Genomic DNA, 57,671 nt, shown 5'->3' on the forward strand with positions numbered 1-57,671 from the left:
ATCGCGATAACACGCTGCGCAACATACCTGATGTCAACAGTATTGAAGGTTCACCCGCCATTTCCTGGTTTTGATGCGCATCGCCGAGAGAGTTTTGTAGTCTTTCTGCGAGCCCTGGCTCAATGCCAGCACCTTCGTCACCTGCACTTTGAAGGGACTGATGCAACATCTGTTCCAACTCAGGCGCCAATGTTATGACAGGGATTTCTGGCGCATTGCCAGCAACGTCTTGAACGATTAATCGACGTAGTGAAATTCTAACTGCAGCGGTTAGTACGTCTGGGTCTTGGCTACGAGGGCCGTACTCAACGAGGGTTTGAACAATCGAACGCATATCGCGAATTGGCACACCTTCATTAAGTAAGTTTTGCAGTACTTTTACAATTGTAGTGAGCGGTAAAATATCGGGTACTAAGCCTTCAATTAAACGCGGATGCGACTTGGCAAGCATATCAAGTAAGTTTTGTACTTCTTCATGGCCCAATAACAAAGCTGCGTTATTGTGTAATAACTGAGAAATATGTGTTGCAACCACAGTTGCAGCATCAACCACGGTATAGCCAAGTGATTGTGCTTCGTCTTTTTGTTCTGGTGCGATCCAAACTGCATCTAAGCCAAATGCAGGGTCTTTGGTCGCAACTCCTTTTACTTCACCAAATACTTGACCTGGGTTAATCGCCAATTCGTTATTGTGTTTTAATTCACCGTTGCCACTAGAAACCCCCATTAATGTGATGCGGTATTCGTTCGGATCTAGCTCTAAATTGTCTCGAATATGAACCGGCGGCACTAAAAAGCCAAGCTCTTGAGATAACTTTTTACGTACCCCTTTAATGCGACTCAGTAATTCACCACCTTGTGCTTGGTCGACAAGTGGAATTAAACGGTAACCAACCTCTAAGCCAATTACGTCCACTTGTTGTACATCATCCCAACCCAACTCTTTTTGTTCAATTTGCGCTTGCTCTTGGCCTGGTGAACCGCCTTTTGCAACTTGTTTGGACTCTTCTTCTGCTTTTTGCGTTTTAATGCGCTGATTCACATAAGCTACACCGCCAATTAAAAAGCCTAATCCCAAGAACGCAACTTTCGGCATGCCTGGCACTAACCCCATTACAATCAAAATACCTGCTGCGATATAAAGGGCTTTATCATTGCCTAATTGGGCATGAAATTGCTCGCCCATGTTTTGCGATTCATTTTGACGCGTTACCACAATCGCGGTACCAATAGATAAAAGTAGCGATGGTAATTGAGCAACAAGGCCATCACCTATCGTAAGTAGCGTATATACTTCCATTGCACGACTAAACGGTAAATCGTGCTGGATCATGCCAATAAATAAACCACCAATAATATTGATAACAAGAATGATAATGCCGGCAATAGCATCCCCTTTTACAAACTTACTGGCACCATCCATTGAACCGTAGAAGTCTGCTTCACGAGTTACTTCGGTGCGGCGCTCTCGCGCTTGTTCCGCGGTTATAAAGCCTGCATTTAAGTCTGCATCAATCGCCATTTGTTTACCTGGCATTGCATCTAAGGTGAAACGTGCAGACACTTCTGAAATACGGCCTGCACCTTTGGTAATTACCACAAAGTTAATAATAATTAGAATCAAAAATACAACTAAACCAACAGCATAGTTACCGCCGATCACAACTGAGCCAAATGCTTCAATTACCTTACCCGCTGCATCGCCGCCCTCGTGACCTTCAAGCAACACGACTCGGGTACTGGCTACATTCAGCGCAAGGCGTAAGATAGTGGCTATTAGCAAAACGGTTGGGAAAATACCGAAATCGAGAGGCTTCAAGGTATACAAGGTAATAAGTAGAACGACCAGCGATAACGCTATGTTAAAAGAGAACAGTATATCGAGTAAAAACGCAGGCATTGGCAATACAACCATACCGAGCGCAGCAAGCACAAGAATAGGTGTACCTATACCTTTCAGGTAATCCGATTTATTTGCGTTTAGTTGATTTAATGTGGCCTTGAAGTCCATACAGCAGCTATTCAATATATTGACACTGGTATAGCTAAAGCAAATACCGTTCCAACAAGAAAAGTAGCGATAACTTACTGTTTAGTATTTGAAATCTTCAGGTATTGGTAGCTCTTTAGCGAGTTTTTCTGGGCGTTTACCACGCCCTTTATTAAACTGTTTTAATTGGAAAACATAAGCAAGTACTTGTGCCACCGCAACGAACAATTGCTCCGGAATTTGCTGACCCACTTTACCGGTGTGGAACAATGAACGTGCCAATGCGGGCGATTCGACAATCGGTACGTCAAAGCGATCTGCTATTTTTCTAATTTGCAGCGCTATTTGGTCACCACCGATAGCAATAACCATAGGAGCGCCGGCTTTAGCGGTATCATATTTAAGTGCAACAGCGTAGTGAGTTGGGTTTGTAACTACCACATCGGCATCTGGCACATCTTGCATCATTCTGCGCTGCGACATTTCTCGCTGGGTACGACGAATGCGGGCTTTGATTTGAGGATCACCTTCGCTGTTTTTGTATTCATCTTTAACCTCTTGCAAGGTCATTTTTAGCTGTTCGTTATGATTCCACTTTTGAAATGGTGCATCAATTGACGCTATAACGATTAGCGTCATCGCCAGGGCAAAAAACATCCACGCCAAGATCCACAATGCGTGTTCAATATTACCAGGCACAGCCTCTAAGCTCAGGGTAAGAATTTCGGGGAAATAGCCTTTGATTAAGTAAACAGCAACCGTTGCAATCAGGCCAAACTTTAATAATGCTTTAACTAATTCAATGGCGGCTTGTTTACCGAACATGCGGGCAAAGCCTTTGAGAGGTGACATTTTACTCGCTTTAGGTGCAGCTGCTTGCCAACTAAAATTAAAACCACCTAAAAATGTATTGCCAATTACACCTGCAACCAATAAGCACAACACAAACATTGTCATGCCATACCAAAGTTCACTTGCAACTTCACCCCACACCGAGAACATCTTGGTCGTGTCATAGACTTCATTACGATTTAGCGAAAGCAAACGCCCCATCACATTATATAAGCCTACAGCGATGTCTTTACCAAACAGTAAAAAGCTCACCGCAGCAGCAATCAAAACAAATGTGGTGCCCGTTTCTTTTGAGCGTGCTACCTGTCCTTTTTTCGCTGCGTCTTGCAGCTTTTTGGGGGTGGGTTCTTCGGTGCGTTCTTGATCTGAGCCTTCAGCCATATCCGTTCCTTACACCTGACAACCAACAAGATCGCACATTAGCTCAACCATTTTTAGCCATTGAAATTCAAATTGCGCAGTAAAGTTAGTCATTGTTGCCCAAATAATGACAAGGCCCGCAAGCAATGTAAACGGGAAACCTATAGTAAATATATTAAGTTGCGGCGCGGCACGAGTCATCACACCAAATGAGAAGTTGATAACTAGCATGGCAGTTAACGGCGCTAGCGATAACACTAAGGCTGTCGCAAACATCCAACTGCCCCATAACGCCAGTTTTTGAAAGTTTGCAACAGGCCACCAGGTGCCATCAATAGGTAACGCAGTAAAGCTATGTACAAGCATTTGGATCATCATTAGATGACCGTCAAATACCCAAAACAGTAAGGTTGCAAGAATTAAATAAAACTGACCGACCGCGGGCACACTTTGCCCATTTGCAGGGTCAACAATTGAAGCAAAACCAAGGCCGGTTTGCATTGCAAGTATTTGACCTGCAAGAATAAAGGTATTAAGCATCATTACTGACGCAAACCCCATGGCAACACCAATCAAGATCTGCTGCAGCACCACAATGACCATTTGAAAACTGAATAGCTCGTTAAATTGACTAGGTGGTAAAATCGGCATTACCAGCAAGGTCACCAGTACCGATAACCCCACTTTTACGCGCGTCGGAACAGTTTTCACGCCAATACCTACCATCACCATAAACATTGCAGCAATGCGTGATAACGGTAATAAAAAATCCGAAAGGTATTGTACTAATTGCGAAAATAAAATTTCCATAAAGGCCTATTTTAACCAGCAATTTGCGGAATAATCTCCACCATCTGACGGAAGTAATCAGTCAATTCTTGGGTGATCCAGTGAGCACCAAAAATAAGCGCAAGTAAGGTTACAATAAGACGCGGTAAAAAGCTTAAGGTCTGCTCGTTAATTGAAGTTGCAGCTTGGAAGATTGCAACAATTAGCCCCACAATTAAGCTTGGTACGATAATGGCTGCAACCAACTTAATAACCAGAAAAAGCGCATCGCTGAGTACTTCTACAAAAACTTCGGGTTGCATTTAGCCTCCTATTCGCGGGTATGTTATCGCCACAGTACTATGTACCTAACCCATAACTACGCGCGAGCGTGCCCATTACCAACGACCAGCCATCAACCAAAACAAATAGCATAATTTTAAATGGCAATGACACAATCATTGGCGATAGCATCATCATACCCATAGCCATCAACACACTGGCAACCACCAAATCAACTATCAAAAACGGAATAAAGAACATAAAACCAATAATAAACGCGGTTTGTAATTCACTGGTGATAAATGCAGGAATAACCACAATAAATGGCGTATCTTCTGGGGAGTCGAGTTGTTCGTAGCCGGCTATTTTGGCAAAGGTTTCTAAATCTGAAATACGTGTTTGCGAAAGCATAAATGCTTTAAGTGGCTCTTTTGCTTGGTCAAGCGCCTGTACCGACGTAAGCTCTTCTTTGAGATATGGCTGAATTGCGCGGTCATCAATTTGCTTGTAAATGGGCGCCATAATAAAAATACTCATAAACAATGCCATACCCACCAAAAGCTGACTCGACGGCGTTTGCTGTAAACCAATTGCTTGGCGCAAAATAGCCAACACCACAATAATGCGGGTGAAAGATGTCATCATAATCACAGCAGCTGGAATAAAACTCAGCGCCGTCATCATAATTAAAACTTGGAGCGTAACCGAGTATTCCTGCGCACCATCCGCATTAGTTTTAACCGTTAGCGCTTGCAAAGCATCATTAGCCCATGCCATCTCTGGCAATACCACTAACAACACAAATAGCACTACATTGAAACACGTCCGGTTCATATTTTATTTCTTATTTTTAGGATTCATAAAATGCGCCAATTGTTTGGCGAACTCAGGCATTTGCTGTTCAGCCAACGGCGTTTCTAATTGATATAAATAGTTTATAGAGCCTGAAGTTACACCGAGTACATGATGCTTGTTATCCATTTCCACCACCAGCAGACGTTCTTTACTGCCAATGTTGATGGAACGAATCACTTTAAACTCGTCACTGGGCGTCATTTGTGGGTTAAATCGCTTGATTAACACGGCAAGCAAAACAATGCAGCCAACCACAAGCAGCAGCGACATGATCATTGAAGCCAACTGTTGAAATCCAGCTGGCTCTGCCGCTAACAGATTAAACGGTACTATCAGTAACGTACTGAGTAAACCGATATTTTTTTTCATCGTAACTTTTTGATCCGCTCGATTTGACTGATCACATCTGTTAAGCGAATACCGAATTTATCGTTAACAACAACCACTTCACCGTGAGCAATTAAGGTACCATTTACGAGTACATCAAGTGGTTCACCCGCTACGCGGTCAAGTTCAACCACTGAGCCCTGGTTTAATTGCAGTAAGTTACGAATACTAATTTTAGAACGACCCACTTCCATCGAAATGGTAACTGGAATATCTAAAATGGTATCGAGCTTACGCTTTTCTTCAGTCGTTAAATCGGCTTTCGAATCTTCAGACAACTCTTCGAGTTCAGCAACTTCGGCATCACCACCGTCTTCGCCTTCAGCTTCGGCTAGGGCTGCAGCCCATTCGTCCATTGTATCTTGATCATCGCTCATACTAAATTTCTCTCAGTTAATTACCAGTCGAGGTCTACACCATCTGATAAATGTAAATCTTCTTCCAATTGCTCCAACTCAGCATCTGAATCGAGCTTTTTCCCGCCCTTTGTAAATACATGTAGTTCTGATTTAACAGATTCAGGGCGTTTAATCTTTTCACTAATTTGAAGCGCAACGTTATCGCGAGAACGACCCATTTTGGCGCGGTAGGTCGGCAAGTCTTCAATGAACACCGTAATATGTTCTGGCATTTCTACCGGAATAATATCACCTTCTTTTAAGTCCATAATTTGTTGCAGACTTAAATCCACTTCAAGCATACGCGTACTAAGATCGACTTCTACATCCATAATTTCATCGCGCAGTGCTTTAGACCAACGTAAATCGGTGTCTTCTGTATCTGACTGCACACCGGCATCAAGTAATTCACGAATTGGCTCAAGCATTGAGTAAGGCAGCGCAATATGGAAATCCCCGCCGCCGCCATCCAGTTCAATATGAAACGAACTGATTACCACAACTTCTGTCGGGCTTACAATGTTGGCCATTGCTGGGTTCACTTCTGAATCAAGGTATTCAAAAGACACATCCATCACCGGTGCCCACGCTTCTTTATAATCTTCAAAAATGATTTTAAGTAGCATTTGCACAATACGGCGTTCGGTTGGTGTAAATTCACGTCCTTCAATTTTGGCATGGTAACGTCCATCACCACCAAAAAAGTTATCCACCAAAATAAACACTAAACGCGCTTCCATGGTAATAAGACCGGTGCCTTTTAACGGTCTAAAGCGCACCATATTTAAACTGGTTGGAACAAATAAGGTGTGGATGTATTCACCAAATTTGATCATCTGCACGCCGTTAATCGACACTTCCGCAGTGCGGCGCATCATGTTAAATAGGGATATACGCATGTGGCGAGCGAATCGTTCGTTAACGATTTCCAGCGTCGGCATACGGCCACGAACAATACGATCTTGAGATGAGAAATCGTATTGCAGCGCGGACGAATCGCTATCACCGCCTTCGTCTATCTCTTCTTCATCAACATCATCGACGCCATGTAAGAGCGCATCGATTTCGTCTTGAGATAATAAATCGCTCACCTAAACTCCTAATTATTGCATTACAAAGCCAGTAAACAACACGCGTTCTACGACTTTACTGTCTTCAATTTCTACCAATGCATTTTGCACTTCGGTTAATGCGTTATAGCGCAGTGCTTCTTTTCCAGCTGTGGTGCTTAAATCATCTGCATTACTTGCTGAAAATACGCGTAATAAGGTATTTTCAATCAGCGGAATATGGCGTTTTGCGGTTTCTTCGTTAACATCGCCACGCACTAACAATTGCACTTTAATCTGTACCAAACGGTCTTTATTTGAACCCGGTACGTTAAACACAAATGGTCTTGGCATCCCTACGTACAGCGCGCTGCCAATTTCAGCACTATTACCACTTGGTTTACCTTCGCCACCTTCGGCAGATGCGGTTTCCTCAGCAAGCGTTTCTGCAGGAGCGCCGTCATCGCCACCTAAAAAGAAAAATGCGGCGCCGCCACCCGCGAGCAATACCACAACAGCAATAATGATAATCATCATTTTGCCGCCTTTTTTCTCTCCACCTTCTTCAATTTCAAGATCTTTTTCTTCTGCCATTGTGACGTTTCCGTAGCTGCTATTTATTATTTTATATAATAGTGCGTTTATTTCCGTTTAATAGCAATTAGTGTTATGCGTAAAAATCGATTCCATCTTGCTGTTTGCTGACAATTTGTTCACTTACATTACTAACAGGCTCGTGCTCACGCTCTGAACTCGACGAATGACCAGACTGCTCCGCCATTTGCTGCTCACCTTGCCCTTGTTCAGATACACTACTTTCACCTAAATTAATGCCCTGTTCGGCAAGCATTTCTTTTAGTCGCCCCATTGATTGTTCAAGTACATCTTTCGCTTGCTGACTTTGCACTACAAAGTTTATTTGTGCTTGTTCGGCATCAGAACGAATGCGAATTTGCATCGAACCTAATTCTGGTGGGTCTAATCTAATTTCGGCTTCTTTCAAGTTTAAGTTTAGTAGCATATTTGCTTTATTAAATAATGCTTTAGCTGCATCACTCTTGGCAATATTGACCGGTTGTTGCAATGCTTGTTCTGCACTAATCGTGGTTTTTTTGGTGTTTTGGATCACTTGTGCAGTTTGCATCGCTAAGTGCTGCTGGTTGATTTCGCTTACTTCAGCCTGTTGTAGTTGACTCGCTTGAATGTGCGAGACTAATTGCGATAGCACTGGTGTATTCGCATTTGTTTTTAAACTATTAAGCAATTTTGCAAAACTTTGTGGTTGCTCTGTGCTTGCCTCTGCCTCAAGATTTGGCTCATCCACCAACTGAGTTGTATCAACCTTAACATTACTTTGTTTAGCGCTGCTGGTTTGCTCATTGCTCGCCTGTAATTTTTCCGCAGCTTGACTACTTAACGATACAACACTTGCAGGCGCTGGTTTTGTTGCCTGTTGATTAATTAGCTCTACGGTAGTTTGGTGTGCGTCGAGATCAACGTTTTGCTCTTGTGCCACCGCTTTAGCAACCGCAGTCACATTATGTGGGACTTGTGTATCTGGACGTGTAATGGTTTGTTGTTTATTTGCCACAGCTACAGTCTCACCAAGAGGACGTGACGCTAACGTACTTTGCAATTGTGCTTGGTCGTTATCACTTTCCGTTGCAAGGTCATTCGGTATTGCATTTTGTTCAACCGCTTGTTGTGCGGTATTTGACTTAGCTGATTGTGCAGTAAGTACTGATTGCAAAGTGACAGGCTGCTCTTTTGCTTTTGACTCAGCTTTTGCAATTGCCACGTTTAACTTCTCCATAACTAAACGGAGATCGTGTTTAGAAAGCCCCTGTGGTAGTTCGCTTTCTTTATCGAGCTGTGTAAAAAATTGCTTAAGTGTTTCAAGGCCTTCTTTGTCTAATTTGGCAAATTCATTATCAAGCGACACTAAATTTTGAGCTAGATTGACCTTAGTTTTACCGTCTTTCACCGAGTCACTTTCAATTGCATTGTCACTATCGACCGACGCTTTTACATTTTGTGCTTGCTCTGTACTTTCACTGCCTTTCGAAATACTAACATCAAAAGACTTACTTTTAGTTAGTTGCTCAAGCAATGAGATAGCCCCGTTACTATCGTTGCTCGTTGCTTTTTGTGTTTGTTCAGTTTGCGCTTGTTGAGTATTTGGCTGTTTAGTAACAGGGTGTGTTTCATCAACTGGCATTGATTTTACTGAGGTTGATTCAGAATCCCCTTTGTTAGTATTCGCACTGTCATCGAGCTGTTTAAATTCGGATGAGCGAGTCACTGGCATATCATCTTGCGTATGCGACTCATCGATATTAGCAACTGCAGATTCAGTTTGTTCACCTTCATCAGTGACACTTTCAAGCTCGCCTTGACGCGCTAGCGTATCTGATTGCTCTGCTTGTTCCAGTTCAGATTCCGGTGCTGTTTCACTGCTTTGCTGTGTTTGAACAGGTCGTTGACTATCATCACGACTATTTTGCTCTTTATCGGAGGATGCATGTTTACCCTGCACTTCATTTTGCACAGATTCAAAAACAGCTAAAAAACCGCTTTTATTTTCGCTTTCACTCGTTGTTGCCGTGGAGTCTAACCCAACATTTGTAATGCTTAACTGCGAATTTATCGTTGCCATAACACACTTCTTCTTTAACTAAAGATTGCCGCTTTTAATGCCTTGCTGAAAATTAAGCAAAAACTAAGCCAGTGTTTTTCGATTTCGTACAAATATATTGGTAGCAAACTCGTCAAGCTGCTTTTGCTCTGCCTTTGCCAACGCAGCTTGCTGTTTATCTAATTTACGCTGTTTGAGCTTTTCGATTGCTTCCAATTTTGCTTTTTGCGCTAACCACAGCGACTCACGCTGTTTTAACACCTTGTTTGCCGTATTGATCGCGTTTAGTTGTTGCTTTAACGCATCATCTAACTTGCCGATAAATTGCTGAAACTGATTATAATAACTACCGCCAACGCCTTGCGCAGCACGACTTTGTAATTGAGCTAAATAGTCTGAGCGAAACGACTCGATACCCGTTAATTGACGCTGTAAATTAGCAAGGTGTTGCTGCGCACCAACAAAATCGAGACGCAGTTTTTCTTCTTTATCAGATTCAAGCTTTATTAATAGTGCTAGTTGATCGCGCGCCATTAACCTTGTCCTAGAATACGAGCCAAGCTAGTTAACCCTTCATCATAAGGAATAACATCTGTCATACCTTGTTGTAAGAAGTGGTTTATACCCGGCATCATTTCGATAGTTTTATCAAGCATAGGGTCGCTGCCTTTTTGATAAGCACCCAACGTAATAAGGTCTTTGTTCTGTTGGTAAAGTGAGTAGATCTGTTTTAACACGCGCGCTTGCTGCAAATGTGTTTCGCTAATAACTTGCGGCATAACACGACTAATCGATTTTTCGATATCAATCGCGGGATAGTGCCCTGAATCGGCCAGTTCGCGGGATAATACAATATGCCCATCAAGAATCGCACGGGCTGCATCAGCGATGGGGTCTTGCATATCATCCCCTTCGGATAACACGGTAAAAAACGCCGTAATGCTGCCTTGCCCTTCGCCACCATTACCCGCGCGTTCCACCAAGGCGGGAAGTTTTGCAAACACAGAAGGTGGATAACCTTTAGTTGCAGGAGGTTCGCCTACCGCTAGCGCAATTTCGCGCTGCGCCATGGCATAACGCGTTACTGAATCCAGCAGCAACAGTACATTTAACCCCTGATCACGAAAATATTCAGCAATCGTTACGGCGGTTTCACAGCCCTTTAAACGCATCAGCGGTGATGCATCCGCAGGAGCCGCCACTACCACTGAACGTGCTCGCCCTTCTGCGCCTAAGATTTCTTCAATAAATTCTTTAACTTCGCGACCACGCTCACCGACTAAACCAACCACAATCACATCGGCATTAGTACCTCGAGTCATCATGCCAAGTAATACTGATTTACCCACACCACTGCCCGCAAATAAGCCCATACGCTGGCCTTGACCTACGGTAAGTACAGAGTTAATGGCACGAACACCGACGTCCATCGGTTGTTTAATCGGGCGTCTGGCTAATGGATTAATCGGTTTTGCGGCGAATTTTAATTTTGCTTCTGCTTTTACTGGGCCAAGTCCATCAAGCGGTCGCCCTAATCCATCAACAACGCGACCTAGCAACCCCATACCCACAGGTAAACCCACATCTGATTGTTGAGGAATAACACGCGCCCCAGGTAATACACCCGAAATGGCATCGTTTGGCATCAAGTAGAGAGTCTCACCGCTAAAGCCTACTACCTCAGCATCGACTAAGCCCTGCTGGGTTTCAATTTGACAACTGCTACCAACTGGTGCTTTTAGTCCTTCGGCTTCAAGCGTAAGCCCAACAACACGCTTTAAACTGCCGGCAACTGCTGGGCGGTGAGTTTTAATTTTTGATTGGTAACTAGCAAGACGCTGTGCAAGCCCTTGGCTCATAATTAACCGTCGTGTTTTTGACTATCGATACCTGCTTCTTGCAAAAAGCTCTCCAGTATTTCTTTAAGGCGCAATTCTACCGAGTAATCAATTGATGAATTGTCAGAATTGATATGGAGGCCACCTTTAGTGATACTCGGCTCAACAACTAGCTTCCAATTTCTATCGGCGAGTTGTTCGGCTGGTATGGCTTGTTGTACCAGTTCAAAATCTTCTGGATTCAATAACACTTCAAGGGCACGGTGCTGACCTTTCAATGCATCAGTTGCCACTTTCATGGCGCTGAAAATAGCTTTTTCATTAATGCTAAGTTCGCCATGAACTACCGCTTTCGCCAGCTCAGATGCTAAAATCACGACTTGCTTTTCAACTTCGTCACTCACTTGCTCAAAGGGCGTGGCTATTTCATCTAACAGCTTGGTAAGTTGCGCGATTTTCTCTTCGACTTCAGGTTTTGCCAGCTCAAGTCCTTCTTCTTTGCCTTGCTCTAAACCTTCTTCATAGCCTTTTTGCGCACCTTCTAACTTACCTTGTTCAAAACCTTCCTGATAGCCAGCTTCTTTGCCCTCAGCGTGTCCCTCTTGGTACGCCTCTTGTCGAATTTGTTCAATTTCTTGAATGCTTAGTGGCGTAAACTCTTCTTCTGGCTCGGGTTCTTGTTCGGCTTGTTTTTTCTGATAGAGCTCTTCTAGCGACTTGCCCATTGCCGTTGAGCGGCCTCTTAGATTACGTCTTTCATCTTTGACATCCGGGATCGGCCAATTCTCAAGCAGCGTTTCTATCGCCTCTGCATTTTCGATTTTATGTCCTGAGCGGTACTTGCCTAATTTCATAAATTAGAGGAACTCCTCACCACCGCCGCCGCCAAGCATAATTTCGCCTGAATCAGCTAAGCGTCGTGCTATGCTCAGAATTTCTTTTTGTGCCGCTTCTACTTCACTAATGCGAACTGGACCCATTGCTTCAAGGTCATCAGCCATCATTTCAGCCGCACGTTTAGACATATTCTTAAGGATCTTGTCTTTAAGCCCTTCGTCAGTACCCTTAATTGCTTTCATTAGTACATCTTGCTGTACTTCACGCAGAATCGCTTGAATACCGCGGTCATCAACGTCAATTAAGTTATCAAATACAAACATTAAGTCTTGAATTTGCTGCGACATTTCTTCGTCATGTTCACGAATTGAATCCATCAACTGCCCTTCAACATTAGTATCTAGGTAGTTCATAATATCTGCCGCTGCTTTTAAGCCACCCATTTTAGCAGCTTGCGCACCAGCCTGACCTGCGAATTGTTTTTCCATAATTTCATTCAATTCTTGCAGTGCGGCAGGTTGCACTTCTTCAAGATTGGCAATACGCATGGTTAAATCAAGACGCACTTTTTCAGGGAATTGATTAATAATTTCAGCAGATTGCTCTGGTTCTAAATACGCCAAAACAATGGTTTGGATCTGCGGGTGCTCATTACGAATAATATTCGCTACTTGTTTTGAGTCCATCCATTTCAGTGAATCAAGTCCTTTCGCACCTGAGCCCATGATAATTTGGTCAATTAGGTTCGCTGCTTTTTCTTCACCAAGCGCTGCGGTAAGCGCTTTCTTGATAAAGTCTTCAGATTGGAAACCAATAGTACTAAAGCTTTGAATTTGGTCGATAAACAGTTTGTGTACCGCGGCAATTTTGTCTTGGCTTAAATCATCCAAGCCCGCCATCGCCATACCTACTTTTTGTACTTGCTTTGGTTCTAAGTGCTTTAAAATCTGCGCAGCATCTTCTTCAGATAAACTCAGTAATAAAATCGATGCTTTTTCTACACCATCAAGTTTATCTACGTCAAAGCCGCTACTTGTTGTTTGTTCTGCTACTTGCGTATCTTGATCAGTCATCTTCAGTTAACCACGCTTTAACTACTTGAGAAGAAAGTTCTGGCTCATTTGCCACTAATGCTCTTACTGCTTTCAGTAAGTCTTCATCACCATGTAAGTCTGGTAATTGTAACGTACCATCTGGGCTAAAGCCGACTGCCGATTCGTCAAATTCTTGACTTAGCATATCAATGGTATCATCACCTAAGTCTACACCTGCTGATAGGCTTGCGTCATCATAATCCTCTGTCGTGTCTTCTGGATTAATCAACTTGCGTAACATTGGACGCACTACCGCAAGAATAAGCACGATAATAACCAAGGCACCTAATGCTAATCTGATGACTTTGAAGAACCAAGGTTGTTGCCAAATTGGTAGTTCAATCGCTTCACTGAATTCTTCTTGTACAAACGGAATCGTCACAACTTCTAGCGCATCACCACGCTGCATATCAAAGCCGATGCCACCTTGCAGTAAACGGCGAATGTTCGCTAATTCTTGCTGAGTACGCGGATCACGTGTCGCTTCGCCACCTTCTGCTACACCGTTTGTGTAGTTCACCGCAACCGATACACTGATACGACGGATCACACCGGTTTGCTGACGCTTATGTGAAATGGTGGTGTCGAGCTCATAATTACGGGTTGCTTCTTTACTGTTTCTACTCGGTAATGTGCTTTGTGCTGATTCATCGCCTGTTTGTTCTGGAATTTGCGAGTTAACTGGCGGTTGATTAGTTAGCGCACCTGGAATGCCCACTGCAAGGCCACCAATATTGGTGTCTTCACGTGTCATTTCACTGCGTACCGCTGGCAAGTCTGGGTTAAAACGCTTCTGCGTTTCTTCAATTGAACTGAAATCCATCACCAGATCGACCTGCGCAGTATAGTTACCTAAACCAACAACAGGGATCATAATTGAATCGATTTTTTCTAAGTATTCTTGTTCACGTTTACGTTCAATTTCATATTCTTTACGCGAACGCGCGGTCAGTGAGTTTTGTGAGCCCGAGTTAAGTAAGCGGCCATTTTGATCTGTTACCGTTACTCGGCTAGGCTCTAGCCCTTGTACCGCAGAGGCGACCATATCAACAACCGAATCAACTTCTTCACCGTCAAGTGTGCGACCACGTCTTACTGTTAATACAACCGTTGCACTTGGTTTTTTCTCACGGCGAGCAAAGACGTTTTCTTTTGGAATCGCTAACAGAACTTTAGCCCGCGCTACTTTACTAAGCTCTTCAATAGTACGTGCAAGCTGCTGCTCACGTGAGTGCTTTAAACGCTCACGCTCTAGACGCTGACTCACGCCAAAGCCCATATCTTGCATTAAAATTTCGGTGCCCGATGAAGGTACTTGCTCAAGACCCTCTTTAGCCATCAACAACTTAATATTTTGATACGCTTCAACCGGTACTGAAACAACATTGCCATCGAGCTTGTATTCCACTTTTTGTGCGTCTAAGAATTCAAGCGTTTGGATCAGTTCATCCATTGGCATTTTGCCAAGAGGACGCATATCAGGCTCTTTCGCCCAAATCATGATAAATACGGCAATTGCGACACAAATTGTTAGTGCGATAATGAGCGTGACTTGGCGCATTACATCAACACCACTTAAGCTGCCAAGAAACCCTGATTTTTGTTCTTGATTACCACCACCTACATCGCCGACACCTAAGTCGTTAGCGTCTAGTGTTGATAAATCTGTTGATGTATTAGCCACAACCCTACTCCACTATTTCTTATACAGGCATGTTCATAATGTCTTTATAAGCTTCAATAAGCTTATTACGCACTTGAACGGTTGCTTCAAACGCCACCGAAGATTTTTGCGATGCGATCATTACTTCAGCCAGTGACACATTGCGGTCACCCATTTCTAACGCCGTTGCTTTCGCTTTAGAGTCTTGCTGTAAACCGTTAACCGTATCGAGCGCATCTTTTAATAAATTATTAAATTCAACCTGTGAGCTACCTTGAATAGATTCAATAGGCTGTTTCGGTTTAGAAAAGTTACTTGCTTCTACCGCAAGTGACTGCATTTCTTGATAAAGATTGTTTGGTGAAATGTTCATACTAACAAACCGTAAAAATTGACTTAACACGATTAATGCAAGCTTAATGCCAAAAATAAAGCACTTAAAATCAATACCTTATAACGGCATTTTTTTGACTTTGATAAAATTTAGACAGAAATAAAGCCTCCAGTCAGAGGCTCGATTTAAAAGTAGGTGTATCTGTTGTGCTCAGTACAATGATTTTTTATGCAGGTAATTCAATTCCCATCTCACGCATTTTTGCAAGTTTATAACGCAGTGTTCGCGGGCTCATACCAAGACGCTCAGCAACGTCTTTACGCTTGCCATCACACGCACGAAGCATATCTAAATAATTGAATTTTCTTTATCTTTAAGCTCTTGTTTATAACCCTGAGCATCATCTACTTGGGTTGATTGCACTGTTGCAACGTCTGGTGCTACTTGTTCAGGTTCTTCACCAGTCAGCTGTATCTTTGGCGACAGGCTTATTGGTTGCATGCTTGCTACCGAACCTAAGAAAATATCATCTGCGGTAATCATTTTATGGCTTTGTAAAATCAATGCGCGCTGCACGACATTTTCAAGCTCACGAACGTTACCTGGCCAGTTGTAACTAAGTAATTTTTCTTTAGCTTGTACGTCAAACTGCACCGGCATGTCATTATTATGACGCTGAATTAAATGCTCAGCCAACGGGACTATATCCCCTGGACGCTCAGCAAGTGGCAGCCACTCGAGCGGAAAAACATTAAGGCGATAATATAAATCTTCGCGAAAAACGCCTTGCGCCACCGCCTCTTTTAAGTCGCGGTTAGACGTTGCAAGCACACGTACATCTAAATTAATGGTCTTGCGAGAGCCAAGACGTTCAACTTCACGCTCTTGCAGTACACGCAATAATTTCGCCTGTAGGCTTAAATCCATCTCAGTAATTTCATCGAGTAGAATAGTGCCGCCTTGCGCTTGTTCAAACTTACCAGGACATGCTTGAATAGCGCCGGTAAACGCGCCTTTTTCATAGCCAAATAAAGTGGCTTCTAGCATATTTTCAGGAATCGCCGCACAGTTAATCGCAACAAAGTTCTGCTCTGCACGCGGTGAACTATCATGAATATAACGTGCCATCACTTCTTTACCTGAGCCACTTGGCCCAAGCACCATAACGGATGCATCAGATTTAGCCACTTTCTCTGCAAGTTGCATCAGCGCTTTACTAGCTGGGTCTTCAACAATTGGCCCATCTTTAATGGCTTCTTTTTCTGGTAAATAACGACTTACCATGTTTAATAACACTTCTGGTGCGAATGGTTTCGCCATGTAGTCAATGGCTCCTAAGCGCATCGCTTCAACCGCATCATCAATAGTCGCGTAAGCTGTCATCATTAACACAGGTAAATCAGGGTAGTTAAGCTTAATACTTTTAAGTAAATCGATACCTGACATAGTGCCCATTTGCACGTCACTGACCACCATTGAAATACCGCCTTCTTTAAGCTTAATAATCGCTTGTTCGGCACTGTCGGCTTCAACACAATTAATATCAGCCAATGCTAGGGTATCGACTAACGCTTCTCGTAAACCAGAATCATCTTCTACGACTAATACTTTTGCATCGTTCATAATCACTCCTAACATGCTGTTTTAGAGATAATCGGTAGGTACAAGTTAAACTCAGCCCCACCAAGCTCACTATTGCCTGCTTTTACAAACCCTTGATGGCTGTTAGCAACCGATTGAACCACGGCAAGACCTAACCCGGTACCGTGTGATTTAGTGGTGAAGAACGGCTCAAAGATCTGTTGGATAGCCGTTTCACTTAACCCCGTGCCGTTATCTTTCACCGAAATTTTGACGTGATCTGCGAATTTTTCAGACCGCGTTGCACTTAACTCAATTTTTCCACCTTGGCCACAAGCTTGCACCGCATTGTGCACTAAATTGCTAATTGCACTGCTCAGCGCAACTTTATTAGCGATAATTTCAATATCAGGCTCAGGCAATTTAAGGTCGAGAATGCATTGTTGGCGCATAATCATTGCTTCTGAAGCATGCGTCACATCCGTTAGCAAGGCTTGCATAGACACAGGTGCAAGTACTTGTTGCTCACCACTTTTGGCAAATAACAGCATATCGTTTACTTGGCTTTCTAAATCTTGCAAACGCGACATCAACTTTTCATGAAAATTGCTTCGCGCCGTCGGGTTTAATTTCTCTGACGACAGGTTAGCGGCATATAGCATCGCCGCTGATAACGGGGTTCTTACTTGGTGCGCTAAGGATGCAACCATTTTACCGAGTGCACTCAAACGCTGCATATGTGCAATACGTGACTGTAATTGGCGTGTTTGCGTAAGATCGGTCATTAAAATTAACTGACCTGGTTCAGGTGTGAGCGGTGAAATATCAAGTTTCACTAATCGACCATCACGAAGCGTTACCTCGTGACCATCACTACCATTGGGCGCAAAAGAGCGCTGAATAATGGTAAACCAACGCTCGCCTTCTAACGGCTCTCCGAGTAAATCAATTGCGATTTGATTGGCCTTTGCTACCATGCCGTTACCATCAAGCACAATGACGCCCGCAGGCATGGTATCAACCAAATGACTAAGCCAACTTGCCTGTTTTCTTAATTCACTAAGTTCACCCACGTACTTTTCCTGCATCAAACACGGGTTGTATACCTCTTGAAATTGTTGGGGTATGATTTGAGCTAACGCCATAGTTACACCAAATAATTTACTCTAACTAATCGGTGTAGATACACAAAACGTGCCAATTTTTATTTTCAATAAATACAACAAGTTAAATTCAAAAATAAGACGTCAATTATTTGTCTAGGGGATTTTTATGTGTTTTAGATGCGAGTGGTTAGATACCACTAAAGCTGATTATGTAGCCTATCACGATACCCAGTGGGGCGTGCCTTTGTTTGATGATAATGCACTGTTTGAATTCCTCACACTAGAATCAGCGCAAGCTGGACTGAGTTGGTACACAGTATTAAAAAAACGCGATAACTACCGAAACGCGTTCGCCAACTTTGACCCAACTGTGGTTGCCCAATTTGATGAAGCAAAAGCGCTTGCCTTAATGGAAGATAAAGGCATTATTCGCAACCGCTTAAAAATTAATGCCGCAATTAACAATGCACAGTGCTTTTTAGCAATACAAAAAGAGTTTGGTAGCTTTGCTAACTATCAATGGCAATTTGTAAACAATAAACCTATTGTCAATAACATCAACAGTAAAGCTGACTACCAAGCCACCACTGCCGAGTCGCAAGCTTTTGCGAAAGACCTTAAAAAACGCGGCTTTAAGTTTTTAGGACCGACCACTGTGTATGCTCATATGCAGGCATGCGGCATGGTTAATGATCATCACAATCAATGCTTTCGCAAAGACGAAGTGATTGCACTTTACTCATCGCTTTTCTAATACCCTTTCAACTTAAACACCTCTATTAATAGTCAAAAGTGAACAATGAATTCACTTTTGAGCTATTCACATTCAAATGAAGCTCAATTAAAGTGTTTCAATCTATTTAAGGAAATGATTATGCTTCTCGATTCCAACACTAAATTCGGTACTATTAGTAAGCTGCTTCACTGGCTTAGTGCACTTGTTATTTTTGCATTATTCGGCGTTGGATTTTGGATGGTTGATTTGAATTATTACAGTGAATGGTATCGCACAGCGCCCCATTGGCACAAAAGTATTGGCATTTTATTGCTGGCATTCACGCTAGTGCGCATTGCTTGGAAAGTGATTACGGTATCACCTAAGTCCGTCTCTACCCATTCATCTAAAACTCGCGTTGCAACAAAACTAGGCCATTTAGCCTTGTATGGGATTTTATTGATAATTTTAACCAGTGGTTATTTGATCTCAACCGCTGATGGTCGCGCAATTGCTGTTTTTGACTGGTTCGAAGTAGCAAGTTTAGGCGAATTAATTGCAAATCAAGAAGATATTGCAGGCAGTATTCATCAATATGCCGCTTATAGCTTAATGGCGATTGTTGGTATTCATATATTAGCGGCGTTAAAGCATCACTTTTTTGATAAAGATGACACGTTACGCCGAATGATTAAGTAACCTCAGATTTGGCTAGTCAAAGCTCAGGTTGTATAAATTTAAAGGAAACAATTATGAAAAAAACACTTTTAGCAACAGCTCTTACGATGGCAAGCTTAACAATGCCAGCAATGGCTGCAGATTATGTAATTGACACCAAAGGCGCTCACGCATCAATTAATTTTAAAGTGAAGCACTTAGGCTACAGCTGGTTAACAGGCCGTTTTAATACCTTCTCAGGTGAGTTCAGCTACGATGAGAAACAACCTGAAGCAAGTAAAATTTCAGTTAATATTGATACCACCAGCGTTGACTCAAACCATGCAGAGCGCGACAAGCATTTGCGCGATAGCGACTTTTTAGATGTTAAAAAATTCTCTACAGCGACATTTAACAGCACAAAAGTGAAAGATTTAGGTGATGGTAAACTGGCTATTACCGGTCTTTTAACGCTACAAGGAATTGAGAAAGAAATTACTATCGATGTAGAAAAAATCGGTGAAGGTAAAGATCCTTGGGGCGGTTACCGCGCTGGTTTTGCAGGTACTACAGCGATTCAAATGAAAGACTTCGGCTATAAAATGGATTTTGGTCAAATCGATTTCGACCTTCACATTGAAGGCATCAAAAAGTAATAAAGGCTACTTTGGGTCTGAGCACTTTGCGTTCGGACCCAATTCAAACTCATTCGATTTTTGCAATTGGTGCAACAGTGGGTAGCTTAATATCAAACGATACGCCACTTTTCCCCTCTGATTGACACAATTTAATTTCTCCACCAAGCACACCGGTTACCAGATTAAACACAATATACAAGCCTAAACCACTACTTCCCTCGCCAAGACGCGTTGTGAAAAATGGGTCGAATATTTTATCGCGATGCGCAATATCAATACCTTTACCGTCATCGGTGTAATTAATCACAATAAAATTTGCGTCGCTTTGCTGCATTGAAATGTTAATTTTGCCTTGTACACTGTCATCAAACCCGTGAACTAGCGAGTTGTTGATTAAGTTAATAAAGACTTGCTCAAAAGCACCTGGAAAACTGTCTATTTCAACGTTTTCTAATCCGTGAAAACTGACCGTATTGCTTGACAGTAATTTTGTATTTAAGGTGTTAACCACTACCTCGAGTGTTTGCGCTAAATTAAACACACGGCGTTTATTGCTGGTATGGTCGCCGCTAATCTGTTTAAAGTTAATAACCAATTCACTTGCCTTGTGACAATTATTGGTGACTAGCCCAATCGCCTCTTCTAATTGCTGAAGATGCTTCGACAGAGAGTCAACTGATAGCGATTTTTGCTTAAGTTCATTTGCAATTTTATTATGAACCTCAAGTGCAAAGCTTCCTGCTGTAAGCGCCACGCCAATCGGTGTGTTTAACTCATGTGACACACCCGACACTAAACTGCCAAGTGACGCTAACTTTTCGCTTTGTACAATTTGTTGCATCGCGCTTTCTAACGCTTGGTTTTGGGCGCTTAATTGCTGCGTACGCTCTAACACTCTTTTTTCTAGTTGTTCATTAAGTTCAGTCACTTGCTGTTGGCTTTGTTCTAACTCGTGATGTTCTCGCTCTAAATTGCGATAACCTTCCACTAAATTATCTGCCATTGAATTAATTGCCGCGGCAAGCTCATTAAATTCATCAATTTTTCCACCGCGAATGCGTTTATCGAGGTCTCGATGTGCAATTTCAATTGCTAACTTTTTAACACGCTCTACTGGACGAGACATAAGACGCGCAACAACCAAACTGACGAATATCGAAACAATCAACAAAATAGCAATCTGTAACAATAAAAATTGACGATAGTTAGCAAGGTCACGATTGTGTTCTTGTGCCGTTTGCATCAGGGCGATTTGCCACTCAAACGGTTTGATTTTTGCGTGACTTTTATAAACATTATCACGCTCTTCCAAGCGTTTTTGTCGCTGGCGTGAATCTGCGATTGGCGTTTCGTTTGCGCTAATCGTTAGCCACTGAGAATAGGTTAGGTGTTTTGCAATGCTATTTACGAGTTGTTGAATCGCCGATGTTTCTAACATTAAGCGTAAATACCCCACTACTTTCCCATCACTGCTGCGAATTGGCGATGAAAAATAAATACTTTCAGGGTCCTTATTGTTTGCACCTGAATAATGCATGACTGGTGCTGGCGACATAGATTGACGTTTAAAGTAAGCGAATGACGATTCATCTCGGCTCTGTTGGCTAATTCGAATGTCTTGAATGTTTTTACCCGCTGTATTAATAAGCGCCACCGAGGTCACATTCAATGTGTCTTTTACGATCACATTTCGCAAAATAGCATTTATCTCAGCGATTTGCGCTTCTTGTTCAGTACCATAAGCGGTAAGAAAGTTGGCAAACTGGGGAATATTACTGTCGGCACGCACATACTCTAAAATTGTATTTAAATATGATTCAACGCGTTCTTTACTGCGGTTAAGCGTAAGGCGTCGCACCGTGGCTTGGTTTTGTTCGTTAGTTGCGACTTTTTGCGTATACGCAATATATGAAATAAACGATGTAGGAAGCACTAATGAGGCCAACAAAATGGCACTCAATACAAACTTTAGTTTCATTGAATTAACCGGGCATCTAGTAAACGCTCGCTGCGAATTGGTTTAGCAATGATCCCTTGCCCAACATAAAATTGATTGTACACACCAATAACACTGTTTAAGCCCACGCTATTTTGCGATGTAAATGCTGCAAAATTATCCGCTCGATTTAACAGTTTAACGCCGTTTAACTTAATACTTTGCGGTGTTTGTTTGATGACTCGCGCAATGATTTCATTACCTTTACTTGGATTTTCAAGCCACCAAGCTTGCGCCTCAAACCACGCATCAACAAACCCACGCGCTGCCTCATGATTATTTTCAATAAACGCGCTTTGCATCGCTATAACATCTGGAATTAAGCCCGGTGTTTGGGCACTTGAGTACACAACGTGCGCACCACCTGCAACCATTTCATCTACGTAGGGTTGCCAAGTATGTGCGTAGTCGATGCTATTATTGTTAAGTAACTTAGCAGCATGCGACGCTTCAATATTCATTAGCGTCACATCATCAATTGCGATGTCGTTTGCATCTAAAAAGCGGCGTACTAATAACTCACCAAAACCACCTAAGTTGGTGCCAATTTTAGTGCCTTTAATCACTTGTTGGTCACTTCGCGCTAAAATCGCGTCACCGCCACTCGACTCGTCTGCCACCATAACAATGCGTGCATCAGGGTACTGCTGTGAAAGGTTCATTACATCACCCAATGCTACCGCAATTGCGTCATACTCTGCCGCCGCAAATTTAGCTAACATACGATCGGTATTACGCGGGATTGATAACTCTAAACTAATATTGCGCTTTTTTAACATGCCCAATTCATCGGCAAGAATGATTGGGTAATAGCCTGGCCACAAATCAATTGCCAAACTAATCGAGGTAGTTGATGCCTGATTATGATTACTTTGACGACTTTCGTTATCGCAGCCTGATAAAAATATCAGCATGCTGATAAAGCAAACCTTTAAAACACCTTGTAAGCGGAACATTTCAAAAAGGCCTAAATCACATAATTAACTTAAGACTTAAATAGGGAACGAGATTAAAGAAAACAATTAAGATCTTATAAAAAGCAAAATATTGAATATAAACCACATTCAATGCTTTATGCTCTACGTTAAATAGCTGGCTATGAATACTGACAATAGTGCTGCGAAAAAGTAAAAAAATCACCATGCTAACGCTAACAATTAAACAATTAGCAATGGTCGCCCAACCGAGAAACGTTGTTATCTGATCAATTGACATTAGAACCCCTTAATCTTTTACATAATGTAAGATTAATGTACTTGCTGTAGCGGTGCAATGTTATCAAGCATTTAGTCTCTAAAATTGCTTACCACAGCGGGGTTCTGTAAGGTGTGATTATAATTACACTTTATTTTTTTTTCGTTACTGCTATAGTACTGTATAAAACAACAGTTAAGAAGGTGCAATATGGCCGTTGAGGTATGTTACAAAGTAGTTAGAGATGGAGTCGAACGCATGACATTTACATCAAAAAAAGAGGCAGACGCATATGACAAAATGTTGGATATTGCGGAAGCACTTGAAACCATGCTTGGTGAAGTTGATGTGCCGTTAAGCGAGCAACAAAATGAAGCGCTGGCCCTTGAAATGGCAAAACGTAAAGACCAATTTATTGCAGCTTTAAAAGGGGGAAAACCAACCCCGCCTAACAATAAAGCAAAAGTAACTGACATTAAAAAAGTAAGTTAAATAAAAAAGCCACCGTGAAGGTGGCTTTTTTATTTATGCGCAAATTTACTTAATTACAGTTGCAACTGCATCGGCAAAGTAATCTAAGTTTGCTTGGCTAACGCCTGCTACATTTACACGGCTTGAGCCAACAATGTAAATTGAGTACTCTTTTTGTAAACGTTCAATTTGCTCTGGCGTGATACTTAAGAAAGAGAACATACCATGTTGTTTTTCAATAAATGAAAAGTCTTGTGCAACGCCACGACTATGAAGCGCCTCAACAATCGTGCTACGTAAACCGTTAATACGATTACGCATTTCAGCAAGCTCTTGATGCCACTCGGCGGTTAGCTCTTCACTACCAAGAATAGTATCAACAATTGCAGCACCGTGAGCTGGCGGCATTGAATAGATACTGCGTACAACACTTAATAGCACTGAGTTAGCAACGTCGGCAACTGCGCTCGATTCTGAAATAATTGAACACGCGCCGATACGCTCGCGATAAAGACCAAAGTTTTTAGAACACGAAGAACAAATGATCATTTCATCAACTGTTTCAGCTAATAAACGTAAGCCTGCCGCATCTTGTTCAAGGCTAGTACCAAAACCTTGATAAGCAATATCAATTAACGGCGTAAAACCAACTTCTTTTGCAAGATCTGCAACTTGTTGCCATTGCTCTGCGTTTAAATCCATACCGCTTGGGTTATGACAACATGCGTGTAACAACACGATATCGCCTTTAGGAACTGTCTTTAAGGTGGCCATCATTTCATCAAACAATAAGCCTTTGTTCTCGTAATCGTAATACGGATATTCTTTAACTGTTAAACCAGCAGCTGAGAATAAACCAATATGGTTTGCCCATGTTGGCGTAGTTACCCATACGCTCGCATTTGGGTTTGCTTTTGCGATAAATTCAGCAGCAACACGTAGCGCACCGGTTCCACCTGGTGCTTGCGCTGTGCGAACACGGTTTTCTAAAAGCGCTTTATGCTCACCCAGTAATAGAGATTCCATTTTTGCACAAAAACCTAAATCACCAGCTAAGCCTATATATGATTTACTTGTTTCATTTTCTAAACGAAACGCTTCAGCTTTTTTTACACAGCTTAAAATTGGGGTATCACCCTGTTCTGTTTTATAAACACCAACGCCTAAGTCGATTTTATTTGGATTTGTATCTTGGCGATATTTGGCCATCAAACCTAAAATTGGATCCGTTGGTAATGGCTTTAAGTTTGCAAACATAGTTATCTCTTAAATTGAATTTTTGCTATGGGATGAAGCCCTAGCTTACCATACTCTCTGTTGTGGAGAAGTATCTAAAGAAAATTTCATGGCGATAATCAATAGAACTTTTTGCTTTAGATTATTCAGGTAAGTAATTGGGTACTATTTCACATACGGCCTGTAATAAAGCAAGTGCATCACTCGTAAACACGTCATTATTAAACGCTTCGGCGTCAATAATGCCAAGTACTTCGCCAGATTGCGAAAAGTAAGGCAGACAAACTTCCGATTTAACTGCTGGGTCGCAAGTATAGTACTCGCCGCCATTAGCAACATAGTGTTCTACGTTGTTAATCACGCGTCCTTTGCCGTAAAGCGCAACAAAGGCATTGTTGCTAATACGCGCATAGTCTTCATCAACAGGAAAAAGTGGGCGGCTTGGTTTGCCAAAATAGCTTAATTTAAGTAGCTGCGTTTGATTATCAATCGAGCGTGATTGGTAAATACCAAACCAATCAATTAGGTTTTGTTGCTCAACAAATTTAACGATGCGAGCAAGTGCAGCCATTGCATCAACATTTTTTTGGCGCTTATCTACATGCTGCGTAAGATCAAACGGCGCTTCTTGTAACTGCCCGAATAAGCTACAGGTTCCGCCCTCGCCCAATTCAGGAATAAGGTACTGCCACGTAATATCCAAGTGATCTGTTTGCGTAATTTCATTTTCAATTAATTGACGGAAATCAGCCACTTTTTGCGTATCTAAAACGTAATCTGAAAAATCTATTGAATTAGCCATATAGCCATCTAAACATCTTTTAAAAAATAAAGTGTACATGGCTTATATTGGTTTATGCAATACTATTCTTAACTTAAATTACAAATAAATTTAGATTACGTATTTAATGGCTTTTATGAATCGTTACAAATAAAGGGAATATAAAATGAAATGGACATTTTAAATGTGCTAACCAATTGAGCTTACTAGCTTGTACTGCAAATTTGGCGCTTTTTATTGAGGTAATCTAATCTTTTGTATCTATAACAAATAAATATGGCAAAGTAACAAGTCAAAGCAGCTATTAACATGCCGTTTTTATACTGGGACCACTTTAGTTATGTAATAGTGAGTACGTTACGGTGATGCTATTGCCGCTCTCATTTTGTGAAACTGATTCTGCAATCTCTTTAATTAAGCCCAAACCGCGGCCATGAAAATTATTGTCGTCATTAGCAATATTCTTCCTTGTAAAACCATCACCTGAATCCGTTATTGTAAAACTTATTTTCGGGTCTTCTGGTAAGTAGCTCACATCAATATTAATCGCCCCAGCCGAAAGCTCTGCTAATCGCTCAGCACGAAGTTCGTAATACTCACAAAACCCTACATCACTATCTTTTAAACAGGACTCGAGCCCTAAAACACCGTGCTCTAGTGCATTGTTAAATGTTTCAGAGATCAGCAAAAACAAATTAGAGCGATGCTCAGAACAGCCTTTCATCGCACAAATCATTTCAACAACATCAACAACGGGATCAGTTTGTTTTAAGCGTTCTGCATCCAATGTCATTGCCATGTTTAACGGCGTTGTCATGTATTCATCGCTCAATTGGGGCTCAATATTTGATGGTCTACATTTTACCAACGCTAAACTTAAATCATCTTGCTGATCTTGTTTACCCGTAAAACGCTTAACCGAGTCAACAATGGAGCCTAACTCAGTAAACGATGAAGCAGTGACCTTACGCAGTAATCGTTCTTCACCAAAAAATTCGCCTTTGGTATTTTCTGCCTCGATGACGCCGTCGGTATACAAGATAATTTTGTCATCTAATTCCGTTTCTACATAAATGGTATCGCGTTCAAATTCGTAATCTTCGAGTATACCTAATGCCATATGGCGCGATGTTAGCTTCTGCTTAACCTTGCCTTCTTTACTCAACAGAAAACTATCAGGAAGTCCTCCCAACCAAGCTGAAAATGATCGACCCGAGCTATTTAGCTCAAGAATCGTTGCCGCGCAAAACATATTGCCTGGTAATAATTCACTGAGAGTTGAATTTAATTCAGCGGCAATATCGCCAACAGGTAAACCTTTTTGCGTCATTGAGTAAAAGATTTTTGATGCTGGAAGCGCCCCCATCGCGGCTGCTAACCCATGGCCGGTAAAGTCCCCCATCAAGACATAAATGCCGCCGGTACAACTCGGTGCCATTAAAAATAAGTCTCCGTTAAACATGGATGCCGGTGATAAATTAAATTCAACAAGTTCAGGTAACAAAAAGCGCTTTTCCAGCGCATTTTCAAAAATATGTTCAACTAACTCGTGTTCGCGTTCAGTATGTAGCTGATAATACGCAAGTTCTTGGTTTTGTTTGTAGGTTTTTATACTGAATTCGCGTGTCCGCGCATGTGCTTTAATTTTTGCCGACAGAATTACTTTATCGAAAGGCTTATTCAAAAAATCATCACCGCCAACCTGCAAACATTTTTCTAGGCTGCTTTTGTCATCCAATGCGGTAATAAAAATGATGGGAAGATATACATCTGCAGATTTGGCTTTTAGCAACGGCGCTACTTCAAAGCCATCCATTTTAGGCATTACAACATCAAGCAAAACCAAGTCGGGAGAAAATTCATCGAAAACCGTTAGTGCTTCTTCTCCGTCCGAAGCAAGGGCAACATGGTGCTGCTCTTGCTCTAGCATAAAACGCAGTAAGTTACGATTTAGCTCCTGATCATCGACAACCAGAATCTTCATGGTTCAGTCGATGTCGAACTTTTTATCAAAACGAGAGATCTGTAAAATTTTCTTAATTTGAGGTCTGCAATTTGTAATATGAATACTGCTCACAGAGTCGCCTAACGACTTTTTCATATTTAATAACATTCCCAGTGCCGAACTATCCATGTAATCGGTTTCACGTAAGTCGATAATTACTTTCGGAGTACTTACGCCAACATCGGCATATGCGCTCCTAAATGATTGTACTAAGTTAAAGTCAAACTTGCCTTTAATCTCAATCGTAAATAATTTGCCATCTGGCGATAGAGCCTTATTCAAACTCATTTAATTCTCCTTGGAATGTCCTAATGCCTGCTAAATTTACGCCATTCGCTTTATTTAAATTAAGTACTTAACCCGCTAATTTGCAAATATTATCTTAAAAAAACTAAAAATAAATTGAACGATAATATGGTTGCAAAATTATGATAAACTTGCGTCATGCGTATTTACTTGGATTTATTATGTCAGACTCAAATTTAGTCTATTCCACAGAAACCGGAAGAATAAAACAGCCAAAAGAAGCACCTGAGCTCGATGTAAAATTATTTAAAGACGGTGCGGTGCGTATTGAACGCCAAACAAAAGGACGAAAAGGCAAAGGCGTGATGCTCGTTGTGGGAATTGATCCAAGCGCCCATGACTTAAAGAAGCTAGCCAAAACATTAAAGTCTAAAATGGGTCAAGGTGGTGCAGTCAAAGACGGTATCATTGAAATTCAAGGCGATGACCGCGATAAGTTGAAGGGTTTGCTTGAACAGCAAGGCTTCAAGGTGAAAATTGCAGGCGGATAATAGACATTGCTTGGTGATGGCAGCTAGCCATCACCAAATTAAATACTAAAAGTGTATACCTTTCGTTTTATCTATCATCAACGAAATCTCATGTTCTGGTACCGGCTTACTGTAATAATAACCTTGTACTACATCACACTTATTCAGCTTTAAAAACTCAATTTGTTCATCGCTTTCAACGCCTTCAGCAACCAGCTCTAAATTAAGCTTTTGCGCCATCGCGATAATTGCCGCGGTAATCTCCATATCATTGCTATCTTCTGGAATATCTTTAATAAATGAACGGTCAATTTTTAAGATATCCAATGGGAAGCGTTTTAAATAACTGAGTGACGAATATCCCGTACCAAAATCATCTATCGACAGCGATAGCCCAAGCGATTTTAATTGATGCATTTGCTTAATAGAGCCTTCAACATCGCCCATTAGCATACTCTCAGTTAGCTCTAGATGCACGCGCTCAGGTACGATACCCGTTTTCTTAATCACCTTTTCTAGTAAAGGAATTAGACTCGTATCTTTAAATTGGCGTGCTGATAAATTAATAGAGATGCTGCTCTCATGATCTTTAAGCGCCATACGCTGAGCAAATGCACATGACTCCCACAATACCCACTCACCTAATTCAACAATTAACCCTGTTGTTTCAGCAATTGGAATAAACTTATCTGGCGCAATATGCCCAAGTGTTGGGTGGTGCCAGCGGATCAGTGCTTCAAAACCGACTATCTTCTCGTTGGTAATATCAATTTGCGGCTGATAATAAAGCTCGAACTGCTGTTCTTTAATCGCAATGCGCAGTTCATTTTCAATAAATAATCGCTCTTTTGCCGCTGCATCAAGGGTATCGTTATAGAAGTAATAAGTGTTTTTACCTAACGCTTTTGCTTCATACATTGCAAGATCGGCGTGTTTCAGTAACACATCTTCTTCTGGGCTTTGATCCGATGCCATTGTAATACCGATACTGGCACTAACAATCACTTCATTGCTGCCTAAGCGAATTGGCTGGCTTAAGGTATTTTGAATAGTAAGCGCCACTTCTGTGGCTTTCTCGCGGTCATCAATACCACTGAGCAACACGGCAAACTCATCACCACCAAGACGGGCAATGGTATCTTCAGCTCGAAGACGCTTTTGTAGGCGTTGTGCTACTTCCAACAGCAGTTGGTCACCCGCATCATGACCTAATGTATCATTGATACGTTTAAATTCATCTAAATCAAAATAGAACAGAGCAAATGAGTAATGACCGCGCGATGCTAAAGCCAACGACTTTTTAAGCTGCATTCTAAATAACGCACGGTTAGCAAGCCCTGTTAGTGTGTCGTAATACGCCAATTGTTCCATTTTGCGCTGACTTTCTTTTACAAAGGAAATGTCTTGCGCAGAGGCAACATAGCTATACACTTTGTGGTTATCATCGCGAATTGGTGAAACAGATAACGACACCCAAAGTGCACGTTTGTCATTGTTATGCAGTAACGTGTCACCTTTCCAGTGATGGCGCGAAAGTAAGTCCTGAACGATATCCTCAACCAAAATCATCATATCGGGTTCCATTAAAACAAGTAATGGTTGCCCAATAAAATGACTTTTCTCAAACCCTGTCATTTCAAGCAATTTAGGGTTCACGTATTCAATATTGAGATTTTCATCAGTAATTACGATAGCTGAACCAGAGAATTCAACGGCTTTTGATAATCTTCTTGCGCGCTGCTCTGCTTGTTCTTTTTCATCTAGCTCTTGGCGTAAATCACGCATGGTCTTTTCGAGCTTGCCTGCCATTGCGCCAAACTCAAAATTGAGCAAGCCGATTTCGTCTTTGTTAACCGTTAGGTTTTGCGCCGTAGTAAATTGCCCTCTTGCAACTTCTCGCGAGCTTGCAACCAATGCTTTAATACGTTTAATTACTAAATGAGAAAGCGTTTGATGCAGCAACAATACGACCAGCACGGCATATAAAATAAACAGGCCAAAAAACTTTACTTCTATTTCATCAATCGCCGAAAGTGCTTCAGAATGGGTTTTATAAACACCAATATACCAATCAAAATCACTAAACTTTTTGATGCTAAAAATATGCTTGCTGTCGTCAATGGCAAATTCACCCTGCAATTCATGACGCTGACTTGTTAATAGTTGCTCAACTTGATTACGCAATTCATCTGGTAACTGGTTTTTAGTATCCAACGAATCGTTCATGCTGCCGCTGAGGCGATTGATAATATCTGTTTTACCTTCAAACTGAATAATTTGTCCTTTGCCGTTTAACACAAACAACTTGGCATCACCCACTTTGTCAGGGAACATCGCCTGCAGCTTTGGCAACTCAATATCACTGCCAGTAACGCCTTTAAATTCTCCGCCATAATGTAGCGGTACAATAAGGCTAATAACCCAGCGCTCCCAGATATCATCATAATAGATAGGGGTCCAGGTTGCTTCTAAGTTAGGGTTAAATTCAGGAGTACCAATTTCGTAAAAAACATCTTGCCTAAAGTCATGGCTTGCCGGCACATTCAACGCCCAGTTTGGTGGCGATATGCGAATAAAACGATCTTGGCTAATGAAGTAGAAATTAAAAAAGGTTTCGTCGGTTAAAATTGGCGCGATTTGCGACCATACTTTTTCTGTTTGCGAAAAAATACGTTTATATTCGTGACTATAGCTTTGCTGAGGAAGGAAAGCCGCAGAACGTACACCCGCAACATTAGTACTTGAAGAGCTGCGAATACTGCCGTCTTTACCAAAAACCAACTTACTCGGCACGATTTTTTCAGCAAGCGCGCTTTCGGAATAAAGTGCTTCTGTAACTATGGTATTGGCATCAATTGCGATGCGCTTTTTCTCATTAAGTAGGTTTTCAAAACGGCTAACAAACGGCTTCGATAACTCTGTTAGCACACCAAACTCTTCAAAAAGCAGTTGTTTGCGCTCAGATTTAACCATCAAGTACGCAGCAGATAATCCAGCTATCAAACAAATGGCTGATATTAATATGGATAACTTGGTACTAAGTGCGTTAATGCCAAAACTCGCATCCAAATGTTTAGAGTTCACAATGTAACCTTACTTCTGCTGCAACTCGTTGATTGTGGTGCTTGGAACTATAAAAGAATCTCACTAATTTCTACACCTTTTTTTCGGTTTATTGCAAAAAAGCCATAATAAATAATGAAAAAATCTGTTTTGGCATAAGTTACTCTCAATTTACTGTTGACTTTAACAACACTTATTTCTAAATTCGGGTATATGAACAAATTAATCTTTAACTTTAGCTTCTTTTTTCACCATCCGTAACTCGGGAGGCGACTTTGTCACGAACAAGCTAAAGTCAAACTAAACCTCCCACTGGGAGGTTTTTTTTTGCAATTGGGAATGAGGAAAAGAAAATGTCCAATGCACTTGAGTCCCTACGTCGGGATATCAATGAGATAGACTCGGAGTTACTAGTCTTACTCGCCAAAAGACGTCGCGTCAGCCACGGCGTTGTTGAGTATAAAATTGCCAACAACAAACCGATCCGTGATGAGCAACGTGAACAGGCGTTACTAGAAAAACTCATTAGTTATGGCAGTTCACTGGGGCTTGACGGTTATTACGTAAATCGCGTGTTTCAAACCATCATTGAAGATTCTGTACTGCATCAACAAGCAATGTTACAGCAGAACCTAAATCCAGATCTGCACACAGAAACGAATCGCGTTGCTTATTTAGGTGGTCAAGGCTCATACAGCCAGCTTGCATGCCATAAATACTTCAGTCGTCGCCCTGGCAAACTTGTTGAACTAGGCTGCAGTAGCTTTAATGAAATCACCAATAAAGTAGAAACTGGACAGGCCGATTTTGGTTTATTACCAATCGAAAATACCTGTTCTGGCAGTATTAACGAAGTATATGACCTATTGCAGCACACACAGGTATCGATTGTTGGCGAACTAACACAAGCAGTAGAACATTGTTTAGTAGCAAGCCCAGGCGTTGCCATTGGAGAAGTAACGAAAATATACGGTCACCCGCAGCCATTTGCTCAATGCAGCCAATTTATTAGTAATTTAAGCGGCGTACAACTGGCCTACAGCGACTCAACATCAAGCGCACTAAAAGAAGCGTTACAAGATGATGCAGGTGCCGCAATCGCTTCTGAAGACGCAGCTCGCAAGGCTGGGTTAGTGGTACTTGAGCCTAACCTCGCCAATCAAAGCCACAACCACAGCCGCTTTATTGTTGTTGCGCGTAAAGCAGTTAAAGTCTCGAAGCAGATCCCGACTAAAACAACATTAATTATGGCAACGAAGCAGTCAGCAGGTGCGCTTGCTGATGCACTGATGATCTTCAAACAGCATAACATAAACCTAGTAAAATTAGAGTCTCGCCCAGTACCGGGCAATCCATGGGAAGAAGTATTCTATGTTGACCTAGAAGCAAACATCGATTTACCAGAAGTTAAAAAAGCGTTAGATGCGCTTAAAGAAGTAACTGCCTACATTCGTATTCTTGGTTGTTACCAAAGTGAAACGTTGAGCGCCGTAAGCGTTGCAACTGAATAAAAAAAGGGGCGCTAAGCCCCTTTTTTAATAATCTAGCACTTTCGCGTCATTTGCCTTACTCAATAACGCTTTGCTTTGACTTAAAAAGGTACTGGCAGAATCTGAAAAAAAGGTTTTTGCAGCGGCAAAGTCATCAATTAATCCCGCTTTATCATTCTGCTTCAATTTTTCAAAGGTTTGTTGGAAAACCTCACAATACTCTTTCATCAAAGGTGCGACGTCTTCAAATTGCGCCAACATAATATCGCTGTAAAGCTCTGGCGACTGTGCAAATAAGCGCCCTACCATCATTAATTCCAAGTGATAAATAGGCGAAGAGCAAGATTCTATTTCTTCAAGGCTGTGGCTTTGTTTCGCCAAAAATTGACCATAAACAAAGGTCGTTAAGTGGCGCATTACCTGCACAATTTGCATCGCTTCATCGTGCTTTTTCGCATCCATAGACACTAAATTACAGCCCCACACAGTAAGCTGTTCGAGTAAGGAACTAGCTACGTCACAGGGCTTATTTTGACAAACAACAACGGTTTGCTTTACCCAATGAGGAATATCAGGACCAAACATCGGGTGTAATGCCAGTACCGGTCCTTGATGGTGAGTTTCCATCGCTTTGAGTGGTGATGATTTAACGCTGGTAATGTCAACCAATAAACACTCAGGGTGTAGTTTTGGCATATCAGCAATAACTGATTCAACCGCATGGATTGGCACAGAGACAATCACGCAACGAGCTTCAGATAACAAACTATCACGTTCACTTTGATTATCTTTATCAAGCACGTTCACCTGATAACCCGAGCGCTCTAACTGACGCTTAAACAATTGGCCCATTGCACCTTTACCACCCACTATCACCATTGGCGATAAGTGCGGCGCAACGCACGCTAAACCGAGTTGTTGATTTTGGTAAGATTCACGCATAAGTCGACGTAATACATCCTCGACTAATTCAGGGCTTACCCCAGCAGCAATTGCTTGTGATCGCCGTGCATCAATTAATTCAGTTTCTCGCGATGGTACATAAACGGGTTGACCTTGTTGTTGCTTATAAGCGCCAACTTGAGCTGTGATATGATTTCGTTTAGCTAATAGTTCAACAAGTTGCCTATCGCATTCATCAATTTGATCTCTTAACGTATTCAGTGCGCCCATTAAAAAGTAAACCTTTCTTTACAGCAAGTAAATTAATATATACAAAATAATATCAAGCTATCTCGCTGAGTAAAAGTGTTAAAATTAAATACGTTATACAAGTTAGCTATTTAGCCCATATTTAAGAAGTCTTTCTATGGTGTTAGCTTTCTTGTTAGATACAGCGCGGAATTTTTAACAGACTTAGGACATTAAGTTCTCGAATCGCTATTTTTAAGAGGTTATTCCACATCAATAAACCTGAATATCGCACGCAAATATTCAGTTTTTTAAAAAGAGTACGAGTTTAAGTTGGTTGGTATAAATATCACAATTTTAAGTTAGTGAATCAGTAAACCTCTCCACAACATAGCTAGTAGCGTGCGAAGAATTAGAGGTTTGTTAAGTATATTTGAGCCACTGCTACTATCAACGCTTGGCGTGTAATTCATTTATGCCCGCAACGCACATCAAGTAAGAGTTTCTCGAAGTTAATAAGGAGTTGAATCTGGTAGGCTTGTGTAGATACGTTCTTTGTTTGATAGGTAATTTTTTGTTTTATAAAACAAAACAGGCTGAGCAAAGCTCAGCCTGTTTAGATTCTGAAAGTTCAGACGTATTAGTTAAGTTTTTCTTTAATACGTGCAGACTTACCAGAACGCTCACGTAGATAGTAAAGCTTAGCACGACGAACTGCACCGCGACGCTTGCGCTCGATGCTGTTGATTAGTGGGCTGTGTGTTTGGAAAACACGCTCTACACCTTCGCCGCTTGATACTTTACGTACTGTGAAAGATGAATGAAGACCACGGTTACGCTTAGCGATTACCACACCTTCAAACGCCTGTAGACGCTCTTTTTCACCTTCTTTAACACGTACTTTAACAACTACTGTATCACCAGGGCCGAACTCTGGTACGTCAGATTTAAGTTGCTCATCTTCAAGCACTTTAATAATATTTTGGTTTACTTTTGCCATTATATTTCTCACATTTCCTAGGAGTAACTGTCTTCTAGCCACAAACATTATGTTCTTGCTGAAATTCAGCGAGTAACCTTGCTTGCTCCTCAGTCAGAGCTAGGTTTTGCAACAAGTCCGGACGTCTAAGCCAAGTTCTACCCAACTGTTGCTTTAAGCGCCAGCGAGCGATTTCTTTATGGTTTCCACTGAGCAATACAGCGGGCACCTGCTTACCATCCAATAATTCTGGCCGTGTATAGTGAGGGCAGTCTAGTAAGCCGTCAGAAAATGAATCCTGCTCGGCAGACTGATTGTGACCTAACACGCCTGGCACTAAACGAGATACTGAATCGATTAATGTCATTGCAGCGAGTTCGCCACCGGATAATATAAAGTCACCAATTGACCATTCTTCGTCAATGTGTGATTCAATTAACCGCTCATCTATACCTTCATAACGACCTGCCACTAAAATCAACTTTTTATGGTTTGCAAGTTCTTGCGCACCTTGTTGATCTAGCTTTCTACCTTGTGGTGATAGATAGATTACCTTTGCCCCTTCACCCGCTGAAGCTTTCGCTGCATCGATGGCATCTCGCAATGGTTGCACCATCATTAGCATACCAGGGCCACCGCCGTATGGGCGGTCATCCACAGTTTTATGCTTATCAAAAGCATAATCACGCGGACTCCAACAGTTAAAATCGATTAAACCGCTTTTAACTGCGCGACCAGTAACACCTTGCTTTGTTACCGCATCAAACATTTCAGGGAACAGTGAAATAACACCGAACCACATGTGTGCCTGCTGCGACATTTAAAAGCTAGGATCCCAGTCTACGGTAACTTCTTTAGCATCTAAATCCACCTTTAACACTACGCTCTCGGTTAAATATGGAATTAAACGTTCACCTTTTCCAAATCCGTCGTTAGGGTTAGCTTTAACCACTAAAACGTCATTAGAACCTGTTTCTAGCATGTCGTCGACCTTACCTAAATCGTAACCTTTATCAGTTACTACAGTAAGACCGATGAGATCTCGCCAATAAAACTCACCATCAGGTAAGTCTGGCAATTGTTCTTCAAAAACAGCGATTTCAGCATTTGTTAACACATTTGCTTGGTCACGGTCTTCAACATTTGCCAACTTGGCGATAAAACCTTTGTTGTGACGACGCCAGTCGACCACTTCAACGGTTTGCCAGTTTCCTTGTTGCCCTATCAACCATGGGCTGAAATCAAAGATCCCTTCGGGATCATCAGTAAATGAATGAACCTTAAGCCAACCCTTAATGCCGTAAGGGGCGCCGAGTTTGCCTGCTATAAATTTGGCTTGCTCTTGACTCATGGTTACATTACGCCTATTAAGCCGCTTTACGAGCGTCTTTAACTAACTTAGCTACACGATCAGAAAGACCTGCACCTTGACCTACCCAGTGATCTACACGATCAAGGTCTAGGCGAAGTGATTCTTCTTGACCACGAGCTAGTGGGTTAAAGAAACCTACTTTCTCGATGAAACGACCATCACGCGAGAAACGGCTATCCGCAACCACGATTTGATAGAATGGACGCTTCTTAGCGCCGCCACGTTGCAAACGAATAGTTACCATACCGTCCTCTACATAGATTGATTGATTTCATTAACATAAAAACTAATTTTACTTCCCTAACGGGAAGCCCGAGAATTGTACGAATTTTTACTCTGATTGCAAGTTAAAATGCACTCTTTTGGCTACTTTGTGACAGTTATACCAACATCAATACAAAAAAAGCACCAAAACTGGTGCTTTTTTAACAACTTTGTAAAGTTTAGAATTTCGGGCCGCCGCCACCCATCATGCCAGGTGGCATCATGCCTTTCATATTGCGCATCATTTTCATCATGCCGCCTTTGCCTTTCATCTTCTTCATCATTTTCTGCATTTGTGTAAATTGCTTTAATAGCTTATTTACGTCTTGCACTTGCGTACCAGAACCTGCAGCGATACGCTTTTTACGAGATCCTTTAATGATGTCTGGGCGCTCACGCTCTTTTGGCGTCATTGAGCTAATGATGGCTTCCATTTGATTAAAGGTTTTATCACCAACTTGGTCTTTAACCGCATCTGGCAAGTTTGACATACCCGGCAGCTTATCAAGCATGCCCATCATGCCACCCATGTTTTTCATTTGGCGTAATTGGTCAGCGAAGTCTTCTAATGTAAAGCCATCGCCCTTCATTACCTTCTTCGCCATTTTTTCAGCTTTCTCTTTGTCGACTTTCATTTCGACTTCTTCAATGAGAGAAAGCACATCACCCATACCTAAAATACGTGACGCAACACGGTCTGGATGGAATGGTTCTAACGCATCAGTTTTTTCACCAACACCAATAAACTTAATTGGCTTACCTGTGATATGACGAATTGATAGTGCAGCACCACCACGGGCATCACCGTCAGTTTTGGTCAGTACAACACCGGTTAGTGGCAGAGCTTCGTCAAATGCTTTTGCGGTGTTCGCAGCATCTTGACCTGTCATTGAGTCAACAACAAAGAGTGTTTCTACCGGCTTAATCGCACCGTGTAACTCGATGATTTCTTCCATCATCTCGTTATCTACGTGTAAACGACCTGCGGTATCAACAATCACGACATCAATGAATTTCTTTTTCGCGTGGTCAATTGCGCCATTGGCAATATCGATTGGTTTCTGTGAAATATCACTTGGGAAGAATTCCACATCAACTTCGTTAGCAAGGGTTTCTAGCTGTTTAATCGCGGCAGGACGGTAAACGTCGGCACTCACAACTAACACAGATTTCTTTTTGCGCTCTTTTAAGAACTTAGAAAGCTTACCAACACTGGTAGTTTTACCTGCACCTTGCAGACCTGCCATCATGATAACCGCTGGCGGTTGTGCCGCTAAGTTAAGCTCTTCGTTTGCTTCCCCCATGGCTTTTTCAAGTTCTTCACGAACGATTTTAATGAAAACCTGACCTGGGCTTAAACTTTTAGTGACTTCAACACCTACAGCACGTTCTTTAACTGTTTTTACAAATTCACGCACTACCGGTAAGGCTACATCCGCTTCGAGTAGTGCCATACGCACTTCGCGCAGCGTGTCTTTTATATTATCTTCAGTTAATCGGCCTCGACCACTGATATTTTTCAGGGTTTTACCAAGGCGTTCCTGTAAGTTCTGAAACATTCACGTTAATCCAAACTAATATTTTGCGAGAATTATACCTAAGAAACAGGAATAAAAAAGCTTTGCAACGGTAACTAAAGGTTATTTTCCTATTCTGGGCTAGGCTTTTAGCGATTGATAAAATACAATGAGGTAAAAATTTTAATCGAAATCGATTTTAAACAAAGTCATGAATTTAATTGTTTTAACTGTAATTGCGAGTCTGTTTTATAGCCTTTCCACTATGCATGTGGTGAGTAAGTTATTTGATAAGCAAGGCCCAAATCAAAAGAAGACTTTGTTGCTTAGCACTGTTGCTATTTTGTTGCACCTTGCTGTGATTGTTAATTCGATTTTCACTGAAAGCGGGCAAGACCTCAGCTTTGCCAACGTTGCACTATTAATATGTTGGCTAATTGTGGTGTCGGTAACGACCGTTTCCCTGCGCTTTCCTGCCACCTTATTACTGCCGGTTGTTTATGGCTTTGCTGCAATTTTATTAATCGCCAGTTTGTTTATTCCACATCATGTTATTTTGCAATCGGTTAATTTTGAATTCGGATTAGTGTCGCATATTTCACTTGCCTTTATGGCCTACTGCGTGCTGATTATTGCGACGTTATACGCAATTCAATTTTACTTTATTAATCGCCGTTTAAAGCAAAAAGATATGTCGATAGTGACTAGCCACTTACCGCCTTTAATGCTGGTAGAAAGGCAATTATTCCACCTGGTTTCAATGGGCTCGTTGCTACTTACATTTGCCCTCGCAACAGGCTTTTTATTTATCGATAATATGTTTGATAAAGGCTATATCCATAAAACAGTATTATCTTTACTTGCCTGGGCGTTATTTGTCACCGTTGCATGGGGCCACAAATACCGTGGCTGGCGCGGCAAAAGCAGTGTAATTACGACAATTTGCGCGGCAACATTACTTACGCTTGCGTATTTTGGTAGCCGCTTTGTTCAAGAAATTATTTTGGGTAAGTTTTAGTACCTTTGGTACGAATTAGCTTATACAAATAGAGCACTTGACTAATCACCTCAACTAAGAGTTAATACTCTTTCGACAGTTTTTAAAGGATCCCTCATTGGACGCCATATCGACGAGTACTTTATTCATCATTCTTGGTGTATTGATACTACTTTCAGCTTATTTCTCTAGCTCAGAAACGGGCATGATGTCGCTAAACAAATATCGTTTACGACACCTTGAAAAAGAACACCATAAAGGCGCCAAACGGGTTAGCAAGCTGTTACAACGTCCAGATAGACTGATAGGGTTAATCCTAATTGGCAATAACCTTGTTAATATTGCCGCATCATCTGTTGCAACTATTATCGGTATTCGCTTATTTGGTGACGTAATCGGTATTGCCGTTGCCACTTTTGGTTTAACCTTTGTCATTTTGATTTTTGCTGAGGTAACGCCAAAAACATTAGCAGCACTGTATCCTGAGAAAGTGGCCTTTCCAAGTTCATTTATTCTTAATTTCTTGCTTAAGTTGCTCTACCCGCTAGTTATTTTAGTAAACCTTATAACCAATGGTATTTTAAAACTGTTTGGCATTAGTCCTGAGCAAATTGAAGAGCACAGTTTAAGTAAAGAAGAACTTAAAACAGTAGTGAACGAATCCGCTGCTTTATTACCTGAACGTCACCAAAATATGTTGGTATCGATTCTTGACCTTGAGCAGGTAAAGGTTGAAGACGTAATGGTTCCGCGCAATGAAATTGTGGCGATTGATGTTAACGACGATTGGAAGCTGATTATGCGTCAGCTTACCCATGCACAACATACTCGTGTTTTGCTATACCGTGAAAATATTGACGACACAGTTGGCTTTATTCACGCTCGCGACGCGCTACGTTTACTGACTAAAGAGCAGTTTACGAAAGCGACTTTACTTCGCGCTGTACGTGAAATTTACTACATTCCAGAAGGTACGTCGTTAAACGTACAGCTACTTAAGTTTCAACAAGCAAAAGAGCGCATTGGTATTGTGGTAGACGAATACGGAGATATTCAAGGCCTCGTAACCCTAGAAGATATTCTTGAAGAAGTAGTAGGTGATTTTACCACCAGCATGACACCAACACTGAGTGAAAACGTTCACCCGCAACAAGATGGTTCATTCTTAGTTGATGGCAGCGCCAACGTGCGCGACCTCAATAAAGAAATGGATTGGGATTTTCCTACTGATGGCCCGAAGACCTTAAGTGGTTTGATTATCGAGTTTTTAGAAGATATCCCAAGCGAAAAAGTCAGTATGCGTATTTCAGGCTACCCTATCGAAATTGTTGAGGTAAATGAAAACACCATCAAGCTGGCGCGAATTATGCCTGAGTATAAGAACTAAGGGTTTCAGGTTTCAGGTTTCAGGTTTCAGGTTTCAGGTTTCAGCAGAAATTAAAAGCAGGTTTTAGTAATAGTCTAAAACCTGTTGTCTGAAGGCTAAAATCTCTTATTAACTAAACAAACGTTGTAGCCAATTTTTATTTAAATCATCTTCGCACTTTTTGAGCTGCACACCATAATTACCGGTACGCACTTTCACCTTTTGCGCCGTTTTCATTAACCATGCTTTTTTCTTGTAGGTACCACGGCGATAGCCTCCCCACCCTTCATGGTAATTTAAATATTGCCCGTATGCGTCCCACTTCGATACACCATTTATTTTATGCGTGTTGTAAACAAACCAGCCCATAAAATCGATAGCGTCGGCAAAATCATCCCTGTCAGCGCCGCTATTGCCACTTTTACTTACATAATCATTCCATGTTGGAGTTTTTGCCTGTGAATATCCATAAGCAGAGCTCGCCCTACCCGTTGGAATAAAGCCCAGAAAGTATTCCATTGGAGGCGCAGCATTATGCTTAAAAGAGCTTTCCTGAAACATCATACTCATCAGCAAGTGCTTTGGCGCTCCCCATTTTTCTTGCGCATCTTTGGCATCAAAATACCAATCTCGATGTTCAAAAAATATATCACATAGGTTATTCGGATTTTGCGGTGGTGGCGTGGCACAACCGGCTAGTGTGGCGGTAAGTACAAGTGGGATAATTTTTTTCATAATAATTTTGAACTTTTGCGTCAAAACCCTATCTCAATTACTAAGCAAAACACATTGTTTCATCCCTGAAAGTGAAACGCGGCCATTTAGCCGCGTTTTTTATTACTTAAAATAATCATCTAAGAACTGAACAAAGCTTTGCGTATCGCTGGCCTCTATTTCTTTTTGCTTATTGTGTGATGCCACTGCTTCACGTTCAAACAAGGCTTGATCAAATACTTGATAACCTTTGCCAAGCGTATTCTGTTTATAATCACTTGCCAGTTTTAGCGCGTAATGACCATTATCTTCTTGCTGCTCCAGCAAATGCGCTAAGAACTGTCCTGAATAAGTCAATTCAGGGTTTGCAACAGATTGTTCAAGCTTGCTAATAACCGCGCTATACTCTTGATTACCAAACGCCTCGTCAAAGAGTTTCGCAATTTTCTTAAGCTCAGTGAAAATATCGCCAGCCCAATCACTGAGTAAATGCGCTTTACCTTTGTTAGACAATGCTAATCCAGGCTCACGCCCTTGATTAACAACAAGGTCTAAGTTTGCCTGCGTTTCTACTTGTTCTTGCCACGCAAGGTCCTGTGCTGGTTTGATTGCACAATAAAGTAAGAATACATCTAAAAACTGAATCTGTTCTTTGCTTATCCCAACTTCAGAAAACGGGTTAACATCAAGCGCTCGCACTTCAATGTACTCTACTCCACCTTCAGCGAGCGCTTCGCTTGGCGTTTGCCCCGATTGCGCATTTCGCTTTGGTCGGATCGGTGAGTAAAACTCATTTTCAATTTGCAAAATATTTTGATTAAGCTGCTTTGCCGGCTCGTCGCGGTAATCGCCAAACTGCTGATACAAATCAGAAGTCATTGAAATCGCCTGCTTAAAGCCCTCTAAATATTCTTCAAGACTGTTATAGGTAACACGCAAGCTTGACTGCGCACTGTTGGTGTAACCTAAATCACCTAATCGCAATGACGTGGCATAAGGTAAATATAATGTGCCTTTACCTAATGACTCAAATGGCAAATTGGTTTTACGTCCACCTAAGAACGAACTACACAGTGCTGGAGATGCGCCGAATAAGTAGCTGATCAGCCACAACTCTCGTTTGAAATTTCGAATCAACGAAAAGTATTTATCTGAAATATAATCACTTAATTTATCGCTGTTGCCTTCAATTTGCTGCAACTGTGTCCAAAACGCTTCAGGAAACGATAAGTTAAAATGCACACCGGCAATTGCTTGCATCATGCTGCCGTAACGATTTTTCAACCCTTGGCGATACAAAGTCTTCATTTTACCGACGTTTGAACTGCCATAGTCTGCTAATCGAATTTCATCCTGATCTTCAATAAAGCAAGGCATGCTCAACGGCCACAACTCTTCGCCATCAATGTTTGCTAGCGTAAATTTATGAATATCTTCAAGCTGCGCAAGTGTTTGCTCGATATCACTACAGGCAGGCGTAATAAATTCAAGTAAAGACTCGGAAAAATCGGTTGTGATATATGGATGCGTTAGCGCGCTGCCAAGCGCATTATGATGTGACGTTTTTGCAAGACGGTGCTTATCTATACGTAAACACTCTCGCTCGACACCTCGTTTGATACCCTTTAATACGCTCGCTGAGCCTTGTTCAGATAAGGTACTTAGTATCGAATCTATTGACACTGTTTTCAAAAATTCAGTCCTCTCACCGCGAGTCCTAGGAAGGTGGTCGCTTTTTCAATATCTTAACAATGTATGGTCAACATTACGATACCTCAAGGTGCGATGGTAAAATTATTCGTAACTAGATTTTAATAGCATTAGTACAAGATTATTTACTCTACCTAAAAGAATAATGAGATTAGTAGCTTAGGTAGATTACCAGCGTTTAAAAAGGCAGTAGCCTTAGCCAAAAGCTTGCGCTATAGTTACATTATATTTAGTCAAAGGAAAGTTAAACTATGTACAGGTTTACTGTCATAACCCTGCTACTAACAACCCTTAGCTGCTTCATCGCCAAGGCCGACGCGAAACAGTTAACCGTTTATAGTTGGGTTGATGAAAAAGGCATTGCCCATTTTTCATATGTAGAACCATCGCACAAAAGTGGTGTTCGCTCATTTGAGCTAAAAGATCATACGTCGTTTGGTGCCGAAAAACGAAAACTAGAACTCGGTAGCGATACAGCTTCAGATAAAGCAGATCCACTGATTTCACGTAAAAAAGAATACTGTGAAAACGCAAAACATAATTTAAGCGTATTAGAGAATTACGACCAAGTGAGTCAGGTTGATGAAAACGGCCAAGAAGTGACTATTTCAGGTAGTGCTAAAGATAAATACAAAAAACAAGCACAACAGCGTATAAAAGCATTTTGCGAATAAAAAAAACCACCCAATTGGGTGGTTTTTTATTTGTTATGTTTTACTTTGAAGCAATGGCTATTTCACCGTCATGACAATCAACAACAAAACAACTTCCCGCTTTAAACTCACCCGATAACAGCGTTTGTGCTAATGGATTTTCAATAGTTTGCTGAATGGCACGTTTTAATGGACGTGCACCAAACACTGGATCAAAGCCCGCTTCTGCAATTTTAGCCAGCGCCGCATCCGTAAGCTCAAGCTGATATCCATTATCTTGCAAACGTTGTTCGAGGCGTTGCAATTGGATCTTCGCAATGTTTTCAATGTGCGCTTGTGCTAACGGGTGGAAAACCACTGTTTCATCGATACGATTAATAAATTCAGGCCTAAAGTGCTGCCCAATCACCGACATCAAGGTGTTTTTAAGTCCTTGGTAGTCATTATTACTTGCTTGTTCTTGGATCACATCCGAACCTAAATTGGAGGTCATAATAATCACCGTATTCTTAAAATCGATAGTGCGCCCTTGCCCATCGGTCAAACGACCATCATCAAGCACTTGCAATAAGATATTGAAAACATCAGGATGCGCCTTTTCAACTTCATCAAGCAATACAACTGAATACGGCTTACGACGAACCGCTTCTGTTAGATAGCCACCTTCTTCATAGCCCACATAACCAGGAGGAGCTCCTACCAAGCGCGCGACTGAGTGTTTTTCCATAAACTCAGACATATCAATGCGCACCATGGCCTCTTCTGTATCGAACATAAAGTTGGCAAGTGCTTTCGTCAGCTCGGTTTTACCAACCCCTGTTGGGCCTAAGAATAAAAACGAACCAATTGGACGATTGGGGTCTGCCAAGCCTGCGCGTGAGCGACGAATCGCATTTGACACTGCCACCACAGCTTCATCTTGTCCCACTACTTTCTCGTGCAATTTGTCTTCCATTGAAAGTAGTTTATCGCGTTCACCTTGCAGCATTTTCGCTACCGGAATACCAGTCCAACGAGAGAGGATCTCAGCAATTTCGTTTTCACCAACCTTGTTAACGAGTAAGCTCATATCCTGCATTTCAGCTTGCGAGGCTAAATCAAGTTTGCGCTCTAACTCAGGAATACGACCATATTGTAATTCACTCATGCGCTGTAAATCGCCAGCACGTCTTGCCACTTCTAAATCTAATCGCGCTTGCTCTAACTCAGTTTTGATTACTTGCGTGCCCTGCAGCGATGCCTTTTCCGCATTCCACACTTCGTCTAATTCATTGTACTGGCTATCAAGTTGTTTGATCTGTGCCTGAATATCTGCCTGACGTGACTTTGATGCATCGTCAGTCTCTTTTGCCAACGCATTATCTTCGAGCTTTAACTGAATAATCTTACGCTCTAAGCGATCTAACTCTTCAGGCTTTGAATCAATTTGCATGCGGATATGTGAACCCGCTTCATCAATCAAATCTATCGCTTTATCTGGTAATTGACGGTCGCTAATATAACGATGAGAAAGTGTTGCCGCAGCGACAATCGCAGGATCGGTGATTTCTACCGTATGATGAAGTTCGTAGCGCTCTTTTAATCCACGTAAAATCGCTATGGTGTCTTCTACGCTTGGTTCTTCAACCAATACTTTTTGGAAGCGGCGTTCCAACGCTGCATCTTTTTCAATGTACTGACGATACTCATCAAGTGTTGTTGCACCGACACAATGAAGCTCACCACGAGCAAGCGCAGGCTTAAGCATATTACCGGCATCCATTGCACCATCGCTTTTACCAGCTCCCACCATAGTATGGATTTCGTCAATAAATAGAATAACCTGCCCTTCTTCTTTGGCAAGTTCGTTGAGAACTGACTTGAGACGTTCTTCAAATTCACCTCGGTACTTTGCACCGGCTACAAGCGCGCCCATATCGAGTGATAATACACGCTTATTTTTCAGCCCTTCAGGCACTTCACCATTAATAATACGTTGTGCGAGCCCTTCCGCAATCGCCGTTTTACCCACCCCTGGTTCACCAATCAGTACGGGGTTATTTTTAGTACGGCGCTGTAATACTTGAATCGTACGGCGAATTTCTTCATCGCGACCTATCACAGGATCAAGTTTACCTAACTCGGCGCGCTCAGTTAAATCTACGGTAAATTTCTCAAGCGCTTGGCGGGTATCTTCGGCATTTGGGCTATCAACTTTTTGGCCACCACGAATCGCGCTTATTGCGGTTTCAATTTTGTTTTGCGTTAAACCAAATTGCTTAAATAAGGTGCCCAGCGGCCCTTTATCTTCACAGGCAACTAAAATGAAGATTTCGCTAGAAATGTACGAGTCTTTGCGTTTTTGTGCGTACTTATCACATAAGTTCAACAAGTTAGCCATATTATGTGATAACTGAACATCACCGCCCACACCGTCAACTTTAAATAACTTGTCGATTTCCGCAGACACTTTGGTCATCATTTCATCGGCGTTAACACCTGCTTGTGCCAACAATGCTCGTACGCTTGAACCGGTTTGCGTAAGCAAGCTATACATTAAATGAATTGGCTCAATAAACTGATGGTCGCGGCCTAGTGCCAATGATTGCGCATCAGCAAGTGCAGCTTGAAATTTGCTAGTAAAACGATCTAATCGCATGCTTGATACCCTTAAAAAACTTAACTGTAATTATAAATGGGTATAAATTTTTTTAAGATCAAGAGAAAGGTAAAAATAGGTTAAAAATAATTACACAAAAAGTAAGGTCAATCAGCAATATAAATTATGTGTGCATTACGACCAGTGACGCCGTCGCGACGGTAGGAAAAAAATAAATTTTGTTGCGTGACGGTGCAGTATTCACCACCTGATATTGAGCTAACACCTTGCTTTTCAAGTACAATACGTGCCAACTGATAAATATTCGCAAGGTACTTATTAGGCTTGCCATCAATCGGCTGAAAACAGCTAATAGCGTCTTCATGCTTGCTACAAAACGCACTCTTTACGTCATTGCCCACTTCAAATTTTTGCGGTCCAATTGCTGCACCTAAATACGCAATTAATTGGCTCGATTTAAAACAATTGAGTGTATTTTCAATCACGCCATTTAATAAGCCACGCCAACCGGCATGAATTACCGCCACTTCATCACCCTGCTTTGAGCACATAAATACAGGCAAGCAATCTGCCGTCATAATTGCTAAAGGTTGATTCACCTGTTGCGTGTAAAGTGCATCAGCATCATACAATTGATTCGCATCAGTTTGCGCATCGACACACACTACGCGGGTACTATGTGTTTGCGATAACCAAAAAGGGGCTTGTGGTAACAGGGCTGTTAAACGTTTGCGGTTTTCTGCTACATCTAGCGGGTTGTCGTTTACGTGCTGCGCCAGATTCAACGACGCAAACGGCGCTTTTGAAACGCCGCCTTGTCGTGTTGTAGAAAAGGCAACTACCTTGTTCGGTACTTGCCACTTTGCTACAAGCGTGTCCACTAGTACCCAATATTATGGTTAGCTTTGGTATCTTGACGAAGCGCTTCTGTTAATAGCTTCATATCGTCAGGAATAGGCGCTTGCCAACTCATCATCTCACCGGTAATTGGATGTTCGAGTTCCAATTTTACCGCGTGCAGTGCTTGACGTTTAAAGTTACGAAGCACTTCAATAAACTCTGGAGTCGCATTTTTAGGCGGACGAGGTCTGCCGTGATATAGCGGATCACCAATTAAAGCATGATTTAAGTGCGCCATATGCACACGGATTTGGTGCGTACGCCCGGTTTCAAGTCGCAAACGTAAGCGCGTGTGCGCTCTGAATTTTTCTGCCACACGGTAATGCGTTACAGCAGGTTTGCCAAATTCAGTTACCGCCATGTGCGTGCGCTTTGTATGGTGACGACCAATTGGCGCATCTACCATGCCACCAGCGGTCATTGTACCATTACAAATCGCCTCGTATTCACGCGTAAAGTTGCGTCTTGCTTGCAAGTTAGCAACTAAATGGGTTTGTGCAGGTACTGTTTTAGCTATCACCATCAAACCCGTGGTGTCTTTATCAAGACGATGCACAATACCGGCACGCGGCACAGAATCGATGTCAGGATAATCGTGCAGCAACGCGTTAAGCATAGTGCCATCAGGGTTGCCGGCACCTGGGTGCACAACTAAGCCAGCAGGTTTGTTAACAACTAAAATATGATCGTCTTCATATACTTTATCGAGATCGATTTGTTGTGCTTCAAACACCACTTCGGTTTCGAGTTCAGCATGGATTTCAATCTGCTCATATCCCATTAATTTTTCACGCGGCACGTTACGTACCTCACCATCGACCTTTACCATATTGTCGAGGATCCAGTTTTTAATTCGCGAGCGCGAATAATCTGGGAACATTTTTGCTAAAACTTGGTCTAGACGTTTACCGCCCAGTTCAATTGGTACTTCAGCTGATAATGTAATTTGCTCTGCCATTGTTCCGCTTAATTATGTAAAATCCAATGCAAGCTATTGCTTACTCGGTTAGAATCGCTAATATGCATAGTTTACTCGGTTTTGCTGACTGAGCCTAGGGTGGAATCCCAAACAAGATAATAAAAAGGTGTATTTTAATGACAAACGTAGTTGGGAAGCGTTCGCTTAGTAAACGTTCATTAGCGCTAGCGCTTGCAATCTCAGTGTTATCAGCATGTTCTTCAGCGCCGGACGAAGAAGACTTCAAAGAGTTCCGAATAAATCGCCACAGGCACTTTATCAAGATGCCAAAGAAACGCTTGATTCAGGTTTATATGTACGCGCAATCGAGTTATTAAGCGCGATTGACTCACGCTACCCATTTGGACCGCTATCAAAACAAGTTCAGATGGACCTTATTTACGCCTATTATCAATCAAATAATACTGAACAGGCTACGGCAACCATTGACCGTTTTATTAAATTAAACCCAAATCACAAAGATTTAGATTACATGTATTACATGCGTGGTTTAGTAAATATTAAAGCCCATGAAAATGCATTCCAAGAGTATTTTGGTATCGATCGCGCTGATCGCGACACCAAGCGCACACGAATCGCATACGAAGATTTTGCTACGCTTGTTAAAAATTACCCTGACAGTAAATACACCACCGAAGCCAAAAAACGCATGGCGTGGCTGCTTAATAAAATGGCGCGTTACGAGCTAAAAGTGGCAAACTATTATTATGATCGTGAGGCATACCTTGCGGCGGCAAACCGCTGTAAGTACGTAGTAGAGCACTTTTCAAAAAGCAGTTATACCAAACAAGCCCTTGAGCTAATGGTAAAAAGCTACGATAAGCTTGGGCTGAGTGAGTTAAAAAATAACGCACAAGCCGTGCTAGATGCAAACAAATAAACGTGCACTTGGCATGCAAAAAAGGGGCTAGTTTTGCCCCTTTTTTATGTTTAAAATTTTGAAAAATAAGTTTATATAGCAGCTTCGTCTTCTTCTTGTGTACGAATACGTACCACGCGCTCAATATCAGAAACGAATATCTTACCATCACCAATTTTACCTGTTTGCGCCGTTTCTACAATAACATCAACCGCACGGTCTACATCTTCATCGGCAAGTACAATATCTAATTTTACTTTTGGTAAAAAGTCCACCATGTACTCGGCACCGCGATATAGTTCGGTATGCCCTTTTTGCCTACCAAAACCTTTCACTTCGCATACCGTCATACCTGTGATGCCGATTTCTGACAGCGCTTCACGAACGTCATCGAGTTTAAATGGTTTGATGATTGCTTCTATTTTTTTCATAGATATGTTTCCAATATGCTTAATGCCACCATTCTATCGCGTTAACTCATCAATTCAAGGTATTTACTTATAGACATATTGGTAATTATTTTCATCAATATAAATAACTGTTCTAAAAGAATTATACAATCTACTAGTCTGGATTTTTCAAAAGCGTATAATTACTAAAGGAGGTACAAAATATGAAATATGTACAACAAGGTCTCACATTGCTTGAGTTAATGACAACCATTGCCATCGTAGGAATTGTGGCGACGATTGCTTTACCTAACTTAGGACCTATGCTCGAGTCTGACCGCGCAGACAACTTTATAAACGAGCTAAATAGAACAATTAAATTTGCTCGAGCAAAAGCAACCTCGACAGATGAGTTCGTAGTTGTGTGCCCTATCGCAAGCCCTGACACAGGTGGCGCATGCACAACAGACTGGAAGAATAACCCTATCGTTGCATTTGTAGATAAAGGAAGAGACTTAGACTTGAATACCACAAATGATATGCGAATAAGAGTAATGTCACTGCCAAGTTTTCAAGATAAAGTAACCCAAGATAAAGGTAACACAGCTATAACTATTGATGGCCAAGGCAGGGTTAACCAAGAACATCAATTTGTTATATGTCCAAATGGTAAAAACGATAATACTTCGGCACTTCAAATCAGCGTTTCAGGTAATACATGGAAGCTAGGACGCAATGTATTAACTTGTGGTACTGTATAGTTAGGCTATTCTTAAAAGCATGACCTGATTTAACAAGAGGCTTCAAGGATGAAGCTTAAAATGCGCGGATACACACTCATAGAAGTCGTCATATCTTCACTACTTATTACTATTATATCTAGTATCACAATCCCAAACTTTACTTATTTTTTAGCGCAAAGTAGGCTAGACAACGCTATGAGCAGGATCTTAAAGTCTTTGCACCTCGCCAGAGGATATGCTGTCACTTACTCTACTAACATAACAATTTGTCCTCTTGTTTCGGGCAGATGTCAGAAAAATTGGCAGGGTACTATTTATGCTTTCGAAGATAGTAATAGGAACCTTTCGCTCGATGAATCCGAGTATACTATTACCGTTATTGAAAAGATCGATTCTCAGGATGCATTAACCTACCCTCGTAAGGCAATAACCTATCGAGCTGACGGTTCAATAAACTTTATGCAATCTGGTAGCTTTATTTATTGCAATACGACTTACCCCGAACTAACAGGTAATCGCATCACTGTAAGTCAAGTTGGCAGAGTTCGTATTAAAGATTCCGACAAATGTGAAACACCTAGCTTATAACCTGTTAAAAAACTAAAGGTGACAAATAAAAGTTTTTGAATATGTTATAAAGTTCACACTTTCGATTCCTGATTTCAAATATAAAGTATGACCTAAAATGCTTATATTTTTTTAATTAGTATTTCAGGTTCATCGTTTTGCATTTTCAAAATCAAGAACATCGCACTGCCACCATAACTATTTTCAGCTTTTGCTCTGAATGAACCACCATAGCACAAGAAGCATGGCTCGTGATCCGTCTATAATTTAACAAAATATTCATCTTTTTCTGCAAGCTTTCTGTATCTCCAACTTTTCAATAGCGCATTAAACTCAAAAATAACTACACGTTTGTAGATATCCGATTTGGTCTTCAAATTTATAAACATCAATTATTGAAGTCAGCACTGGTTACTCGCTTAGAAAGAAAAAAGCGCCCTAGAGGCGCTTTGCAAATAAGTTTTTAAACTTGCTTACCTATTCCAGCAAGTATTATTTCCACCTGAGCCAGTTGCGGTCTTTTGTCCGAGTTCATCAATTTTAAAACCAGAACATTCAGGGTCTTTGGTAGCTGGATAATCTAACGGCGAAGCTGTCACAGAAAATGAACTACCATCAGATGTTAGTGTTAAAGTAAATAACCCAGAGTCACTTGTACTGACTACGCCTAAATCACTCAGCGATGCTGTATATTTATGATTATCCGCATAAAATTGCTCCTGCCGATTAGCTATGTCCAAAAGAGAAGACATCGCTTCAGCACGTGATCCCTTATAAAGATAATTAACATAAGATGGATATGCTATGGCAGTCAATATCCCTATAATAGCTACTACTATCATCAATTCAATTAAGGTAAAACCAGACAATTTTTTCATTTTTAATTAACCTTGTTTGTCGCTTCGCGGTACATGTAACTACGATGTGTTTTAAAGCCAACAAAATCACCAACCAACTTTATGCTACAGTTTTTGCCATTTTCGTCACATACTAATTCAGGCACCGCACTGTCATTAATTGATTTCGCTTTTATTATGCCTGAGTTATTTTCACCAGCACCAATACCAATTAATAAAAATTGAGAATTTTCGTCACTATCTTCCGAATAAACCAATTCTGGTGTAGGAGGAATACTATCACCAGTAACGGTGTAGGCATTCTCATAAATATTCACAGCATAATGCAAATGGAATGCGTACAAACGCCCCTCACCACCGGTTAAAGAACACGATGAGCTATCTGTTGTACTTGCCATAAAGGTAGGGAAGTAAGCCACCCCGCCAATAATAGCAGGCTTAGCGAGTGCTTTTTCTCCAACACCAGTCAGTGAATATGCCCATCCACCTTTTTTTGCAAACTCAAACTCTTTTCCAATAAATCTCGCTGGGTCGTTCGTTAAGCTACCAAATGTATTCGGATCAATCTCCATTAAATCTATGAGTTTTATCGGATCTGGGGCATCTGTTTTATAAGACTTAGTAATTACATTAGTATCACGTACCATAAATAGCTTATCACTATTTGAGGTATCCATCGGCGTAGTTCGGTTACCGCTGCCAACTACAATCGCTTCAAATGGCACCGTCATACGCGTTGCATTAACGACTTCTCCATCCACAGAGTACGATGTCACCTTACTGTAATATGATCTTGCTACTTCTGGTTGATAGAAGAAATTACCCGGAAGGCTCGCAAACTCGAATGCAGACCAATCAGCAGGGTTTGTACCCGCTAGGTCAATGCGCCAAATCTTACCACCTGTATCTGCAGCATACAGTCTGTCGGTATAGCCATCATAATCTGAGTCCAAAGTAGCAATTCTTCCTACAATACTATCTTTGCCATCAAAGGAAATATCATCAGTGCTCCACACTTTATTACCTGTTTCTGCATCAACTAAATATATACCAGCACCTACAGTATTAGCAGCCCCCTCTTCAAACTGCTTTTTGTCATATCCAGCACCAAACACCAACAGCGGCTTTTTAGCATAAGAAGGATGATTGACATACACAACTTTGGGTTGAGACCAAGTTTGCCCTAAGCTTGGGTAGGCTGCTTTCCCTTTACTCCACAACAGTTTAGGGGCTGTGCGGTTAGAAATATCTAATGCGTAGTATGTGCTACCGCCTCTTCGCATTCCTATAAATGCCCAAACTTTTTCTCCCGCATTTACTTTACCATCACCATTACTATCATCATGATAAATAGTAGGAGTCAAATCCATGCCATACAGTTTACCTGCTGCATTATCCATTAATGCCGGCTGAATACTAAATAATTCTGATGGTATAAATGCCCAAACTTCCGTTGCCTGGGTAGCACTTGTATCTTCAAAAAAGTGAACAAAGCCAGCGTTTGTACCAAATAATAAATGAGTTTTATCTCCATCACTTCCCTCGTATGTGATAGCCGCAGGTTTAGAGTGGAGTGCATCACCCAAGATATGTTGACGTAATACAATGTCATCACCACTACCACTCTCAATACCGCGCATCCAATTAATCAAGTCTTTTGCTTGTTGTTCGCTTGCACCTCCTCCGTAATATTCGTTTAGCGCTAATTTAATGTTTGATAAAACACTTGAATTCTCGCTCTTGAAATCGCTATTACCTACGTCTGTAAAAATTTTACGATTAACCGGTGATGTAATTTTAATTTGGGCATTTAACCCACCCAACGCCACATTACCACCATCTGGACCTGGGGCGTCGCCTGTACTCGGGTTATAGTCAAGCCAAAATGTTTTCGCATGTTTGTCAATTTCACCCTTGTCATTAATTGCTGGTGAATCGGTTTGGTCAACTACAGTATGTCCGCTGATTTTCAATTTTTTGATATTACCATTCCAGCGAGTTGATCCTGTAGGTGAAAACAACGAATAGTAAACAAAATCCTTAGTACGCGTATTATCGCTCTGGCTTGCCGCAACCGATGGCGACGTAAAGTTACCCGATAATTCAAGAATTTGGTTCAATGTCGCTTTAAGATTTGCATTCAGCTGTGTCGGGTCGTCGGTATCATAATACTTTCCTTTACCTTTATCTGCCGCCGCTTTCAGCATGCCCTCACCTTCTGGACTCATAGCACCACCAAAACCTATGGTATAGGTGTATACATTGTTAACTTTGGTATCTTTTGAATATACATCATTCTTAGCCATATACTCGGCTAAGCGTGGGAAATGTTGAAAGTTACTCCCTAACTCTGTTGTATCACCCGCATCATTATATTTGTACTTTGCTTTTGTATATTTATCATCTGGCCACAAGGTTGCGATTGGCCCAGCCGCATCGTGATAACTGCTATCTCCGCTAGGGTCACCATCAGTCATCATAATAAAGTAAGCGTTATTATCACAACGTGGTTGGTAACTACCCCCGGGGCCTGTTAGGTTCGCAAAAGGTGATATATAGACATTTCCATTTTCAATTGATGTGTCTCGGTTGCTACTTAAACTTGATTTTTCAAACACGTTTCCACCGCTAAAATAACGGTATACCTGAAAAGCAGAGTCGGTGATTGGCGTACCATCATCGGCATTTAGGCCATTAATGACTGCTTTTAACTCAGCATTAGTTTTTGTTCCTATACCAGCCACGATATGACTTGTGTAATCTTTAAAAACCCCGATTCCGAACTCAACATCAGTAGCACCATCTATTACTTCATTAACAGCCTCTTGAGCCACGATTAAACGGCTTTTATTTTTCTCGCAAGGTGTTTCCGTCCAGGATCTATATACATAACATTTATTATCTGCGCTGTCCGATGGCACAGTACCAGTACACGCTGTATATCTAAAAGAATTATTACGCCTACCTTCTCTCAGATAAGCACAATATTCTCCATGTCCTGCACTCAGTTGCATACTACCTGAGGTATCAAACATCAGCATTACACGCGCTTTTTCTTTTTCTTTTAAAAGGGCATTAAGGTATATCTCAATGTCTTCTGCGAAGACCTTTGAGCTTAGCGTTAACATAGCAAGCAACATACTTGCTATTACTGTTACTTTTGATAAAGCTGATATTCTCATTTTAAGATCCCCCCATTTCTTGGGTAATGCCTGTATTTAACGTCATAGTGTGTTTGTTGCCTTTTCCATATACCCCAGATGCAGTTAATTTTACGTAATTACATTGCATATTTGGTGTAGGTGCAAAGCGAGGTGGGCAGCCCAGTAAATCAACGGGTCCGTTATTTTCATTAACCATAACTACTTTTGCGCCTGATGTTGATAACGTGACCGTGTCTGTTGGATAAGCACTTTTCAACATCAAAAATTGACTTTTACCGTTCTTTGCTAGTTCATCTTTAATTACTTCTTCGGTATTGCCCCGCACGGAAGATTCTGCACGATAGCTTTCTTGCGTTGCATTTACCATTTTACTGTCTAACGCACTGCCACTCATTACACTAACGGCTATTCCCGATACCATCAAAATCATCAGCATTGCTGCAACTAACACTACGCCTTTTTGTTTATTTAAATTGCCCATTGATCACTCCCAACATTAATTAGACGAACAGTCGATGTTAACAATTTGCGACGAAAACCATCATTACGTGTAATCGTTCTTTGATTTTCGCCTTCTCCTCCTAAAATAAAGGTTTGACTTTGAGGCGGGTTATTTCTGTCTTCAGAAAGCGTTCTGACAAGTAGAAAAATTTGTACGTTTGTTACAACAGCAGTTTGCTGATTCCAATCGGTTGCCGACATCTGTGAAGAAGTTTTGTAGGTATCAACACGAGCATCGTTATTTGTATCTAGACCAAAAAGAAAACGCATATTTTCAACGCCTTCCATAACAGTCTCAACTTGCATTTCGCCGTTGATCAAACGCATGCGTCGCAAAGTAGGTACATTAACGGTTTGCCCATTGAGTGTGTAATTTTGTTCTTGAATAAAATACACGTTATGTATGTATTCCCATAATTTTGCGTTTATACCAGGATTAACAACCCCACCAGTGCCTTTTAAAAATCGTGCATTTTGCACTCTAGCAAGAAAATATGTATTAGCAGTCGAAGTAATACCCGTTATCTCCTGCCCTGCAACACGTTTGATTTGAATAATATCACTGCCAGTAAGCGGGCTACCAACGCAGTTCAGTTCATTGGTTCCCTCTGCTTCTTTTGCGAATATCACTTTAAAAGGTTCGTTCACACCAATTTGCGGATAAGTACTATTATTTACCCCATTAAAACAGTCAGGTGAAGGCGGGGTTGGATTGGCAGCTGTCAAAACAGCAGCATCTGGAGTTTCTACGAAATTTCCCCAAAAGCCTGCTAGTTCAATATCTCGCTTCAACACCTCCATTGCCAGTCTACCTGACTCTTGGAGCTCGCCAATATCCATAGTGTCGGCAGTTGTAACTTTCATGCCTAAATATGTAAACATCACACCAGCTAGGATAAATGCCCCAACAAATAGTGATATCATCAGCTCAAGCATCGTAAAACCAAACTGCCTTATTTGATTAACTTTAGTCATATTAAGCTGCCCTCATAAAAATATAACTATCTAGCACAACGGTTCTTCGATTTGTAATATTTCCACATGCGATAGTCTCGTTCGTGCTTTCCGTAAGCCTTTGTCTGCCTTGCCAAGCCACTACTACGCGTAATCTAACGCCATCATCATCCGCTGTCGGTGAAATACATACAGTGCCGTTAGCTAAAGAGCCCGTGTTATCAGCCACTCTTAATGCTTTTTGCCATTGGTATACGTCGTACTCTGCTATATCCGACGAAGAGCAACGTATATTCAAACACTTTTTTTCTACCAGAACATCTTGATAATCAAATGATTTACTATAATTCGCAACAATGTCTGCTGTGTCGTTCGCTCTAATTCTTTCCATTATATCGTTAGCGAGCGCCAACGCTGCACTACGTTGGTTAGCATCGTAACTGGCTTGCTTTGCATTAGTTTGTAACGCAACTGTACCAAGTAAGCCTACAGTTAAGATAATGAAGGCGATCAGCACCTCTATAAGTGTGAAGCCTTTATTTACTTGTTGCCTTGGTAATGAGGAAAAAGGTGACGAGTTTGCTCTCATTTTTCATTCATCCTTTAAGCTGAAAATTTTCTAGCTTAATAATCGCTGAACGAAAAATGAAACTCAATTAACAGGGTGTTAACGGTTAAGATTTCAGATAAACGGTAGTTATTGCTGAATTAGCAGTTTAATATGTGGCCACTCGCGCCTGCTAACCTCGACTTTTTCATTAAAATCTAATAGTTTAAGCCAGTGCTTGTTGTTGTCTTGGCCAATTTCGGTCAAGTAGCTTTGATTAACAATTGTGTTGCGGTGCACTCTTACAAAGTAAGATTCAAATTCTGATAAGAGTTTTTTTAACGAACCTTCAATTAATACGCTTGTATTTGGCGTCATGACACGCAAGTATTTATCTTCCGAACGAACGAGTCGAACATCAGATACCAACACACTTTTGTGAATTCCACCTTCGATATACTCAATAGCGGCCTGTTGTTTTAACGCGGTTTGCGCGCGATGTGAAATCTTCAGGCCATCTATCGCTTTTGCAAGTGCAACTTCATCAATCGGTTTAACTAAATATCCTTGCGGTGCTACCGCAAACGCAGGAAGCGCTTTATCTGGGTAAGCGGTGATAAAAATAATCGCGGGCGGTGGGTTAAATTCTTTTAATTTTTCAGCAAGCTCTATTCCTGATAATCCGGGCATTTCGATATCAAGCAATGCTAAATCTGGCACTAAGTCGCTACACGCCAGTAACGCGTGTTCAGCGTTTTCCGCAAGCGACATTATATTAAAGTCTGGTCTTAATTTTTGCAGTAAACGTGCGATCCGCGCGCGCGCTAACGGTTCATCATCAACAATTAATACATTCAT

Annotated in this window: 56 protein-coding genes, 1 pseudogene and 1 other annotated feature (1 of these 58 cut by a window edge); of the genes and pseudogenes, 12 read left to right on the top strand and 45 right to left on the bottom strand. The window is 41.4% G+C overall.

Annotation, left to right across the window (positions count from 1 at the left end; all coding sequences use genetic code 11):
• The 19 genes from flhA to C2M30_RS03570 all read right to left on the bottom strand — a co-directional run.
• Positions 1–2,011: the 5' portion of a flagellar biosynthesis protein FlhA gene (gene flhA / locus C2M30_RS03485; protein ID WP_105170688.1), read on the bottom strand. Its footprint begins 98 nt before the window's first position; the window shows 2,011 of its 2,109 coding nt (coding positions 1–2,011); its start codon is at positions 2,009–2,011; the stop codon falls past the left edge of the window.
• 81 nt (positions 2,012–2,092) lie between these two features.
• Positions 2,093–3,223, bottom strand: a complete 1,131-nt coding sequence (gene flhB / locus C2M30_RS03490; protein ID WP_105170689.1) for a flagellar biosynthesis protein FlhB — start codon at positions 3,221–3,223, stop codon at positions 2,093–2,095.
• Between the two features lie 9 nt (positions 3,224–3,232).
• On the bottom strand, positions 3,233–4,012 hold the full coding sequence (fliR, locus tag C2M30_RS03495) for a flagellar biosynthetic protein FliR (protein WP_105170690.1): 780 nt from the start codon (positions 4,010–4,012) through the stop codon (positions 3,233–3,235).
• 11 nt (positions 4,013–4,023) lie between these two features.
• Positions 4,024–4,293: a flagellar biosynthesis protein FliQ gene (fliQ, locus tag C2M30_RS03500; protein WP_010560575.1), complete on the bottom strand. Its 270-nt coding sequence runs from the start codon at positions 4,291–4,293 to the stop codon at positions 4,024–4,026.
• Positions 4,294–4,330: 37 nt separating this feature from the next.
• Complete coding sequence (fliP, locus tag C2M30_RS03505; protein WP_100914502.1) at positions 4,331–5,029, bottom strand: flagellar type III secretion system pore protein FliP; 699 nt, start codon at positions 5,027–5,029, stop codon at positions 4,331–4,333.
• Between the two features lie 60 nt (positions 5,030–5,089).
• Complete coding sequence (fliO, locus tag C2M30_RS03510) at positions 5,090–5,476, bottom strand: flagellar biosynthetic protein FliO (protein ID WP_010560577.1); 387 nt, start codon at positions 5,474–5,476, stop codon at positions 5,090–5,092.
• Complete coding sequence (fliN, locus tag C2M30_RS03515; protein ID WP_010560578.1) at positions 5,473–5,871, bottom strand: flagellar motor switch protein FliN; 399 nt, start codon at positions 5,869–5,871, stop codon at positions 5,473–5,475. Before fliN ends, fliO begins: the two co-directional genes overlap by 4 nt.
• Positions 5,872–5,891: 20 nt before the next feature.
• Positions 5,892–6,983, bottom strand: coding sequence for a flagellar motor switch protein FliM (gene fliM / locus C2M30_RS03520; protein WP_010560579.1), 1,092 nt, complete (start codon positions 6,981–6,983; stop codon positions 5,892–5,894).
• Between the two features lie 12 nt (positions 6,984–6,995).
• Positions 6,996–7,535 carry a flagellar basal body-associated protein FliL gene (fliL, locus tag C2M30_RS03525; protein ID WP_105170691.1) on the bottom strand — a complete coding sequence of 180 codons (540 nt, stop codon included), beginning with the start codon at positions 7,533–7,535 and terminating at the stop codon, positions 6,996–6,998.
• 73 nt (positions 7,536–7,608) lie between these two features.
• Entirely contained in the window at positions 7,609–9,597 is a 1,989-nt protein-coding gene (locus tag C2M30_RS03530) for a flagellar hook-length control protein FliK (RefSeq protein WP_105170692.1), read from the bottom strand.
• 63 nt (positions 9,598–9,660) lie between these two features.
• Positions 9,661–10,110 (bottom strand): flagellar export protein FliJ, encoded by a 450-nt coding sequence (gene fliJ, locus C2M30_RS03535; RefSeq protein ID WP_100913017.1) that lies wholly within the window; start codon positions 10,108–10,110, stop codon positions 9,661–9,663.
• Entirely contained in the window at positions 10,110–11,435 is a 1,326-nt protein-coding gene (gene fliI, locus C2M30_RS03540; RefSeq protein WP_105170693.1) for a flagellar protein export ATPase FliI, read from the bottom strand. Before fliI ends, fliJ begins: the two co-directional genes overlap by 1 nt.
• A 2-nt stretch (positions 11,436–11,437) precedes the next feature.
• The gene (gene fliH, locus C2M30_RS03545; RefSeq protein WP_105170694.1) at positions 11,438–12,268 is read right to left on the bottom strand and encodes a flagellar assembly protein FliH; all 831 of its coding nucleotides are present in this window, start codon (positions 12,266–12,268) and stop codon (positions 11,438–11,440) included.
• Positions 12,269–12,271: 3 nt separating this feature from the next.
• Positions 12,272–13,324: a flagellar motor switch protein FliG gene (fliG, locus tag C2M30_RS03550; protein ID WP_010560585.1), complete on the bottom strand. Its 1,053-nt coding sequence runs from the start codon at positions 13,322–13,324 to the stop codon at positions 12,272–12,274.
• On the bottom strand, positions 13,317–15,029 hold the full coding sequence (gene fliF / locus C2M30_RS03555; RefSeq protein ID WP_100913015.1) for a flagellar basal-body MS-ring/collar protein FliF: 1,713 nt from the start codon (positions 15,027–15,029) through the stop codon (positions 13,317–13,319). Before fliF ends, fliG begins: the two co-directional genes overlap by 8 nt.
• A gap of 19 nt (positions 15,030–15,048) precedes the next feature.
• Complete coding sequence (fliE, locus tag C2M30_RS03560; protein ID WP_010560587.1) at positions 15,049–15,381, bottom strand: flagellar hook-basal body complex protein FliE; 333 nt, start codon at positions 15,379–15,381, stop codon at positions 15,049–15,051.
• Between the two features lie 187 nt (positions 15,382–15,568).
• Positions 15,569–15,688, bottom strand: coding sequence for a helix-turn-helix domain-containing protein (locus C2M30_RS21680; RefSeq protein ID WP_234004676.1), 120 nt, complete (start codon positions 15,686–15,688; stop codon positions 15,569–15,571).
• 2 nt (positions 15,689–15,690) lie between these two features.
• The gene (locus C2M30_RS03565) at positions 15,691–16,965 is read right to left on the bottom strand and encodes a sigma-54-dependent transcriptional regulator (RefSeq protein ID WP_234004677.1); all 1,275 of its coding nucleotides are present in this window, start codon (positions 16,963–16,965) and stop codon (positions 15,691–15,693) included.
• 8 nt (positions 16,966–16,973) lie between these two features.
• The gene (locus tag C2M30_RS03570; protein ID WP_040642454.1) at positions 16,974–18,068 is read right to left on the bottom strand and encodes a sensor histidine kinase; all 1,095 of its coding nucleotides are present in this window, start codon (positions 18,066–18,068) and stop codon (positions 16,974–16,976) included.
• A gap of 127 nt (positions 18,069–18,195) precedes the next feature.
• On the opposite strand from C2M30_RS03570, the gene C2M30_RS03575 reads away from it, so the two are divergent.
• The 3 genes from C2M30_RS03575 to C2M30_RS03585 all read left to right on the top strand — a co-directional run bounded on the left by C2M30_RS03575 (position 18,196) and on the right by C2M30_RS03585 (position 20,057).
• A complete protein-coding gene (locus C2M30_RS03575; RefSeq protein ID WP_010560590.1) occupies positions 18,196–18,783 on the top strand; it encodes a DNA-3-methyladenine glycosylase I in 588 nt (195 codons plus the stop codon).
• A gap of 120 nt (positions 18,784–18,903) precedes the next feature.
• Positions 18,904–19,443, top strand: coding sequence for a cytochrome b (locus C2M30_RS03580; protein ID WP_105170695.1), 540 nt, complete (start codon positions 18,904–18,906; stop codon positions 19,441–19,443).
• Between the two features lie 53 nt (positions 19,444–19,496).
• Positions 19,497–20,057, top strand: a complete 561-nt coding sequence (locus tag C2M30_RS03585; RefSeq protein WP_010560592.1) for a YceI family protein — start codon at positions 19,497–19,499, stop codon at positions 20,055–20,057.
• Positions 20,058–20,106: 49 nt separating this feature from the next.
• Here C2M30_RS03585 and C2M30_RS03590 read toward each other — a convergent pair whose 3' ends face one another.
• Genes C2M30_RS03590 through C2M30_RS03600 form a run of 3 tightly spaced genes read right to left on the bottom strand, consistent with a single transcriptional unit; the run spans position 20,107 to position 23,250 of the window.
• On the bottom strand, positions 20,107–22,017 hold the full coding sequence (locus C2M30_RS03590; RefSeq protein WP_105170696.1) for a sensor histidine kinase: 1,911 nt from the start codon (positions 22,015–22,017) through the stop codon (positions 20,107–20,109).
• Complete coding sequence (locus C2M30_RS03595) at positions 22,014–22,949, bottom strand: ABC transporter substrate-binding protein (RefSeq protein ID WP_234004678.1); 936 nt, start codon at positions 22,947–22,949, stop codon at positions 22,014–22,016. The genes C2M30_RS03590 and C2M30_RS03595 overlap by 4 nt, the downstream gene beginning before the upstream one ends.
• 58 nt (positions 22,950–23,007) lie before the next feature.
• A complete protein-coding gene (locus C2M30_RS03600) occupies positions 23,008–23,250 on the bottom strand; it encodes a DUF6868 family protein (protein ID WP_100912995.1) in 243 nt (80 codons plus the stop codon).
• Positions 23,251–23,439: 189 nt separating this feature from the next.
• Between C2M30_RS03600 and C2M30_RS03605 the strand changes: the two genes are divergently transcribed.
• Complete coding sequence (locus tag C2M30_RS03605; RefSeq protein WP_054978299.1) at positions 23,440–23,721, top strand: YebG family protein; 282 nt, start codon at positions 23,440–23,442, stop codon at positions 23,719–23,721.
• 45 nt (positions 23,722–23,766) lie between these two features.
• On the opposite strand, the gene C2M30_RS03610 is transcribed toward C2M30_RS03605, so the two are convergent.
• From C2M30_RS03610 to C2M30_RS03625, 4 genes are all read right to left on the bottom strand, one after another.
• Positions 23,767–24,957, bottom strand: a complete 1,191-nt coding sequence (locus C2M30_RS03610; RefSeq protein ID WP_100912994.1) for an amino acid aminotransferase — start codon at positions 24,955–24,957, stop codon at positions 23,767–23,769.
• A gap of 121 nt (positions 24,958–25,078) precedes the next feature.
• Positions 25,079–25,738: a GAF domain-containing protein gene (locus tag C2M30_RS03615; protein ID WP_105171142.1), complete on the bottom strand. Its 660-nt coding sequence runs from the start codon at positions 25,736–25,738 to the stop codon at positions 25,079–25,081.
• A 313-nt stretch (positions 25,739–26,051) separates the two neighbouring features.
• Entirely contained in the window at positions 26,052–27,701 is a 1,650-nt protein-coding gene (locus C2M30_RS03620) for an ATP-binding SpoIIE family protein phosphatase (RefSeq protein WP_105170698.1), read from the bottom strand.
• 3 nt (positions 27,702–27,704) lie between these two features.
• On the bottom strand, positions 27,705–28,010 hold the full coding sequence (locus C2M30_RS03625) for an STAS domain-containing protein (protein ID WP_010560622.1): 306 nt from the start codon (positions 28,008–28,010) through the stop codon (positions 27,705–27,707).
• A 179-nt stretch (positions 28,011–28,189) separates the two neighbouring features.
• Here C2M30_RS03625 and yciH point away from each other — a divergent pair, with 179 nt between their 5' ends.
• Positions 28,190–28,519, top strand: a complete 330-nt coding sequence (gene yciH, locus C2M30_RS03630) for a stress response translation initiation inhibitor YciH (RefSeq protein ID WP_010560623.1) — start codon at positions 28,190–28,192, stop codon at positions 28,517–28,519.
• Between the two features lie 45 nt (positions 28,520–28,564).
• Here the strand turns inward: yciH and C2M30_RS03635 are convergent, their stop codons facing one another.
• Positions 28,565–31,582: a bifunctional diguanylate cyclase/phosphodiesterase gene (locus C2M30_RS03635; protein ID WP_105170699.1), complete on the bottom strand. Its 3,018-nt coding sequence runs from the start codon at positions 31,580–31,582 to the stop codon at positions 28,565–28,567.
• Positions 31,583–31,773: 191 nt separating this feature from the next.
• Positions 31,774–31,890, top strand: a sequence feature (Phe leader region).
• 24 nt (positions 31,891–31,914) lie between these two features.
• Here C2M30_RS03635 and C2M30_RS03640 point away from each other — a divergent pair.
• A complete protein-coding gene (locus tag C2M30_RS03640; RefSeq protein ID WP_105170700.1) occupies positions 31,915–33,072 on the top strand; it encodes a chorismate mutase in 1,158 nt (385 codons plus the stop codon).
• A gap of 24 nt (positions 33,073–33,096) precedes the next feature.
• Here C2M30_RS03640 and tyrA read toward each other — a convergent pair whose 3' ends face one another.
• The 6 genes from tyrA to ffh all read right to left on the bottom strand — a co-directional run bounded on the left by tyrA (position 33,097) and on the right by ffh (position 38,356).
• Positions 33,097–34,224 carry a bifunctional chorismate mutase/prephenate dehydrogenase gene (tyrA, locus tag C2M30_RS03645; RefSeq protein ID WP_100912989.1) on the bottom strand — a complete coding sequence of 376 codons (1,128 nt, stop codon included), beginning with the start codon at positions 34,222–34,224 and terminating at the stop codon, positions 33,097–33,099.
• Positions 34,225–34,822: 598 nt separating this feature from the next.
• Entirely contained in the window at positions 34,823–35,182 is a 360-nt protein-coding gene (gene rplS / locus C2M30_RS03650; protein ID WP_105170701.1) for a 50S ribosomal protein L19, read from the bottom strand.
• Positions 35,183–35,216: 34 nt separating this feature from the next.
• Positions 35,217–35,963 carry a tRNA (guanosine(37)-N1)-methyltransferase TrmD gene (gene trmD / locus C2M30_RS03655; protein WP_419182658.1) on the bottom strand — a complete coding sequence of 249 codons (747 nt, stop codon included), beginning with the start codon at positions 35,961–35,963 and terminating at the stop codon, positions 35,217–35,219.
• Between the two features lie 18 nt (positions 35,964–35,981).
• A complete protein-coding gene (gene rimM, locus C2M30_RS03660; RefSeq protein ID WP_010560629.1) occupies positions 35,982–36,512 on the bottom strand; it encodes a ribosome maturation factor RimM in 531 nt (176 codons plus the stop codon).
• A gap of 16 nt (positions 36,513–36,528) precedes the next feature.
• Positions 36,529–36,777 (bottom strand): 30S ribosomal protein S16, encoded by a 249-nt coding sequence (gene rpsP, locus C2M30_RS03665; protein WP_010560630.1) that lies wholly within the window; start codon positions 36,775–36,777, stop codon positions 36,529–36,531.
• 199 nt (positions 36,778–36,976) lie between these two features.
• Positions 36,977–38,356 (bottom strand): signal recognition particle protein, encoded by a 1,380-nt coding sequence (ffh, locus tag C2M30_RS03670; protein ID WP_100912988.1) that lies wholly within the window; start codon positions 38,354–38,356, stop codon positions 36,977–36,979.
• Positions 38,357–38,525: 169 nt separating this feature from the next.
• Here ffh and C2M30_RS03675 point away from each other — a divergent pair, with 169 nt between their 5' ends.
• Complete coding sequence (locus C2M30_RS03675) at positions 38,526–39,332, top strand: cytochrome C assembly family protein (RefSeq protein WP_010560632.1); 807 nt, start codon at positions 38,526–38,528, stop codon at positions 39,330–39,332.
• A 97-nt stretch (positions 39,333–39,429) separates the two neighbouring features.
• Entirely contained in the window at positions 39,430–40,698 is a 1,269-nt protein-coding gene (locus C2M30_RS03680) for an HlyC/CorC family transporter (protein ID WP_010560633.1), read from the top strand.
• Positions 40,699–40,806: 108 nt separating this feature from the next.
• Here C2M30_RS03680 and C2M30_RS03685 read toward each other — a convergent pair whose 3' ends face one another.
• Positions 40,807–41,412 carry a transglycosylase SLT domain-containing protein gene (locus C2M30_RS03685; protein WP_010560634.1) on the bottom strand — a complete coding sequence of 202 codons (606 nt, stop codon included), beginning with the start codon at positions 41,410–41,412 and terminating at the stop codon, positions 40,807–40,809.
• A 102-nt stretch (positions 41,413–41,514) separates the two neighbouring features.
• Entirely contained in the window at positions 41,515–43,083 is a 1,569-nt protein-coding gene (gene gshA, locus C2M30_RS03690; protein ID WP_105170703.1) for a glutamate--cysteine ligase, read from the bottom strand.
• A gap of 269 nt (positions 43,084–43,352) precedes the next feature.
• Here gshA and C2M30_RS03695 point away from each other — a divergent pair, with 269 nt between their 5' ends.
• Positions 43,353–43,775, top strand: a complete 423-nt coding sequence (locus C2M30_RS03695) for a hypothetical protein (RefSeq protein ID WP_105170704.1) — start codon at positions 43,353–43,355, stop codon at positions 43,773–43,775.
• Between the two features lie 40 nt (positions 43,776–43,815).
• On the opposite strand, the gene clpB is transcribed toward C2M30_RS03695, so the two are convergent.
• From clpB to rluD, 3 genes are all read right to left on the bottom strand, one after another.
• Positions 43,816–46,392 (bottom strand): ATP-dependent chaperone ClpB, encoded by a 2,577-nt coding sequence (gene clpB / locus C2M30_RS03700; protein WP_105170705.1) that lies wholly within the window; start codon positions 46,390–46,392, stop codon positions 43,816–43,818.
• Between the two features lie 107 nt (positions 46,393–46,499).
• The gene (gene pgeF, locus C2M30_RS03705) at positions 46,500–47,234 is read right to left on the bottom strand and encodes a peptidoglycan editing factor PgeF (RefSeq protein WP_105170706.1); all 735 of its coding nucleotides are present in this window, start codon (positions 47,232–47,234) and stop codon (positions 46,500–46,502) included.
• A complete protein-coding gene (gene rluD / locus C2M30_RS03710; protein WP_105170707.1) occupies positions 47,234–48,211 on the bottom strand; it encodes a 23S rRNA pseudouridine(1911/1915/1917) synthase RluD in 978 nt (325 codons plus the stop codon). Before rluD ends, pgeF begins: the two co-directional genes overlap by 1 nt.
• 137 nt (positions 48,212–48,348) lie before the next feature.
• On the opposite strand from rluD, the pseudogene C2M30_RS03715 reads away from it, so the two are divergent.
• Positions 48,349–49,112 (top strand): annotated as a pseudogene (locus C2M30_RS03715) (outer membrane protein assembly factor BamD).
• A 71-nt stretch (positions 49,113–49,183) separates the two neighbouring features.
• Here the strand turns inward: C2M30_RS03715 and glnB are convergent.
• Complete coding sequence (gene glnB / locus C2M30_RS03720) at positions 49,184–49,522, bottom strand: nitrogen regulatory protein P-II (protein WP_100912980.1); 339 nt, start codon at positions 49,520–49,522, stop codon at positions 49,184–49,186.
• A gap of 182 nt (positions 49,523–49,704) precedes the next feature.
• Here glnB and C2M30_RS03725 point away from each other — a divergent pair, with 182 nt between their 5' ends.
• The gene (locus C2M30_RS03725; protein ID WP_105171143.1) at positions 49,705–50,241 is read left to right on the top strand and encodes a GspH/FimT family pseudopilin; all 537 of its coding nucleotides are present in this window, start codon (positions 49,705–49,707) and stop codon (positions 50,239–50,241) included.
• Positions 50,242–50,301: 60 nt separating this feature from the next.
• On the top strand, positions 50,302–50,811 hold the full coding sequence (locus C2M30_RS22095) for a GspH/FimT family pseudopilin (protein WP_442792799.1): 510 nt from the start codon (positions 50,302–50,304) through the stop codon (positions 50,809–50,811).
• A gap of 452 nt (positions 50,812–51,263) precedes the next feature.
• Here the strand turns inward: C2M30_RS22095 and C2M30_RS03735 are convergent, their stop codons facing one another.
• From C2M30_RS03735 to C2M30_RS03760, 6 genes are all read right to left on the bottom strand, one after another.
• On the bottom strand, positions 51,264–51,668 hold the full coding sequence (locus tag C2M30_RS03735) for a type IV pilin protein (protein WP_100912977.1): 405 nt from the start codon (positions 51,666–51,668) through the stop codon (positions 51,264–51,266).
• 2 nt (positions 51,669–51,670) lie between these two features.
• Positions 51,671–54,829 (bottom strand): pilus assembly protein, encoded by a 3,159-nt coding sequence (locus tag C2M30_RS03740; protein ID WP_105170709.1) that lies wholly within the window; start codon positions 54,827–54,829, stop codon positions 51,671–51,673.
• 1 nt (position 54,830) lies between these two features.
• Positions 54,831–55,292: a pilus assembly PilX family protein gene (locus tag C2M30_RS03745; protein ID WP_100912975.1), complete on the bottom strand. Its 462-nt coding sequence runs from the start codon at positions 55,290–55,292 to the stop codon at positions 54,831–54,833.
• Positions 55,280–56,287 (bottom strand): PilW family protein, encoded by a 1,008-nt coding sequence (locus tag C2M30_RS03750; RefSeq protein ID WP_105170710.1) that lies wholly within the window; start codon positions 56,285–56,287, stop codon positions 55,280–55,282. Before C2M30_RS03750 ends, C2M30_RS03745 begins: the two co-directional genes overlap by 13 nt.
• A gap of 1 nt (position 56,288) precedes the next feature.
• Positions 56,289–56,855, bottom strand: a complete 567-nt coding sequence (pilV, locus tag C2M30_RS03755) for a type IV pilus modification protein PilV (RefSeq protein ID WP_105170711.1) — start codon at positions 56,853–56,855, stop codon at positions 56,289–56,291.
• A gap of 108 nt (positions 56,856–56,963) precedes the next feature.
• Positions 56,964–57,671, bottom strand: a complete 708-nt coding sequence (locus C2M30_RS03760; protein WP_105170712.1) for a LytR/AlgR family response regulator transcription factor — start codon at positions 57,669–57,671, stop codon at positions 56,964–56,966.

Source organism: Pseudoalteromonas sp. T1lg24, from assembly GCF_002964745.1.
Lineage (GTDB): Bacteria > Pseudomonadota > Gammaproteobacteria > Enterobacterales > Alteromonadaceae > Pseudoalteromonas > Pseudoalteromonas spongiae.

Coding starts and splice junctions, on each gene's coding strand:
- rplS (WP_105170701.1), bottom strand. CDS start 35,182: ATGGCAAAAGTAAACCAAAATATTATTAAAGTGCTTGAAGATGAGCAA.
- C2M30_RS03625 (WP_010560622.1), bottom strand. CDS start 28,010: ATGAGTTTGAATAAGGCTCTATCGCCAGATGGCAAATTATTTACGATT.
- C2M30_RS03590 (WP_105170696.1), bottom strand. CDS start 22,017: ATGAAACTAAAGTTTGTATTGAGTGCCATTTTGTTGGCCTCATTAGTG.
- C2M30_RS03725 (WP_105171143.1), top strand. CDS start 49,705: ATGAAATATGTACAACAAGGTCTCACATTGCTTGAGTTAATGACAACC.
- C2M30_RS03605 (WP_054978299.1), top strand. CDS start 23,440: ATGGCCGTTGAGGTATGTTACAAAGTAGTTAGAGATGGAGTCGAACGC.
- flhB (WP_105170689.1), bottom strand. CDS start 3,223: ATGGCTGAAGGCTCAGATCAAGAACGCACCGAAGAACCCACCCCCAAA.
- fliN (WP_010560578.1), bottom strand. CDS start 5,871: ATGAGCGATGATCAAGATACAATGGACGAATGGGCTGCAGCCCTAGCC.
- C2M30_RS22095 (WP_442792799.1), top strand. CDS start 50,302: ATGCGCGGATACACACTCATAGAAGTCGTCATATCTTCACTACTTATT.
- C2M30_RS03750 (WP_105170710.1), bottom strand. CDS start 56,287: ATGACTAAAGTTAATCAAATAAGGCAGTTTGGTTTTACGATGCTTGAG.
- C2M30_RS03760 (WP_105170712.1), bottom strand. CDS start 57,671: ATGAATGTATTAATTGTTGATGATGAACCGTTAGCGCGCGCGCGGATC.
- glnB (WP_100912980.1), bottom strand. CDS start 49,522: ATGAAAAAAATAGAAGCAATCATCAAACCATTTAAACTCGATGACGTT.
- C2M30_RS03585 (WP_010560592.1), top strand. CDS start 19,497: ATGAAAAAAACACTTTTAGCAACAGCTCTTACGATGGCAAGCTTAACA.
- C2M30_RS03695 (WP_105170704.1), top strand. CDS start 43,353: ATGTACAGGTTTACTGTCATAACCCTGCTACTAACAACCCTTAGCTGC.
- C2M30_RS03575 (WP_010560590.1), top strand. CDS start 18,196: ATGTGTTTTAGATGCGAGTGGTTAGATACCACTAAAGCTGATTATGTA.
- C2M30_RS03610 (WP_100912994.1), bottom strand. CDS start 24,957: ATGTTTGCAAACTTAAAGCCATTACCAACGGATCCAATTTTAGGTTTG.
- C2M30_RS21680 (WP_234004676.1), bottom strand. CDS start 15,688: ATGCTTCGTGCGTGTGATGGCAAGCGTAAAGACGTTGCTGAGCGTCTT.
- fliP (WP_100914502.1), bottom strand. CDS start 5,029: ATGGCATGGGCTAATGATGCTTTGCAAGCGCTAACGGTTAAAACTAAT.
- C2M30_RS03620 (WP_105170698.1), bottom strand. CDS start 27,701: ATGAAGATTCTGGTTGTCGATGATCAGGAGCTAAATCGTAACTTACTG.
- fliR (WP_105170690.1), bottom strand. CDS start 4,012: ATGGAAATTTTATTTTCGCAATTAGTACAATACCTTTCGGATTTTTTA.
- fliE (WP_010560587.1), bottom strand. CDS start 15,381: ATGAACATTTCACCAAACAATCTTTATCAAGAAATGCAGTCACTTGCG.
- fliI (WP_105170693.1), bottom strand. CDS start 11,435: ATGAGCCAAGGGCTTGCACAGCGTCTTGCTAGTTACCAATCAAAAATT.
- yciH (WP_010560623.1), top strand. CDS start 28,190: ATGTCAGACTCAAATTTAGTCTATTCCACAGAAACCGGAAGAATAAAA.
- C2M30_RS03570 (WP_040642454.1), bottom strand. CDS start 18,068: ATGGCGTTAGCTCAAATCATACCCCAACAATTTCAAGAGGTATACAAC.
- C2M30_RS03745 (WP_100912975.1), bottom strand. CDS start 55,292: ATGGGCAATTTAAATAAACAAAAAGGCGTAGTGTTAGTTGCAGCAATG.
- C2M30_RS03565 (WP_234004677.1), bottom strand. CDS start 16,965: ATGAACGATGCAAAAGTATTAGTCGTAGAAGATGATTCTGGTTTACGA.
- C2M30_RS03675 (WP_010560632.1), top strand. CDS start 38,526: ATGAATTTAATTGTTTTAACTGTAATTGCGAGTCTGTTTTATAGCCTT.
- C2M30_RS03685 (WP_010560634.1), bottom strand. CDS start 41,412: ATGAAAAAAATTATCCCACTTGTACTTACCGCCACACTAGCCGGTTGT.
- C2M30_RS03530 (WP_105170692.1), bottom strand. CDS start 9,597: ATGGCAACGATAAATTCGCAGTTAAGCATTACAAATGTTGGGTTAGAC.
- C2M30_RS03615 (WP_105171142.1), bottom strand. CDS start 25,738: ATGGCTAATTCAATAGATTTTTCAGATTACGTTTTAGATACGCAAAAA.
- fliO (WP_010560577.1), bottom strand. CDS start 5,476: ATGAAAAAAAATATCGGTTTACTCAGTACGTTACTGATAGTACCGTTT.
- rimM (WP_010560629.1), bottom strand. CDS start 36,512: ATGAGTCAAGAGCAAGCCAAATTTATAGCAGGCAAACTCGGCGCCCCT.
- fliJ (WP_100913017.1), bottom strand. CDS start 10,110: ATGGCGCGCGATCAACTAGCACTATTAATAAAGCTTGAATCTGATAAA.
- C2M30_RS03580 (WP_105170695.1), top strand. CDS start 18,904: ATGCTTCTCGATTCCAACACTAAATTCGGTACTATTAGTAAGCTGCTT.
- fliQ (WP_010560575.1), bottom strand. CDS start 4,293: ATGCAACCCGAAGTTTTTGTAGAAGTACTCAGCGATGCGCTTTTTCTG.
- fliG (WP_010560585.1), bottom strand. CDS start 13,324: ATGACTGATCAAGATACGCAAGTAGCAGAACAAACAACAAGTAGCGGC.
- C2M30_RS03600 (WP_100912995.1), bottom strand. CDS start 23,250: ATGTCAATTGATCAGATAACAACGTTTCTCGGTTGGGCGACCATTGCT.
- C2M30_RS03640 (WP_105170700.1), top strand. CDS start 31,915: ATGTCCAATGCACTTGAGTCCCTACGTCGGGATATCAATGAGATAGAC.
- C2M30_RS03740 (WP_105170709.1), bottom strand. CDS start 54,829: ATGAGAATATCAGCTTTATCAAAAGTAACAGTAATAGCAAGTATGTTG.
- tyrA (WP_100912989.1), bottom strand. CDS start 34,224: ATGGGCGCACTGAATACGTTAAGAGATCAAATTGATGAATGCGATAGG.
- fliL (WP_105170691.1), bottom strand. CDS start 7,535: ATGGCAGAAGAAAAAGATCTTGAAATTGAAGAAGGTGGAGAGAAAAAA.
- trmD (WP_419182658.1), bottom strand. CDS start 35,963: ATGTGGTTCGGTGTTATTTCACTGTTCCCTGAAATGTTTGATGCGGTA.
- ffh (WP_100912988.1), bottom strand. CDS start 38,356: ATGTTTCAGAACTTACAGGAACGCCTTGGTAAAACCCTGAAAAATATC.
- fliH (WP_105170694.1), bottom strand. CDS start 12,268: ATGAAATTAGGCAAGTACCGCTCAGGACATAAAATCGAAAATGCAGAG.
- C2M30_RS03735 (WP_100912977.1), bottom strand. CDS start 51,668: ATGAAAAAATTGTCTGGTTTTACCTTAATTGAATTGATGATAGTAGTA.
- clpB (WP_105170705.1), bottom strand. CDS start 46,392: ATGCGATTAGATCGTTTTACTAGCAAATTTCAAGCTGCACTTGCTGAT.
- C2M30_RS03595 (WP_234004678.1), bottom strand. CDS start 22,949: ATGCTGATATTTTTATCAGGCTGCGATAACGAAAGTCGTCAAAGTAAT.
- rluD (WP_105170707.1), bottom strand. CDS start 48,211: ATGGCAGAGCAAATTACATTATCAGCTGAAGTACCAATTGAACTGGGC.
- rpsP (WP_010560630.1), bottom strand. CDS start 36,777: ATGGTAACTATTCGTTTGCAACGTGGCGGCGCTAAGAAGCGTCCATTC.
- pilV (WP_105170711.1), bottom strand. CDS start 56,855: ATGAGAGCAAACTCGTCACCTTTTTCCTCATTACCAAGGCAACAAGTA.